This window comes from Leucobacter sp., from assembly GCF_053528595.1.
Map to the genome: position 1 here is coordinate 1 of NZ_JAIVPF010000081.1, position 56933 is coordinate 56933.

Below are 56933 nucleotides of genomic sequence, written 5' to 3' on the forward strand. Positions count from 1 at the left end.
GCCCCGGCCCCGGCGCCGGTGCCGCGCCCGACGGTCGGAAGCGCCTCCGGATACACCGACGTGCCGCACACCGGCATGCGCCGCGCCATCGCGCGCCGGCTCACCGAGAGCAAGAGCACGGTGCCGCACTTCTACCTCGTCGCCGACTGCCGCATGGACGCGCTGCTCGACCTGCGGAAGCAGATCAACGCCCTGGAGAACACGCGCGTCTCGGTCAACGACTTCGTGGTGAAGGCGGTCGCGGCCGCGCTGCAGGACGTGCCCGGGGCCAACGCGATCTGGATGGACGAGGCCACGCGCCGCTTCGACTCGGTCGACATCGCGGTCGCCGTCTCCGTGCCCGAGGGCCTGCTCACGCCGGTGGTGCGCGGGGTCGAGAAGCTCTCGCTCGGGGCGCTCAGCCGCGAGATCCGCGACTACGCCGAGCGGGCGCGTGCGGGCAGGCTCAAGCAGCACGAGCTCGAGGGCGGATCGTTCTCGGTCTCCAACCTCGGCATGTACGGCACGAGCGAGTTCTCGGCGATCCTCAACCCCCCGCAGGCCGGCATCCTCGCGGTCGGCGCGGCGGAGCAGCGCCCGGTCGTGCAGGAGGACGGCGCCCTGGGCGTCGCGACCCTGATGACGGCGACCCTCTCGGCCGATCACCGCGTGCTCGACGGCGCGCTCGCCGCCGAGTGGCTCGCGGCGTTCAAGAAGCGCATCGAGTCGCCGATGAGCCTGCTCGTCTGAGCCCCGGTTCCTCAACGATCCGTAAGATCTCCGATATGCCCACACTGCTGAAGATCGATTCGTCCGCCGACGGGATGAGATCCCGCACCCGCCGTCTCACCGAGGAGTTCGCGCGCGCCTGGAGCGCTCGCGGCGAGGACTACACGGTGGTCTCGCGCGACCTCCATCTCGACCCGCTGCCGCGTCTGCAGTCCAGCGACCAGCACTGGCCCGAGCGCCTGCGGCGCGGGTCGGGCGTCGACGCCGAGCTCGACCGGCTGCAGGAGGCCGTCATCGACGAGCTGCTCGCGGCCGATGCCGTGGTGGTCGGGGCGCCGATGTACAACTACGCCGTTCCCGCCGCGCTGAAGGCGTGGATCGACCTGGTGCACGTGCCGGGTCTCACCGTGCCGTTCGACCTGCCCACCCAGCCGCTCGCCGGCAGGCCGTTCGTCGTCGCCGGCGCGCGGGGCGGGACCGATGAGGACGGGGCGTTCCAGCACCTCCTCGCCCCGCTGGGGCTCGTGTTCGGCAGCGGGTTCGGCATGGAGGTCCAGGTGGTCACGACGAGCCGCACGCTCGCGGACCGAGTGCCCGAGCTCGACGCGGAGCTGGCCGCGGGCGAACTCATCCGTGCGATCGAGGCGTCGCGGGAACTGGGAGCGCGGGTGTAGCGGTCGCTCAGGCGAGCCGGAGGCCCGGAGGCGGGACGAGGTCCGGGCCCGGCGCCGCGTCGGAGCCGGGGCGGTCGCCCTCCGCGGCCGCCGCCGCGCCGGTCTCCTCGGCGCCGGTCTCCTCGGCGCCGGTCTCCTCGGTGAGGGCGAAGAGCAGCTCGGCGAGGCGGTCGCCGAGCTCGTCGAAGGCGCCGTTCGCCTCCGGGCCCGCGAGCGCCGCGGTGCGCAGCGCGCGCTCGTAGACGCCGCTGAGCACGGGCATCGCCCGCTCCACGGGGATCACGAAGCGGCGACCGGCGGCCGCGATCACCCGCTCGACGACGCCCGCGATGCTGGCGTAGAAGCGGTCCATGAACTCGTGGTGGCCCGGCGCGATCGAGGGGTCGCGCATGGCGAGCAGCAGGAACTCGGCCTCGAGCACGAACCAGGCCGTCGCGTCGCTCGCCGGGGCGAAGAACTCCACGATGTAGCGCGCCGCCTCCGCGGGCGAGATGCAGCCGCTGCGCTCGCGCAGGCCGGGCTCCAGTTCCCGGGCCTTCTCCGCGAGATCCTCCGCGCGGCGCTCGAACTCCCGCTCCAGCAGTGCCAGGAAGAGCTGCTCCTTGCTCGAGAAGTTCGAGTAGAAGGCGCCTCGGGTGAACCCGGCCCGCGCGCACACGGCCTCGACGGAGGCGCCCTGCAGCCCCTCCTCGGCGAAGACCTCGATGGCGGCGTCGAGCAGTCGGGTGCGGGTCTCCTGGCGTCTGGCACTGGGAGTCGACATGCCACCCATCTTCGCACGTTCAGCCCGCTCGAAGCCTGCGCGGATACATTGGTGTATCGAAACCGATGCATCCGTGTATCGAGTGCGACCCCCTCCGCGACCGAAAGGCCTGCATGTCCACGCTGCTCTATGCCCTCGGCCGGTGGGCGATCCGCGCGAAGACCCTCGTCCTCATCCTCTGGATCGCGGTGCTCGCGCTGCTCGGCGCCGGTGCGGGCCTCTTCGGGCAGGGCGCCAACGCCCCCATCACCATTCCCGGCACCGAGTCGCAGCAGGCGATCACGGAACTCGGGCGCACCTTCCCCGAGGTCAGCGGCACCAGCGCGACGATCATCGTCGTCGCGGCCGATGGCGAGCGCGTCGACGAGGCGCCCTACGAGCAGATCATCACCGATGCCGCCGCGGAGCTGGAGGACGTCCTCGACGTCACGGCGGTGCAGACCCCGTTCTCGGAGCAGGGCGGCGGCGGGCTCGCCGAGGACGGCAGCGCCGCCCTCATCACCGTGCAGATCGAGGGCGACATGAGCACGGTGCCGGACGAGACGGTCGAGGGGGTCGAGCAGGCCACCGAGCAGATCCGGGATCGCCTGCCGCAGGGCGCCGAGACGTCGTACGGCGGCGAGATGTTCTCGGCCTCGGTGCCGGGCATCAGCCCGACCGAGGCGGTCGGCGTGCTGGTCGCGTTCGTGGTGCTGATCCTCACCCTCGGATCGCTCGTCGCGGCCGGCATGCCCCTGCTCATCGCGATCCTCGGCGTCGGCGTCTCGATCGCGGGGCTCTTCCTGGTCACCGCCTTCGCCGACCTCACCTCGACCACGCCCATGCTCGCGCTCATGCTCGGCCTGGCCGTGGGCATCGACTACACCCTGTTCATCGTGAGCCGGCACCAGGAGCAGCTGCGCGCCGGCCTCGGCGTCGAGGAGTCGATCGCGCGCGCCACGGCCACCAGCGGCTCCGCGGTGGTGTTCGCCGGGCTCACGGTGATCATCGCGCTCGTGGGCCTCGCGGTCGCCGGGATCCCGTTCCTCACCGCGCTGGGCGTGGCCGCCGCGGCGGCGGTCGCGGTGGCGGTGCTCATCGCGGTCACGCTCACCCCCGCCGTCATGGCGATGGCGGGACCTCGGATCCTGCCGAAGAAGCAGCGGCGCGCCCTGGTGCACGAGGAACGAGTCGCAGGATCCGGTGGAGCGGATCCCGCGACTCGCGAGCTCGCGCAGGATGACAGAGGCGTGGAAGCCGCGCAGCATGCCGGGGAAACCGCCGCCCACGCCCCGTCCCGCGCCGACCGCTTCTTCGCCGGGTGGGTGCGTGCGGTGACGCGGCGCCCCGTCATCACGATCGCGGCGGTGCTCGTCGCCCTCGGCCTCGCCGCCGTGCCCGCGCTCGATCTGCGCCTCGCGCTCCCCAACGCGACCTCGCTGCCCGCCGACGATCCCGCCCGCGTCACCTACGAGCTCACGGGCGAGCACTTCGGCGAGGGCCACAACGGCCCGCTGCTGCTCACCGGCTCGATCATCACGAGCGACGATCCGCTGGGTCTCATGGTGGATCTGAAACGCGAGGTCGAGCAGGTGCCGGGCGTCGCCGAGGTGCCCCTCGCGACTCCGAACCGGGGCGCCGACACCGGCATCATCCAGGTGGTGCCCGAGGAGGGCCCCCACGCCGAGAGCACCACGGAGCTCGTGCACGCCCTGCGCGACCTGCACGACGAGTGGCAGCAGGAGTACGGCGTGAGCCTCGCGGTGACGGGCTTCACCGCGGTCGGCATCGACGTCTCCGAGATGCTCATGCAGGCGCTACTGCCCTTCGGCATCCTCGTGGTCGGGCTCTCGCTGATCCTGCTCGCCATGGTCTTCCGCTCGGTCTGGGTGCCCATCAAGGCCACGCTCGGCTACCTGCTCTCGGTGGGCGCCGCGTTCGGCGCGGTCGTGGCGGTGTTCCAGTGGGGCTGGTTCGCGGATCTGCTGCACGTGAGCGCCACCGGCCCCGTCCTGAGCTTCATGCCGATCATCCTCATGGGCGTGCTCTTCGGCCTGGCGATGGACTACGAGGTGTTCCTCGTCTCGCGCATCCGCGAGGAGTACGTGCACGGCGCGAAGGCGCGCGACGCGATCCGGCACGGCTTCGTCGGCAGCGCGAAGGTGGTGACGGCCGCCGCGCTCATCATGTTCGCGGTGTTCGCGGCGTTCGTGCCCGAGGGCGACCCGTCGATCAAGGTGATCGCGCTGGGTCTCGCGGTCGGTGTGTTCGTCGACGCCTTCGTCGTGCGCATGACGCTGGTGCCCGCCGTGCTCGCGCTGCTCGGCGATCGCGCCTGGTGGATGCCGCGGTGGCTCTCGAAGCTGCTGCCCGCCTTCGACGTGGAGGGCGAGGGCCTCGCCCGCGAGATCGCCCACGCCGAGTGGCCCGCCGACTTGCCGGAGGCGGCGATCGCCGCGGATCGCCTGCGGCTTCCCGGCCACCCGCGGACGGTTCGGCTGCGGGTCGCCCCGGGCGAGGTGCTGCTGCTCGACCCGCGCGATCCCGCCTCGCTGCCGCTCGCCGAGAGCCTCACGGGGCGCGGCCCGGTCGTCGCCGGCACCGTGAAGGTCGACGGGCTGCTGCTGCCGGAGCGGGCCGCCTCGCTGCGCGCGCGCTCGGCCTGGGCCGGCCCCGAATCGCTGCGGGAGGCGCTGCGGGACCGTCCCGCGGTGCTGCTGCTCGACCTGCGCAGTGCGGCCGGGCGGCCCATGGCCCTCGACCGCGTCGACGACCTGCGATCCGCCCTCGCCGCGGCGACCGTCGAGACGAGCCGGGGATCGGCGCCGGAGCTGACGATCGTGGTGCTCGGCGGACGCGAGCTCGCCGAGCACCTGCTGCCCGGCGGCACGCGATTCGTCGATCCCGGCGTCGATGCGGCCGGCGTCGATGCCGATCCCGCCGATCCCGCGCAGACCCTGGAAGGAGCCGCCCGATGAGCCTGCCGCTCGCACGACGCACGGGGAGCAAGCCCGTGCACTGGACCACGATCCTCGGTCTGATCCTCGTTCCGCTCACGGTGGCGGGGGTGCTGCTCTGGGGGCTCTGGAATCCGACGGAGCGGCTCGACAGCGTCACCGCGGCCGTCGTCAACCTCGACGAGCCGGTCGAGGTCGACGGCCAGACGGTGCCGCTCGGACGCGTGCTCGCGGGCGAGCTGATCGGGTCGGCGGAGAGCCCCGCGGACGAGGCCGCGGACGGCTCGGGATCCGACGCCCCCACCAACTTCACCTGGGTGCTCACAGACGAGGACGATGCGGAGGCGGGCCTCGACGACGGCCGCTACGCCACGGTCGTCACGATCCCCGAGAACTTCTCGGCCGCCGCCACCTCGCTCTCGGACGGGCCCGACGGCGCGGAGACGGCGTACATCGACGTCGCGGAGAGCGACCGCGGGCGGCTCATCGACACGGCGCTCTCCAGCATCGTCACCCAGACCGCCACCGGCGTGCTCAACCAGCAGCTCGGCGCGCAGTTCGTGGGCAGCGTGTTCGTGGGGATGAGCGAGCTCCACAGCGGACTCGGCGAGGCGGCGGACGGCGCCTCGCAGCTCGCCGACGGAGGTGCGCAGCTGGCCGACGGCGCGACCCAGCTGGCCGACGGCACGCAGCAGCTCTCGGACGGCACGCAGCAGCTCGCGACGGGAGCCGGCGAGCTGTCGACCGGTGCGGCGCAGCTCGCCGGCGGTGCCACGGAGCTCTCGACGGGCGTCTCGGCCTACGTCGGCGGAGCGCAGACGCTCTCCGATTCCTACACTCAGCTCGGCGCGGGTGCGACGGCGGCCGTGAGCCAGTTGCAGACGATGATCGGGGCGCTGGGGCAGCTGGCGGTGGACTCCGCCGGGCCGCAGGAGCAGCTCGCGGGTGGGATGGGGGCGGCCGGTGCCGCGGTGGCCCAGTTCGCGGGTGACGGCACCCCCGAGAACTCGGGCCGACTCGGCGCGCTCTACGGCGAGTGCCGCGCCTCGGGAGCGTCGCAGGAGTTCTGCGACACGATGCTCGCGGAGGTCGGCGGCTTCGCGCAGACGGTCGGCGGGGGTCTCCAGCAGGCCGGCGAGGGTGCGACCGGCCTGCAGGCCGCGCAGGAGACGTTCCAGGCGACGATCGCGGATCCGAACGCCCCGGCCGACCCGGGCGGCGACCCGATCGCGCAGCTCGACGAGCTGGTCGCGGGGCTCGGCGCCTTCGGTACCGGTCTGAGCGACTACGCGGCGCAGGGTGCGGCGCTCGCCGACGGGGCGGCCCAGTTCGCGGGCGGCACCGCCGGGCTCGCCGACGGCGTGTCCCAGTTCGCCACCGGCACCGCCGAGCTGGCGGCGGGCACCCCCGAGCTCGCGGACGGCGCCTCGCAGCTCGCCGACGGCGTCGGCCAGTCGGCGGAGGGCGCGGGCGATCTCGCCACGGGCCTCGGCGAGGCCGTGAGCGGGATCCCGAACTACAGCGAGGCCGAGCGCGAGAAGGTCGCCGAGACGGCCGTGACCCCGGTCGAGGCCCGCGGCGGCAGCGACGAGCTGTTCAACGCCTCCGGGGTGCCGCTGTTCGCGGGCATCGCGTTGTGGGCGGGCGCGCTCGCCTCGTTCCTGGTGCTCGCGCCGCTGTGGCGCCGCACCCGCGAGGCGGCGCGGGGCGTGGGGTGGATCGCGCTGCGCAGCGCGGCGCCGGCCGTCGGGATGGGCGCGGCGCAGGGCGCGATCGCGGGCATCGCCCTGCCGATCGCGCTCGGCTACGACCTGGGGCGGGGCGCCGCGTTCTTCGGCTTGGCGGTGCTGGCCGGGATCGCCTTCGCGCTCGTGGTGCAGGGGCTCTCGGCGCTGCTCGGCGGTCTCGGGCGCTTCATCGCCTTCGTGCTGCTGGTGATCGCGTTCGCGGTGGGGATCGTGTCGACGGTGCCGGATGCGCTCGCGGCCGCGGGTGACGCGAGTCCGCTCGGCTCGGCGCTCGCGGGGTTCCAGGCCATCGCGACGGGATCCTCCGGGGCCGGAGTCGCCGCGGTGCTGCTCGTGCTCTGGGGCCTCGGCGGGCTCGCGCTCACCGCGTTCGCGGTCGCGAGGGCGCGGAAGGCTTAGGGAAAACGGGTTTCGGGCTGAGAGCGAAACGCGCCGGCGTTTCGCCGCCCGGGACCCTGCGGCTGCTGCCGCAGGCGTTTTCCGCCTTCCGCGCCGGCGCCACCGCGTCGGGGAGGCTGAGGGAGAACGGGCTTCGGACTCGGAGCGAACTGCGTCGGCCTGCCGCCGCCAGGGACCCCCCGAACACGGCAGGTGCCCCGCCTGCAGCCGCAGGCGGGGCACCTCGATGGATCGGGACCGGTGCACCGCGCGGATCCGCGGCCCCGGCTCAGATCTGCGGGACGGCGATGTGATCCATGTCGGCGAAGGACTGGTTCTCACCCGCCATGACCCACAGGAACGAGTAGTTGGTCGTGCCGGCGCCGAAGTGCATCGACCATGCGGGGGAGATGACGGCGTCGCCGTTGCGCAGCACGACGTGGCGGGTGCGGCCGGGGCGCCCCAGGAAGTGGAACACCCGCTCGTCCTCGTCGAGGTCGAAGTAGACGTAGACCTCGGTGCGGCGGTCGTGGGTGTGGGGCGGCATGCTGTTCCACACGTTGCCCGGCTTGGGTGCGGTGATCCCGAGCACCAGCTGGCTGCTGCGCACCCCGTCCTCGTGGATGTGCTTGCGCACCACGCGCAGATTCGCGTGCTCCTCCTCGCCGGTCTCGGTGGTGAGGGCCTCGGCGGCGGGCACGAGGGTCGTAGGGTGATCCTCGTGCGAGATCGCGGAGGAGAGGAAGAACCGCGTGTCCGCGGTGTCGGCCTCGAAGGAGATCTCCCGCGCGCCGCGACCGATGTAGAGCGCGTCGAGGCGCGCGAGCGGGTAGCGGGTGCCGTCGACCACGACGGTGCCGCTGCCGCTCAGCCCCGTGACGGCGAGCTCGCGTCGCTGGCAGAAGTAGTCGGCCCGCAGATCGGGGTCGTTCTCCAGCGCGAGTGCTGTGCCCGGGGTCGGCTGCGCACCGCCGAGCACCATCCGATCCTCGTGGCTGTACACGACGTTGACGAGCCCCGGAGCGAAGAGATCGCCGATCACGAAGCGCTCGCGCAGCTCCTCATCGCTCATGTGTGCGAGCTCGTCCGGGTGGGTGGCGTGACGGATGTCCATGGATTCCTTCTGCTTCGATTCGGGGAGGGTCAGTGGTCGATGCTGCGGACGACGTTCTTCGGCGCGCCCTCGGCGAAGGCGACGATGTTGCGCCCGGCGATCGCGAACACCTCGTCGGCCTCGTCGGTGTGGAAGCCGATGTGCGGGGTCAGCACGAGGTTGGGGTGTTCGAGCGGCAGCGATCCCAGCTCTGGCGGCTCACTCTCGAAGACGTCGAGGCCGACGCCGAAGATGCGGTTCTCGCGGAGCAGACCGAACAGCGCCTCCCGGTCGACGATCTCGTCGCGCGCGGTGTTGACGAGGATCGCCGACGGCTTCAGCGAGCCGAGCAACTCGGCCGAGACGATGCCCTCGGTCTCCGGCGTGTGGGTGAGGTGCAGCGAGACCACGTCGCTGATCCGGAAGAGCTCGTCGAGCTCGATGCGGCGCCCGGGCAGTTCGCGCTCGACCTCGGGGCGCACGGTGCGGTTCCAGTACACGACGTCCATGCCGAGCGCGGCTCCGATGCGGATGGCCTCGCGCCCGATGGCGCCGGTCCCGACCACGCCCAGGGTGCGGTCCCGCAGCTTCACCCCCTGGTGCTTCGCCCACTCGCCGGCGCGCACGATGCCGTCGCCCTCGGTGATGCGGCGGGCCACTGCGAAGACGAGTGCGAAGGCGTGCTCGGCGACGCTGCGGCTGGCGAAGTCGGGAACATTGGTGACGGTGATCCCCAGCCGCTCGGCCTCGGCGACGTCCACGAAGCGGTGCGCGCCGGTTCCCACGAAGCTGACGAGCCGGAGGCCCGGCACGGACGCGAGGAAGCCCTCGGGAAGGGGACCCTGATCGCCGATGATGTAGAGGGCGTCGTAGCCCTGCGCGCGGGCGATCGTCGCTTCGGCGTCGGCGAAACGCTCCTCGAACCAGTCGAGCTGATGGCCGGCCGCGCGCAGCGGCTCGATGACGTCGCGCCGCACGATGTCGGCGTACTGCGGTTCCCCGTCGATGCACACGATCTTCACGATGGGATCCTTTCTGAGAGGTGGTGCGGGGGCCCGAGGCGCTGGGCCGGTCGTCTCCGGCCCCCGCGGTTCATGATGCCTGCGCGGTTACTGCGCCACCCAGCGGTTGAACTGGTCGGTCAGCTCGGCGTTGTGCTCCTTGTAGTAGGCGGCGTCGAGCGCGATCGCATTGGTGACGTTGTCGCCGACGGGGAGGAAGGGCTGGATGTCCTCGGGGAAGTCGCTCACCGCGACGCCGGTGCTGGCCGCCGGGATGGGAGTGGGCACGCGGGAGGCGAAGGCGATCTGGCCCGCGGTGTTCTCGACGACGCTCTTCAGCAGGTGCTGTGCCGCCTCGGCGTTCGGCGCATCGGCGGGAATCGCCCAGACGCTGTTCGCGTAGCCGGCCTGATCCCAGCCCACCGAGATCGGGAAGTCGTTCTGGCTCGCGGTGAAAGCACGGTTCGCCCACACGATGCCGAGGTCGCAGGAGCCGTTCTCGAAGCTCTCGATCGACTGCGCGCCGCTCGACCACCAGGTGACGCTGTCCTTGATGGTGTCGAGCTTCGCGAAGGCGCGCTCCGTGTCGAGCGGGTACAGCTCGTCGGGGGCGACGCCATCGGCCAGCAGCGCCGACTCCAGCGTCCAGCCGTACTGCGGGTTGTTGAACAGGCAGCGCTTGCCCTCGAACTTGGCGGTGTCGTAGAGATCCTCCCAGGTCTCCGGGTGTTCACCGTCCTCGGGCCACTTCTCCGAGTTCCAGGCGAGCACCATGCCGAAGGTGCCGACCTCGATGCCGGTGGACGAGTACGTGCCCTCGACGAGCTGGTCGACGGGCACGATGTCCGTGTCGATCTCGGCGAGATACCCCTGATCCGCGGCCTCCTGCGCGTCGCTCACCGAGGGCAGGAAGACGAGGCTCCAGTCGACGGCGCCGTTCTGCGCTGCGGCGAAGAACTTGGTGGAGGCCTCGTTGTAGTCGTCGGTGACGGTGACGCCGGTCTCCTCGGTGAAGTCGGCGAAGAGCGTGTCGTTCAGGCCCTCCCAGACGTCTCCGCCGCTGGTGTCGTAGAAGAGGATGTCGCCGGAGAGGGCTGCGTCGCCTTCAGCGGCGGGAGCATCGCCGCCGGAACCGCTGCAGCTGGTGAGTGCGAGGGCACCCGTGAGGGCGAGCGCGCCGAGAGAGAGGGCGCGGGTCGGGGTCGATTTCATATGCGTGTCCTTCCTTGGATGCATGGTGGGGGATACTGCGGGTGGGAGGTATCGAAGCAGGAGTCAGACGGTCGCCAGCAGCACGGCGCTGTTCGCCCGGATGCTCATGACGGTGGTGGAACCGGTCTCGGGGATGGGCAGGGCGCTGTCGAGGTCGACGACGTAGTGGCCCGCGTCGTCGGCGAGCCGCACGCGGATGGTCTGACCGAAGAAGCGGGCATCGGTGACGGTGACACGGGCGACCGCTTCGAACCCGGTCGGCACCGCCTCGATGCTCGGACTCAGGCGGATCTGCTCGGGTCGCGCGCTGATGGTGCACGCTGCGCCGGGCTGCAACGCGGATCCGGCGGCGGTGAGCGTGAACTCGCCGACGCGCACCGTGCTGCCGGACGGCTCGCAGGAGAGCACCTCGGCGCCGAAGCTGTTGGTCTCGCCGAGGAAGTTCGCCACGAAACCGCTGTTGGGCGAGCTGTAGACGTCCCGCGGCGCGCCGACCTGGCGGATGAAACCGGCCTCCATCACGCCCATTCGGTCCGAGAGGATGTAGGCCTCTTCCTGATCATGGGTCACGTAGATAGCCGTGGTCTCAGATTCCTGCTGGATCCGGCGGATCTCTGAACCGAGATCCTGCCGGAGGCGGCGGTCGAGTGCGCCGAGCGGTTCGTCGAGCAGGAGCACCCGGGGGCGCTGGGCGAGTGCGCGTCCGAGCGCGACGCGCTGCTGCTGCCCGCCGGAGAGCTGAGCCGGGTGGCGGTCGCGCAGCGGCCCCAGTTCGGTGAGCTCCAGGATCTCATCGATGCGTCGGGTCAGGGCGGCTCCCCGCACCTTGCGGATCTTCAGGCCGAAGGCGATGTTCTGCGCAACGGTGAGATGCGGGAAGAGCGCGTAGTTCTGGAAGACGAAGCCGATGTCGCGCTGCTGCGTCGGCAGCCGGGTGACATCGCTGCCGTCGATCGCCACCGTTCCGGAGGTGAAATCGATCAGCCCCGCGATGATGCGCAGCAGTGTCGTCTTTCCTGAGCCGGAGGGGCCGAGCAGCGTGAAGAACTCGCCCGCGTGCACGGTGAGGTCGGTCTCGTGCAGCACCCGGTTGCCGTGGAAATCGCAGCTGACCTGGTCGACGACGACCTCGCCGCGCTTGCCGCCCGCGGTGTCTGGAGTGGGGGACATGCCGGTCCTCATTTCTTGTCTGCCTGCGCCGCGGTGCGCCGCGACTGGGTGATGCGTTGGATGACGATGACGGCGATCACCGCGAGGGTGAGCAGCGCCGCGATGGCCGGGACAGTGGGCACGATGCCGCTCTCCAGGTACTGATAGATCGTGACCGGCAGCGTTTTCACCGGGCCGGTCTGCAGGAAGAGCGCGAGCACGACCTCGTCCCAGGACGTGACGAACGCGAGTCCGAATGCCGAGAGGATCGCCGGGATCATGCCGCGCACGGTGACCTTCCAGAAAGCCGAGATGCGCGAGGCGCCCATCGTCCAAGCGGCCGTCTCGAGGTCGAGACCCCGTGAGGCGAGCGAGGTGTTCAGAATCGCGAAGGAGAGGGGGAACGCGATGAGGGTGTGCGCGAAGACGAGGCCGGGGATGGTGCCGGCGAGCTTCAGGCGCAGCTCGACGGCGTAGATGCCGATCGCCAGCAGGATCGCCGGGGTGATGAGCGGCGCGAAGGCGAGCCCCGAGATCAGGAGCTTCGTGCGTTCGGACTTGGCGGTCTGCACCACGCGAGCGAGGTACAGCGCCAGGGCGGTGGAGGCCAGTCCGGTGAGGGTCGCGACGAGCAGGCTGCGCACGATCGGATCGAGCCATGTGGTGGTGGTGAGCACCTGTCCGTACCAGTCGAGGGTGAACCCGCGCGGTGGGAAGACGACGGTCTGCGTCTCGCCGACGGAGAGCGGGAAGACGATGAGGACCGGGAGCAGCAGCACCGCGAGCGAGACGAGGGTGATCGCACCGGTCACGACGGTGCCGACCGACCAGGTGAACCGCTGCTCGGCGCTCACGCCCTTGGCCTGCGCGCCCATCCCGGGGGCCTGGAAGCCGCCGCCGATGCGCAGCACCGCGATGTAGAGGACGAGCGTGGCGATGAGCAGCACGACGCCCAGGGCGGAGGCGATGCCCCATTGGAAGAGGTCGATCTGCTGCTGGATGTAGACGGCGATCGTCTGCTCCTGGGGGCCGCCGAGGATCGCCGGCACGATGAAGAAGCTCAGCGCGAGGATGAAGCACAGCAGCACGCCGCTGAGGATCGAGGTGCGCACGAGCGGCAGGAACACCCTCACGAAGATCTGCATGCCGGAGGCGCCGAGGGTACGGGCCGCGAGCACCACGTTGTGATCGATGCCGGTCATGCCGGAGTACAGGATCAGGATCATGTACGGGAGGAGGTACATCACGGTGCCCACCAGCGTGCCGCCCTGGGTGTAGAGCAGCGAGAAGCGCTCGCCGCCGAGGGCCTGGCTGGCCTGACTGATCAGACCGTTCGGGCTGAGGATCGAGGTGACCGCGAAGAGCCGCACGACGATCGAGACCTGGAACGGGATGAGGATCAGGAGCAGCACGGCGCCGGCGAGGCGCGCCGGCAGCCGGGAGATGAAGTAGGCGGTCGGGAAGCCGAGCAGCAGGGCGAGAGCCGTGGAGTTGACGGCCAGCACGACGGTGCGCCACTCGACCAGGTGCAGGTACTCGTCCTGCAGGATCGCGAGGTAGCTGTCGAGGGTGAACCGGGGGGCGCCCCAGTCCATCACCCCGTCGACGCTGATGCTGCGCAGCACGACGTCGAGCAGCGGCCAGAAGAAGAAGATCACGAAGAAGCCCGCCGCCGCAAGGGCGAGCGCGATCTTGGGAAGGCGGGTGAGGTCGAACGGCGACCGCTTCGGCGGTCGCACGGTCGGTATCCCGGTGGTGCTCAAGGTCATCGTCGATCCTCGGTGCGTCGGACCCGGCTCAGGCCGGGGTCTGCGTGATGATGTACAGCTTGCGGGCGGTCTCACGGACGTCCCAGACCACGTGCGAGCCGTCGGGGAGGGAGACGTAGGCTCCTGCTTCGATCACGACGACCTCGCCCGACTCGCGGGTGATGGTGCCCGCACCGCTGAGGAAGTACATGAACTCGGAGACGCCGAGCTTGCTCGAGTGGAAGCTGCCGGGGGTGATCTGCCAGACGCCGATCTCGGTCCGCGAGTCCTCGTGCAGGATCAGCTCCGACGCCTCCGGCGAGCCGGCGATGATCCGGGCCGGATTCGCGCCGGAGGCCAGCTCCGCCGTGGCGAGGTCGTTCCGGTCGGCCGGGTCGAAATGGGGTGCGGTCATGTGGCGTCCTTCGGGCGATGCGGCGATGCGATCAGCGCGGCGGTGTCGAACAGATTTGAAACACTGTCTCATAAGTGATGAAATGTTGTCAAACGAATCGGGCCGATGGGTGTTGGTTCATAAGATGGTGGGTGGGCACGATCCGCGACGGTGCGGCGGCGATTCGCCCCGGAAGAGCAGGAGAATCCATGGCTGAGCGCGTGATATCGACGGGCGGATTGACGTCGTCGGAGCGAGTGACCGGAACGCAGGGGCTCGAGAAGGCGATCGATATTCTCGAGTACATCGCGTCGGCGCCGCGTCCCGGCGTGACGCTCGCCGAGTGCACGGGCATCCTGGGCTTCAGCAAGGCGACGACGCAGCGCATGCTGCTCACGCTCACGCGCCGCAACCTGCTGCACTTCGACGAGGAGCTGGGCGTCTACTCGCTCGGCATGCTGACCGCTCAACTCGGGGCGGAGTACCTCAGCAGGCTCGACACGCGCAAAGCGGCCCTCCCCGTCCTGCGCGATCTCGTCGCCGAGTCGGGTGAGACCGCGCACCTGGGTGTGCTCTCCGGGGAGGACGTCGTCTACATCGAGCTCGTCGACAGCCCGCAGCCCATTCGCATCTTCAGCAAGGTGGGCGACTCGGTGCCCGCGTACGCGACCGCGATCGGCAAGGCCATCCTCGCCCACCTCCCCGGCGACGTGCGCCAGTCGCACCTCCCCGAGGCGCTCGTGGAGCGCACTCCGCGCACGCTCACCACCTTCGAGTCCCTCTATCGCGATCTCGCCCTGACGCGCGAGCGCGGCTATGCGATCGACGATGGCGAGAACCGCGAGGGTATCCGCGGATTCGCCGCGCCCATCTTCGATTTCTCGGGCAAGGTCTGCGCGGGTCTCAGTCTCGCGGGCCCGCACGCGCGCATCGACCCGACCGTGGACGACGCGCGTTTCGGAGCGCTCGTCACCCGCGCGGCGCGCCGGGTTTCGCAGGTGCTCGGTGCGCCCGATCCGACCGGGGGGTGACGGTCTCCGCTCGGGGAAGAGGCTTGGTGATCTGCAGCAGTTATGAAATGATGTTTCAAAATTGTTGCTGTGGAGGGTCAAGTGGATCAACGAGTACGACGTGTGGTGATCACCGATTGTGATCACGGCAGCACGGAGATCGAGGCGGCCGTCGCCGAGCGGTACGGCCTGGACCTGGTGGTAGCCGACTGCACCACCGAGGAAGAGGTGATCGCGGCTGCCGCCGACGCGGCGGCGATCCTTACCCAGTACGCGCCGGTCACCGCCCGGGTGCTGTCGGCGCTGCCGGGCCTCGAGGCGGTCGGCCGCTATGGCGTGGGCGTCGACACCGTCGACGTCGACGCCGCCACGGCGCGGGGGATCGCGGTGTGCAACGTGCCCGACTACGGCACCGAGGACGTCAGCGACCACGCCATCGCGCACGCCGTCGGACTCATGCGCGGGCTCCCCGGGCTCGACCGCGGGCTGCGCCGCGGCGACGCCCGGCTCGATCCCGTTCGCCCGCTGCACCGATTCTCCGCTTCGACCTTCGGCGTGTACGGCCTCGGCCTCATCGGCGAAGCGACGGCCCGAAAGGCTCGCGGCCTCGGGTTCCGGGTCATCGGCACCGATCCGAGGTTCGCTCCCGGCAGCGTCACTCCGGATGGCACCGAGGTCGTCTCGCCCGAGTCGCTGCTCGCGCAGTCCGACCTGCTCTCGCTCCACCTGCCGCTGATCCCGCAGACCCGGCACCTCATCGACGACGCGGCGTTCGCCCGCATGAAGCGCGGCGCGAAGGTCGTGAACACCTGCCGCGGCGGCGTCGTGGACACCGCGGCCCTCGTGCGCGCCTTGGAGAGCGGCCAGATCGCCGCCGCGGGGCTCGACGTCTTCGAACAGGAGCCGCTTCCGGCCGACAGCCCGCTCATGGGCTTCGATCAGGTGCAGCTGAGCCCGCACGCCGCCTGGTACAGCGAGGAGTCGTTCGCCGAGCTGAAGCGACGCGCCATGGAGAACATCCTCGAGGTCTGCGCCGGCCGACGGTCGGCCAACACCGTCAACGCGGTCGCACTCGCGACGCGCGGGGCGGCAGCCAGCGGGAACGGAGGAGGGGCATGATGTTCGATCGCGCCCTCGAGGGCCGACGGGCCGTCGTCACGGGGGCCTCGCGCGGGATCGGCGAGGCGATCGCCCTCGCGCTGCTGCGCAGCGGCGCCGACGTCACGGCGCTGCAGCGCGGTCGTCCCTCCGAAAGGCTGCGCCGCGCCGCCGCAGAGCAGGGGCGCGCTCTCGCGCACGTCCCCCTCGACCTCGCCGACGAGGCCTCGATCCGCGCGGCCGTCGACGAGACCGGCCCCGTCGACGTGCTCGTCAGCAACGCGGGCACCCAGATCCGCCACGACGCGCTCGACTTCCCGCTCGTCGAGTTCAACCGCGTGATGCAGGTCAACACGAGCGCCGTCTTCCAGCTCTGCCAGGGCTTCGGCGCCGGCATGGTCGAGCGGGGGCACGGCAAGATCGTGGCACTCGCCTCGCTGCTGTCATTCCAGGGGGGCCTGCGCGTCCCGGCCTACGCGGCATCGAAGGGCGCTGTCGCGCAACTCGTCAAGGCGCTCGGCAACGAGTGGGCGGGGAGAGGGGTCAACGTCAACGCCGTGGCTCCCGGATACGTCGAGACCGACATGAACGAGGCGCTGCTCGCCGACGCGGAGCGTTTCCGCCAGATCAGCGAGCGCATCCCGGCCGGTCGCTGGGCGAGGCCGGAGGACATCGCCAGCGCGGTGGTCTTTCTCTGCACGCCCTACGCCGACTACATCCACGGCACAGTGCTGCCGGTCGACGGCGGATGGCTCGGCCGATGACCGCCAGGCAGACCCTGCCCGTGACCCTGAGGGAGTCACCGGTCGTCGCCGTGCTGCGCGCCGCCGCCGCCGAGGACTACGCGCCGGTCGTCGAAGCGCTGCTCGACGGGGGCGTGCGCCACATCGAGGTCACGCTCAGCACTCCCGGGACCCTCGACGCGATCACCGGCCTGCTCGACCGTTTCGGCGATGAGGCCCGGGTGGGCGTCGGAACGGTGACCGTGCCCGATCAGGCGCGTCGCGCGGCAGAGGCGGGGGCGCACTTCCTCGTCACCCCCACGACCGACGCCGCCGTGATCGACACGGCCGTCTCCCTCGGCACTCCGATCTTTCCCGGAGGCTTCACTCCCACCGAGCTGCACACCGGGTGGTCGCGCGGCGCGGCCGCCGTGAAGGTCTTTCCCGCCTCGCGGCTCGGGCACGGATACCTGGCCGACCTGCGCGGGCCGTTCCCGGGCATCGAGGTGATCCCCTCGGGGGGAGTCGCCGTCGACGACGCGATCGCGTGGTTGCGCGCCGGCGCCTGCGCGGTGAGTCTCGGGGGTCCGTTGCTGCGCGACGCACTTCGGGGCGGCGATCCCTCCGAGCTGATGCGACGGTCACGCGACCTCATGGCACGCATCGACGACGCCGGAGTGGGGCGGGGGCGATGAACGGACCGCGACCCTACGTGCTCACCGTCGGCGAGTCCATGGGCCTGCTGCGGCAGGGACAGCCGGGGCGGCTCGCCGCACAGCGAACGCTCGACTTCGGCTTCGGAGGGGCCGAGTCGAACGTCGCGATCGGGCTGAGCCGACTCGGCACCGACGCGGTCTGGTGCGGGCGGCTCGGCGACGACGGGGTGGGCGAGCTCATCGAGCGCGAGCTGCGTGCCGAAGGGGTGCGCCCCTGGATCGTCCGCGACGCCGAGGCGCCGACCGGGCTGATGCTCAAGGAGCGTCCCACAGCCGGAACCTCTCGAGTGGTGTACTACCGGCGCCAGAGCGCGGGCTCTCGGCTCGCGGCCGCGGATGTGCCCGATGCGCTGATCGAGCGCGCTGCCCTCGTGCACGTCACAGGCATCACGCCGGCGCTCTCGGCGTCTGCCGACGGCGCAGTCGAGTCGGTGCTGGAACGGGCTCGCGAGGCGGGAGTGACGACGTCGATCGATCTCAACTACCGGGCCGCGCTCTGGGGCCGTGCGGAGGCCGCCGCACGACTGCGGGAACTCGTCGCCCTGGCCGACCTGGTCTTCGCGGGCGACGACGAAGCGGCGATCCTGGTCGGGCATCGCGGGACGGCTGAGTTGGCCACGGGATTGCGCGCGCTCGGGCCGCACGAGGCGATCATCAAGCTCGGGGAGCGCGGATGCTTCGCGTCTGCGGGCGACGAGAGCCTCGCACTGCCCGCGATTCCCGTGGATGTGGTCGATACCGTCGGGGCCGGTGACGCCTTCGTCGCAGGGTATCTCGCGGAGTACCTCTCCGGGGCCTCGCTGGCGCGCCGCCTGGAGACAGCGGTGTCCGCCGGGGCATTCGCCTGCCTGACTGGCGGGGACTGGGAGGGACTGCCGACGCGGAGGGACTTCGCGCTGCTGACCGACACGGACCCGGTGCAGCGATAGGTCCCCTCCTGCGCCTCTCAGTCGAGCGTCGCCGCGCGTCACAGAGCCGCGCCCCGCTCGCACCGCCGATGCGCGGAGCGTAGGCTCGAGGCATGACGATGCGTGCGATTGTTGCGGAGCGGACCGGCGGCCCCGAGGTGCTGAGGATCGCGGAGGTCCCGGATCCGGATCCGGGGCCGGGCGGACTCCTCGTGCAGACCGCCGCCGTGGGCGTCAACTTCATCGAGACCTATCAGCGCTCCGGCCTGTACTCCGTGCCGTTCCCCTTCGCCCCGGGGGCTGAGGGGGCCGGGCGCGTGCTCGCGGTCGGAGACGGCGTCGAGGGCTTCGCGGAGGGAGACCTGGTCACCACCGCCGAGGCGGGCGCCACCTATGCCGAGCGATTCGCGGTGGACGCGGAGCGCGCGGTGCGGGTGCCCGGCGCCATCGCTGCCGACACCGCCGCCGCGCTCCCGCTGCAGGGGCTGACGGCGCACTACCTCGCCACCTCCGCCGCGCGGCCCGAGGCGGGCGACACGGTGCTCGTGCACGCGGGCGCCGGGGGCGTCGGCCTGCTGCTCACCCAGCTGCTCGTCGCCCGCGGCGTGCGGGTGCTCACGACCGCGTCGACGCCCGAGAAGCAGGAGCTGAGCCGGGGCGCCGGAGCATCCGAGGTGCTGGACTACCGCGGGTTCGCGGATCGGGCGCGGGAGCTCACGGGCGGCGAGGGCGTCGCCGTGGTCTACGACGGGGTGGGCCGGAGCACCTTCGACGACTCCCTGAGCGCGCTGCGGGTGCGCGGCGAGCTGGTGCTCTTCGGGGGAGCGAGCGGCCCCGTGCCGCCGTTCGACCTGCAGCGCCTCAACGCGGGCGGCTCCCTCTCGGTCACCCGTCCCTCGCTGGGGCATTTCCTGCGCACCCCGGAGGAGCGCGCCTGGCGCTACGGGGAGCTCTTCGCCGCGATCGAGGCGGGGGAGCTCGACATCAGGATCGGCGCCCGTTTCCCGCTCGCCGAGGCAGCGGCTGCGCACCGGGCGCTCGAGGGCCGCGAGACGACCGGCAAGGTGATCCTCGAGCCGTGAGCGGATCCCGCGCGAGCCGAGCCGGCGCGGGGGACGGCGGCGCTGCGCTCGCGGCGTACCCCTGGATCTCCGATCCCGCGACGCGCGGCGCCTGGCTTCTCGAGCGCCTCGACGCCGAGGAGTTCGTCGGGCTGGGCGACTGGCTGCCGGGCGGCTTCGACGCGTACGTGCGGGTGCTGCACCCCTTCTCGCGCGACAGGCCCGAGGCCGGAGGCTGGGCCGAGTGGGAGGCGATGCACGAGGCTGGTCGCTGGGAGGAGGCGCCGGAGCTCGTCGACGAGAGCCGGATCCCCTGGCGCGACGCGGCCGCGGCGTTCGGGCGCTCTCTCGGTGCGACGACCCGCTCCGAGCAGGTGCTCGGAGTGCCGTGGGGCGAGCAGGAGGCGACGGCGCCCGACGGCTGGCGCTACTCCACGCCCGAGGAGGGCAGCCTCGACGGCCGGACCCTGGCGGCACTCATGCCGACGCTGCTCGCGCACACGGCGACGCCGGATCGCGGCGTCGCCGCCGTCTGGGAGGGGTTCGGGGGTCTCGTCAGCGCGCAGGGCGTGGGTTTCTTCGTGTTCGCGCCACCGCGCTTCGGCGGGCTGCCGGCGCCCCTGCAGCGGGTGTGGGCGATGATGGAGGGCGCGCGGCTGAGATTCGCGCTGGCGCGGCAGCGGTTCGGGACCCGCGCCGCCCTGCACGGGATGCTGCTGCCGCGCCTGCCCCAGCCCCGCGGCAGCGGCCTGCTCTCGCGCGAGGCCGCTGCCGGTCCCCGGCTCGTACTGCCGAGCGGGATCCGCGAGTACGTCTGCTTCGAGGTCGACCCGCGCGACTTCGCGAGCGGGGCCTGGATCGATCGGGCGCCCTGGGCCGAGCCGCCCGATCCCGGGTCCCCCGATTCCGAGTCGCCCGATCCGGAGCCGGGAGCGTCCCCGGACCGTGACGCGCAGTCGCCCCAGCTCCTGTGGCCGGAGGGCCGCGAGTGGGTGGTCGCGACCGAGATCGACTTCGACTCGACCATCGTCGGATGCTCCCGCGCCTGCGCGGATGCGCTGCTCGCGGCGAGCGCCGCGCGATCCCGGACCGGCGCCGGAGCCCCGTCGGAGATCGCGGCTCCCGCGCGGCCCGACTTCGAGGCGTTCGAGATCTCCCGCGACACCGAGGAGCTGTGGCACGACGTCGGGGAGGATCCCGGGGTCGTCGACTGACCCGCTGCGCCGCCCCCTACGGCACCCGGCGCAGCCAGGCGTCGGTGGTGAACTTCTGCTCGACGAGGCGCTCGGCCGCGTCCCACTCGCCCTCGGTGATCTCGCCCTCGGTGCCGCCGTGCCGGCGCTTGAAGACCTCGATCATCTTCGCGATGATCTCCTCGCGCTCCAGGCCGGTCTGGCTGCGCAGCGGATCCACGCGCTTCTGCGCGCTGGCGGTGCCCTTGTCGGAGAGCTTCTCCCGCCCGATCCGCAGCACCTGCGTCATGGCCTCGGGATCCATGTCGTAGGCCATCGTGACGTGGTGCAGCACGGCGCCCGATCCGAGGCGCTTCTGCGCGGCGCCGCCGATCTTGCCGTGCGGGCTCGTGATGTCGTTGAGCGGCTTGTAGTGGGCGTCGATGCCGAGCGCCTGCAGCGCCTCCAGCACCCACTCGTCGAGGTAGGCGTAGGAGTCGGCGAAGCTCATGCCGCGCACCAGCTCGCCCGGCACATAGAGCGCGTAGGTGATGCAGGAGTCCGGCTCCATGTACATGGCCCCCCCGCCCGAGATGCGCCGCACGAGCTGGGCGCCGCGCTCCGCGGCCTGCTCCTCGTCGACCTCGTTCTTCACGGACTGGAAGCTGCCGATGATCACGGCCGGGCCGTTCCACTCCCAGATGCGCAGCGTGGGCCCGCGCAGGCCCTCGCCGACCGCCGCGGTGAGCACCTCGTCGAGGGCCGCGTTGAGCACGGGGGAGACGGGCGGCTCGTGCAGGATCTGCCAGTCGTAGTCGCGCCAGTGCGCGGCGCCGGTGACGGCGCGCCGGATCGCGACGCCCACGGCGTCGGGAGTGAAGCCGAGCAGGTGCACCTCGCTCGGCAGCGCCCCGCGGATCGCGTCGCCGACCTCCTCGATCGTGCTGTTGGGATTCAGGCCCTCGACGGCGGAGTCGATGCAGGCGAGCGCGTCGTCGGGTTCGAGGAAGAAATCGCCCGAGAGTCGGAAGTCGCGGATGAGCCCGTCGACGACGTCGAAGTCGACGACGACCAGTTTGCCGCCCGGAACCTTGTACTCACCGTGCATGCTCATGAACTCAGACTACGCCTCGGCGGGGTCTACGGCGACCCTCGCCAGTTTGGCGCGCAGCCCTTCGATCAGTGCCTCCACGCCGAGTTCGAAGGCGTGCTGCGCGCGCAGTGTGTCTGCCTCGCCGATGAGCGACCGCAGCACCGGGTAGTCCTCGCCGTCGACGGGCTGCACCATCTGCACCGGGGCGATGAGGTCGAGCACGGATCCCATCACGAAGCTCTCGACGACGGTGAAGACCGCGATGATCTCGTCGGCGGGCCACCCCGCCTCCTGCAGTGCCGTTGCGACGACCTCGTACTGCCGCACGAGCTCGGGTGCCTGCACGGGGTGCGTGGTGAGCAGCGGGATCGTCTCGGGATGCTTCACGAAGGCGCCTGCGTAAGAGCGCGCCCATTCGGCGAGAGCCATGTCCCAGGGGAGCCGTTCGAATGCGCTGCAATCGATCTCGGCCACCACGCGGGATCGGACCCGCTCGATGATGTACTGCTTGTTCGGCACGTGGCTGTAGATCGTGGGCGTGCTGATGCGCAGCCGCTTGGCCAGTTTCGCGAGCGTGAAGGCGCCGGAGGGTTCCTCGCGGATCAGTGCGAGGGCGGCCTCGACGATCCGCTCCTCGGTGACGTGCTTGCGCACCGCGCGGGGGGACGGCATCCACTACCTGCTCTCTACTGGTTCCGGTGGCTCCACGCTAGCATCCCGGCACCCGGCGCAGGCATCATTTACCTAATGATGTTTGGAATTCCTAATCTTGTTAGGTAGCATGTTCCCGACGGTCCCGATCGAGGAGAGGATGGACCCGCGATGGAGCACCCGCGTCGTCTGCTCACAGGAGGGATCCTGTGGAACGGTCGCGGCTTCGAGCCCGGCTCGCTGGTGGTCGGAGGAGGCCGCATCCGCGAGGTGCTGCCGGCGGGACAACCGCTGCCGGAACTCCCCGAGGACTGCACGATCGAATTGGCGGGCGCGGCGGTGCTCCCCGGTTTCGTGGACGCGCACGCTCATCCGCTCATCGCCGGACGCGAGTTCGGGGGAGCGCCTGTACGCCGTGCGCGAAGCCGCGACGAGGCGGTGCGGATCGTGCGGGAGTACGCGCAGGCCCACCCGGATCTGGCCTGGATCGTGGGCGAGGGTTTCGACCTCAGCATCGATCCCAGCGGCATCTACTTCGCCGAGGATCTCGACCGCGCCGTGCCCGATCGGCCCGTGGCGCTGCGCTCGAGCGATATCCACACGATGTGGGCGAACACCCGCGCGCTCGAGGCCGCGGGGATCACGCGGGAGACTCCTGATCCGATCGATGGCGTCATCGAGCGAGCCCCGGACGGCACGCCCTCGGGCACGCTCCGGGAATGGGGCGCATTCATGCCGCTGCTCCGCGCCGTGCCTCGGCCGCCCGTGGCAGAGGTCTCCGCGGGACTGCTGCGCGGCCTGCGGGCCCTCAGCGCGGAGGGGGTCACCACCGTCCAGGACGCCTGGGTCGAACTCGAAGATCTGGACGCCTACGTCGATGCCGCTCGGTCCGGACTGCCGGTACGGCTCAACATCGCTTTTCGCGCCGTTCCCGGGGACTGGACGGAGCAGCTCGCTGAGTTCAGCCGTGCCCGCAGGCGGGTCGAGGCACTCGGCATACCCGAGTTCACCGCCCGCACGGTGAAGTTCTTCGCCGATGGCATCATCGAAGGCGGAACCGCCCACGTGAAGGAGCCCTATCGCGGCGGCAGCTGTTGCGGCGTCCCCGCCTGGGAGCGCGCAGAGCTCGCGGCGGCGACGGCGGCGTTCGACGCGGCCGGGTTCCAGCTGCACATCCATGCGATCGGCGATGCCGGCATGAGCAGCGCGATCGATGCGATCGTCCGAGCCGCCGAGCGCAACGGGGTGCGGGACCGCCGACCGGTCATCGCGCACGCGCAGCTCGTCGCCGCTCCCGACCTGGCACGCCTCGTCGAGGCTGACGTGACCGTCGCGATCCAGCCGTACTGGGCGAAGCTCGACGGCGTCGTGCGGCACCTCACGAACGGCCGCCTCCGCGGCGAGCGCGAACACCGCCAGTACCCGTTCCGCACGATGCGCGAAGCCGGTGTACGGCTCGCATCGTCCAGCGACTTCCCGATCACCACGCCGAGCCCGCTGCGGGCGCTCGGCGTCGCGATCAGCCGTGACGAGCACGGCGATCTCGCCCGCTCCTGGATCCCGGAGGAGCGGCTCGATCTCGCCGAGGCCGTCGAGGCCGCGACCATCGCAGCTGCCTACACCCAGTTCGCAGACGACGGCCTCGGATGCCTGGCCCCCGGTGCTCCCGCCGATTTCGCCGTGGTCTCCGGGCTGTCGGCGCACCCCGGCCCCGTGGAGCTGCTCAACGCCCGCGTCGAATCCACCTGGCGCGATGGCGCGCCGGTCTACGTCCGTCCCGCGGATACCCCGATCACCCCTGTACCCCGGCCGCTCGAAGGAGAGTCCTCATGACTGCTGCACCCGGCAACCCCGCCGTCGCCTCACCCCCGCCGCCCGCCGCCCGATCGACAGATGCCGGCGTGATGAAGCGCGAGTTCACGCTCTGGTCGGCCTTCTCGCTCGCGTTCGTCTTCGTCTCGCCGATCGTCGCGATGTACGGGATCTTCGGCCTCGGGCTGGCGACCGTGGGTCCTGCGTTCTGGTGGGGTTGGGTCGTCACGCTCCTCGGCCAGCTCACGGTCGCGATCGCGCTCGGTGTGCTCGCCTCGCGCTGGCCGCTCGCCGGTGGGGTGTACCAGTGGTCGCGACGGCTCATCGGACCGAAGTACGGCTGGTTCGCGGGTTGGGCGTACACCTGGGCGCTGCTCATCGCGCTGAGCTCGGTCTCCTACGCGGGTGCGGTGTTCGTCGCACTGCTCTTCGGCCTGGACGCGACCTCCCCGAGCGTCCTCGTCGTGCTCGCCGTGGCACTGCTCGCGATCACCACCCTCGTGAACATCGCGGGCCGTCGTGTCGTCAAATTCGTCGCGACCGCATGCATCATCGCCGAGATCGTCGGCTCGGTGGGGGTCGCCGTGTACCTGCTGGTCTTCGGTCGGGAGCAGGATCCCTCGTTCCTCGTCGAGGGGCTGCAGACGGCCCCGGGAACGCCGTTCATGATGACCCCCTTCGTTCTCGTGGTCGCGATCGCGGGCTGGTCGTTCCTCGGCTTCGAGAGCGCCAGCAGCATCGCCGAGGAGGTGAAGAACCCGAAGCACGCGGTGCCGCGGGCGATCGTCTACTCGCTGCTGGGCGTCGGCGCGGTGATCCTCTTCACGAGTTTCGCCATCATCCTCGCGATCCCGGATCTTCCGGAGATCCTCGCAGCCTCGGAGGGCGACCCGGTGATCGCGGTGCTCGCGCACCACTTCCCTCCCATCGTGGTGGAAGCGATCCTCGCGATGTTCGTCGTGGCGTTCCTCGCGAGTCTCGTCGGCATCCAGGCCGCGGTCTCGCGCCTCGTCTGGGCGAACGCGCGCGAGGACGAGCTGCCGGCCGCAGCCTGGCTCAAGCGCCTGCGCGGCGAGGGCGGTCTGCCGGCGAACGCCATCCTCGTCACGGGGCTGGTGTCCATCGCCGCTCTGCTCCTGCTCCAGAACGAGTACGTGAACACGCTGCTCGTCGCCTTCACGACCGTCGGCTTCTACGCGGCGTTCACCTTCCCGGTGCTCGGTCTTGCCATCGCACGGATCCGAGGGACTTGGCGCCCGGACGAGCGGCTCTTCATGGGCCGGATCGGCACGGCCATGTCCTGGGCGGCGCTGGTCTGGCTTGCCCTGGAGATCACCAACGTGCTGTGGCCCCGCGAGTCCGCCGAGTTGTGGCTGATCAACGCGGCGCCGCTGATCGCGTCGGTCGCCGTCGCCGTCGCCGGCATCGTGGTCTACCGTCTGTCACCGGTGGGCCGAGGCCTCGTCGTCCCGTCGGCCGCACCCGACGGGCGCACCGCCCACACCCCGACCACCGAGAAGTGAGGATTCCCGCATGACCGGACTGTACCGCTGGCCCGAGTACGACGCAGTCGAACTGCACCGTGCGCGATTCGAACGCGTGAGCGAGGCGATGCGCGAGCACCGGGTGGATGCGCTTCTGCTCGTCGGCCCAGACCATATCCGCTACGCGACGGACTTCCGTGCGCACCTGACGAACGAGTCGGAGTGGTTCACCGCCCTCGTTCGAGGGAACGGTGAAGCGGAGCTGTTCCTGCCCTACATCGACGAGTCCCTCGTGGCGCCGGACCCGTCGTCGCCGTGGATCACGCGTGTGCATCCGGTCGCCTCCTGGTCGGCGGCCACGGCGAACCCCCGTACGTGGGCGCGTCAGGTGGCGGACGCGCTCCGCAGGCCGATCGGCGCCGGCACGATGCGCATCGGTATCGACGGAGTCGACCAGACCCTGCTCGTGGGCCTGGGCGACGCGCTTCCCGGTGTGGAGTTCGTGCCCATGGCCACCGCGCTGCACCGCATCCGGCGCGAGAAGCACCCGACCGAAGTGCTGCTGCTCGAGGCGGTATCCCGCGTGAATGCGGGAGCCATGGAAGCGGCGCTCGCCGCGGCGCGCGTCGGGGGGACGGACCATGACGTGCTCGCGGCGGCCATGGCCTTCCAGCAGGGGGCCGGCGTCGAATTCGTCACCCATTCCGTCTGCAATCTCCGCAACGGCAGCGGCGACTGGTTCGCGGCCGGGCGCCGCTTCGCGGAGGGGGACCCGTTCTTCTTCGATATCGGGTGCTACGGACCGGGCGGCTACGCCTCCGACGCCGGCCGCACCGGCTTCGTGGGCGAACCGCGAGCGGAGCACCGCGCGGCATACGAGCACCTGCTCGAGGCGCATCGCATCGTGCAGAGTCTCGCTGTTCCGGGAGCGCGGGCCTCGACACTGCTGGCGGCGTGCAACGACTACCTCGGCGCACACGGGCTGGGACGGACTCCCTATGCGATCGGCCACGGCGTGGGCCTGCGCATCTGCGAACTGCCGACGCTGTTCTCCGCTGGGCTCATGGACGAGGACGTGACTCTCGTCGAGGGCGAAGTGATCGCGCTCGAGCCCGAGACGACCGTGGTGGTCGATGGCGTCGCGACGGTCCTCAAGGTCGAGGACAACTTCGTCGTCGAGGCGAACGGGCTGCGACAGCTCACCGTGGTTCCCGGCCCGGAGGAGTTCGTGGTCGCCTAGTCGCTCCGCACCCCGGCCCGCTCATCGGTGCGGGCCGGGGTGCGCGCGGCGAGTCGCGTCCGGGCGGCTCAGCTCGCCACGCGCTCGAGCATCCAGGTCGTGAGATCCGCGTAGACGTCCTCGCGGTTGGTCTCGTTGAGCGTCTCGTGGCGCGCGCCGGGGTACAGCTTCACGGTGACATCGCGCACCCCGCGCTTGCGATAGGCGTCGGCCAGCAGCCGCAGCCCGTCGCCGCGGCTCAGCGGGTCCTCGGCGCCCGAGACGATGAGGATCGGCAGCTCGGCCGGGATCCCGTGCCCCGGCTTGCCGAAGAGCCGCAGCCCGTCCGCGACGCCGAAGAGCTTGAGGATGTCGGCCGCGAAGCACAGGGGGTCGGCGATGAACGCCTCGGCGACCGCCGCGTCTCGGCTCAGCCACTCGAAGCCGTTCGCGCCGTCCGCCTTCCACTTCGCGTTGAGCTCCCCGCTCTCCATGTGCTTGAAGGTGCGGAACGCCGTGCCGGAGAGCACGAGCGCGTCCCAGGCCCGCGGGTGCTCGTTCAGGATCCGCTGCGCCATGAGCGAGCCCCACGAGTGGGCGAACATGACGACGGGCAGATCGGGGTGCCGCTCGCGTGCGATCCCGGTGAGCTGCAGGACCGCCGCCTCGGTGGCCTGCAGCCCGCCCGGGCCGAGGCGCCCCAGCTTCGAGAGGTCGCCGTCGTACTGCTTGCGCCCCGTCTCGCCGTGCCCCCGGTGGTCGTCGGCGTACACGGTGAACCCCGCCGCGACGAGACGGCGCGCGAACGCCTCGTAGCGCTTGGCGTGGTCGCCGATCCCGTGCGAGATCTGCACGATGCCCACCGGATCCTCGGCCGTCCACTCGTAGACGAAGATCTCGACCCCGTGGGCGTCGGTGAAGCTGAACTCGGTGCGCGCGGTGGCCTCGGTGTCGCTCATGTCCCTATTCTGGTGTGCCCGCCTGGACGCCGCCAGGGCGCGATGGTGGAGCCCGGGCGGCGCGCTCCCGCACGGCCGTCCGGCGCGGCCGCACCTCCGAATGATCATCCCGCGCGCAGCGGGCCTGCGAGCGGAGCCGCAGGATCCAGGCGGGGTGGATCCTGCGACTCCTTCGTCGCGCAGGACGACGGGTGAGGCGACCGGCGCAGGATGACGGGTGAGGGCGCCTGTGCAGGATGGCCGGGAGGGGCGTTCGCGCGGGAGGACCGGGGCCCGGGATCAGGCCCGGCGGTGCGCCACCTCGCCGTCGACGAGCGTGAGCGCCGCGGCGGTGCCGAGCAGTTCCTCCGGGGCGTCGGCGAGAGGATTGGCGGTCCAGACGACCGCGTTCGCCCGGTACCCCGTCGCGATGCGGCCGAGCTCGTGCTCGCGCTTCGTCGCGTACGCGGTGCCCAGGGTGAGGGCCTCCAGCGCCTGCGCCGGGGTGAACACGCGCTCCGGCTGGTAGGGCTCGCGGCTCTGCTCGAGCGCCGACTTCGCGGTGAGCGCGATGAACAGGTTGTCGGGCGCCTCGTGGGGCGCCGTGGGGGCGTCGGTGCCGAGCGCGAGCGTCACGCCCGCCTCGCGGAACTTGTGCCACGGGAAGCCCGTGCGTGCGCGCTCGTCGCCCAGCACGGCCTGCCAGTTGTCGAGCACCGCGGGGTCGCAGTGCACCGGCTGCATCGAGGCGGTGACGCCGAGCGCGGCCATGCGCGCGATCGTGTCGTCGGCCACCGACTCGAGGTGCTCGACCCGGGCGCGGCGGTCGGCGCAGGGACCGTTCACGCGGATGCACTCCTGCACCATGTCGAGGGCGATCGTGCTGGCCTCGTCGCCGATCGCGTGCAGCGCCAGCTGCAGACCGGCCGCATCGGCGGCCACCGCGACGGGCAGCGCGAACTCGCGCTCCCAGATCGGGCCGGGCAGCGCGCCGTTCGCGTAGGGCGCCCGCATCGCGGCCGTGCAGGCGTCGATCACGCCGTCGAGGATGAACTTCACGCCGACGATCCGCAGCCACTCGTCACCGTACCGCGCCGCGATCTCCTCGCGGATGCGGGCGACCTCCGCGACCTCGGCGAGGTCGGTCTCGAGGTCGCCCGAGGCGGTGAGGATCCAGTGGGCGTTCACCGGGAAGGGCAGGCGCCCCTCGCGGTCGAGGATGCGCCGGTAGGTCGCGAGGTCGGGATGCCCGAAGGACATCTCCGAGGCTCCGGTGACGCCGGTCTCGAGGTACGCGTCGAAGGCGGCGGCGAGCCACCGGTCGCGATCCTCGTCGGTGGACACCGTGTCGAGATAGGCCCAGCCGTACTGCATGGCCGCGGTCTCGAGCAGGAAGCCGGTGGCGTCGCCGTTCTCGTCGCGCTCGATCCGGCCGCCGACGGGGTCCGGGGAGTCGCGGGTGATGCCCATGGCCTCGAGCGCGGCGGAGTTCACCCACATGGTGTGGAGGTCGTTCGCGTCGAGGAAGACGGGCACGTCGGAGACCGCCGCGTCGAGCATCGCCGCAGTGGGGCTCTGGCCCTCCTCGAAGATGTCGAAGCGCCAGCTCACGCCGGTGATCCGCGGTGCATCCGGGTTCGCCGCCCGGGCCGCGGCGATCCGCTCCTGCACCTCGGCGACCGTGGCCGCGTCGCGCAGCTGCACCTTCGACAGCGCCTCGCCGAGCATCAGCATGTGGGCGTGGCCCTCCCAGACGGCGGGGGTGACGAGCGCACCGCCGAGGTCGACCTCCTCGGCGGCGCCGGATGCCGCGTCGGCCGTGCCGGCCGCGAGCCGCACCGCGTCGAGGTCCCCCGCCGCGAGCACCCGTCCGTCGCGCACGGCGAAACTCTCCCGCGGCGCCACGGAGGCGTCGCCGGTGAAGACGACGGCGTTGCGGTAGATCGTCGTGGTGGAGGGCATGGGGACTCGCTTTCGCCGGAGGGTGTGGGGATGATGTCGATGGTAGCGGGACGCTCGGCGCGGCCGGAGCGGGGCGCCCCGGCCGCGGTCAGACGCCGACGGGCTCGGACGTCTCGGCGGTGCGGGATCGGGCCAGCGCCCGCTCGGCGCCCACGGAGACGCGCGCGATCAGCACGGTCGGGACGATGACGAGGAAGCTCACGAGCCCCATGAGCAGGGCGAACACCGGCACGCCGAACCACTCGATGAACGCGCCGCCGATGAGCGGGGCGAAGCTCGAGCCGACGAGGTAGGCGCCGAGCAGCGGGCCCGACCAGCGACCGCGGGCGTCGAGGCCGGCGGCGGTCGCGATGAACAGGGTGAAGGCGAACGCGTAGACGGTGTTGACGCCGATGATGAGCGCCGCGAGCAGCGCGGGATCGTCGGCGAAGCCGACCCAGATCTTGAGGGCTCCGCCGAGCACGAGGGCCGCGGCGAGCGGCACCGCGCGGCCGATGCGGTTGCCGAGGATCGTGACCACGAGCATGCCGATGATGCCGCCGGCGGCCGCGAGGCTGAGGGTGAAGCCGAGTGGCTGCTCGCCGAGGCCCACGGCATCGCCCAGCACGGGCGCCATCGTCCAGATGGCGTCCTCGCTCGTGCCCCAGAGCGGGAACACGAGCAGCACGGCGATGCCGGCGATGGTGATGCGCCTCGGCTCGGCGATCTGCAGGCTGCTGGTCACGTCGACCGGCTCGGCGTGCTCGGGGGAGTCGGGCAGCCACGCGGCGAGCGCCAGGCCCACGAGCGAGATGAGGGCGAGCGTGCCGAACACGCTGCCCTGCGTGATGCCGATGATCGGGATCACGGCCAGCACCACCGTGATGAGCACGCGGTTGACGAGCCCGCTGGTGGCCGAGACGCGGTTGGGGTTGCGCAGCGCCGCGATCGCGGCGCCCGAGGTGGAGATGGCGGCCCCGACGCCGGCTCCGCCGACGATGAGACCGGAGACGGCGACGGCCGGCGCGGGGGCGAGGGCGGCGGCGCCGAACGCGACCGCGGCGAGGGCCAGCCCGGCCATCGCGAGGGGGCGGCGGGCGCGCCCCGAGGCGAGCCGCGCCGTTGCGAGGCCCACCACCGCGGAGGCGAGCAGCGCCCAGGTGAGCACGTTGCCGCTGGCGACGATGTCGAAGCCGAGCGCGCCGAGCGCGGTCATGATGAACGGCGCGAGATTGGCCATCATCAGGCTCGCGAGGGCGATGAGGAATGTCGCGCTCCCGTTGCGCAGGGTCAGCGGGAAGCGGGGATCGGTACTGGTCGGGGGGATGCTCACGGGTTCTCTTCTCCGGCGGCTCTGGCGGTAAAACCGAAATCATTTCGGTTATCGTGTTCATGCTGCCTCCTGTGGGAGGATCTGTCAAGCAGGAACCCGAAGGGAGGCTCCGTGGCGCGACCCAGGACCGCACGTCTCAGCCGAGAGATCATCGGCCGCGCCGCCATCGACTTCGTCGAGGCGGGCAACGAGCTGCAGCTGGTGCCCCTCGCCCGGCGCCTCGGCGTGAGCGTCTCCTCGCTCTACCACCACGTGGCCGGACGCGACGGCGTGATCCAGGCCATGCGCCAGGTGCTCGTGGCCCAGTACATCAGGCCGATGCCGGCCTCGGGGGACTGGCGGCAGCGCATCCGCCAGGAGGTGGAGCTGACCTGGCGGATGTACGCCGACCACCCGCGCGTGCTGCAGCTCATGCTCACCGTGGTCATCGACGAACCCGACGTGCTGCGCATCTACAGCGTGCTCGCCGAGGCGCTCGACGAGGCGGGGCTGCCGGAGGACGAGATCCTCACCACGATCGAGGTCATCGACGCCTTCACCTTCGGCATGACCCTCGACGCGCTCTCGCCCGACACGATCCTCGATCCGGCGCGCGCCACGGGCACGCTCGCGCGGCTGCTTCCCGGCCACCTGTCCGGAGCGGAGCGCAATCGGCGCGTGTTCGCGAGCGGGCTCGACCTCATCATCGCGGGCATCGAGGCGCGGGTGCGGGAACGCGGCGCCGCCTGAACGCGCGCGCCGCGCCGCGCTGACGTACACTGTGCCTGTGTCACCCTCGGACCGCCGGCGGCCGGCCCGGCGGCGGGGCGGGCTCTCCCGGATCAGCCTCGCCCTCTGCGCGGGCGCGCTCGGCGGCGCGGTGCTGCTCGCCGTGGGGCTTCCCGGCGAGGACGGAGCACCCGGGTCCGAGCGGATCCACGCGTCGATCGAGGAGGGGACGAGCATGCGGATCAGCGCCATCGAGGTCGCCGGCCCGGCGGCCGGCCGGGAACCCGGGTCGCCCGACCGGCTGGGATCGGCGGCGGTGCCGGTGCGCCTGTACCTGCCGGCCGAGACGCCCTGGGCGACGCTCGTGTGGGCCCACGGCGGATCCTTCGTGCGCGGCACGCTCGACTGGCCGGAGGCCGACTGGGTGTCGCGGCGCTTCGCCGAAGCCGGTATCAGGGTCTACTCCGTCGACTACGCGCTCGCGAGCGAGGCCGTGAAGGCCCCGGCCCCGGGCAACGACGTAGCCGCGGTGCTGCGCTGGGCCGCCGAGCAGGACGGGCCGCTGGTGGCGGGCGGGGCGAGCGCGGGAGCCCACCTCGCCGCGCTGGCCGCGCTGGCGCAGGCCGACCTCGCGGCCTCGGGAGCCGCGCGCGCGGCCGACGCGCTGATCCTCGAGTACCCCACCCTGCACCGCGTGCAGCGCGCCGACCCCGCGCTCGCCGCGGCCACCGCCGCCCTGCCCGAGCAGCGGCGGTTCGATGCGGCTCGCATCGCCGAGATGTACGCGTTCTACCTGGGCGAGCCGGGAGCCGCCGCGGCCGGGGCGGTCGTGGCGGGGGAACTGCCGGCCGAGCGGCTCGCGCTGCTGCCGCCGACGGTGATCGTCAACGCCGACGCCGACGATCTGCGCGCCTCCGGGGAGGAGTTCGCCGAACAGCTGCGGGTGGCGGGGGTGCCGGTGGTCGAGGCCGTGCAGCCCGGAACCGTGCACGGCTACCTCAACCGGCCCGACGAGTCGGACCGCGCCCGCGCCGACGCGCAGGAGACGATCGACCGCTTCGTGCGGGAGCTGCGGGGGATCCTCGCGCCCTAGCGCGGCGGACGCTCAGATCATGTACTCGAGCTCGCGGTAGGCGCCGCGGTAGAAGAGCAGCGGGGCGCGGTCGGGGTCGGTCGAGATGCCGAGCACGCGCACGAGGAAGATGAGGTGGTCCCCCGCCTCGATCTCGCGCTCGATCTCGCCCGCGACCCAGCCGGTGACCCCGTCGAGCGTGGGCGCGCCATTGGCCTCGGACGGGTGCCAGGAGACGCCCTGCCACTTGTCGGTGCCCGAGCGCGCGAACTGCGCGCTCAGGTGCTGCTGCTCGGCGCTCAGGAAGTTGACGACGACCTGCCCGTGCTCGCGCACGGCGGCGAGGCTCTGCGACGTGCGGGCGATCGAGAATGAGACGAGGGGCGGGTCGATCGAGACGCTGTAGAACGACTGGCAGGTGAAGCCGACGGGGGCCGTCGCGCCCTGCGTCGTGATGACCGTGATCCCCGAGGCGAAGGCGCCCATGGCGTTGCGGTACTCGCGCTCGTCGAAGGGCGTGGTCGCCGGCGTGCCCTGCAGCGCGGGGGGCTCAGCGGTTGCCGGGGGCTCGGCGGCGGCGCGGCCCGGGCCGCTCGGCGCGGGCGGGGTGCCCGGGGCCTCGTGGCGCTGCTCGGGGCGGGTGATGGCGGAGGCGTCGAGGTTCATGCGCCGGCCTCCGCCCGTGCGGCGACCCCGGGCAGCAGCGGCCCCTGGCTCGCCACCCACTCGTCGAGCAGTTCGTCGCGCCGGTCGAAGCGCGGAGTGGGGAAGGCGAGCCCGCGGGTGGGCACGCTCGCTCCCAGCTCGACGAGCAGCGGCCGCAGCGTGAACTCGACGGCCAGCGCGTGCTCGTCCGAAGCGATCGTGAAGACCGGGATCGCCGCGACCCCCTCGAGCCCCTGCGCCGGATAGCGGTCGAGGAAGGCCTTGAGCAGGCCCGTGTAGCTGGCCTTGTAGGTGGGCGTGGCGATGACCGCGTAGGTCGATGTGCGCAGTTGCTCGTTCAGCGGGTCGAGCGCGGCCGACGGCCAGCGGAAGAGCTCGTCGGCGTGGTCGATGAGGTCGACGGTCGGCAGGATCTCGGCACCCGTGAGCGCGGCGAGGCGCTGCGCGAGCTCCTCGCCGATCTGACGCGTGCGCGAGTGCGGCTTGGGGTTTCCGACGATGACGGAGATGGTGGACATGGCGCTCCCTTCGATGACGGCCGCGGCGAGGCGCTGCGGTCGATGGTCGTCCGCCGGAGCGGCGCGCAGCGCCGCGGGCGGACGGCGGGTGCTCCACGGTGTGATGTCGCGGAGTCGCCGCGGGATCTCATCCTGCGGGGTTGCAAGTCAGTGTAGGCGGTGCTGCTCCGCAGCCGCGGGGGAGGGCCGCAACAGAGCGTAACGGTCATTTTCCGTCACGTTGTTGCGACCGCCTGGAGCGCTAGTCATAAGCTCGCAGCATGTCTCCCATAACGAAACGGAAAAGCTCTGGGCTCCCCTTCACCATCGGTGTCGCGCTCGACGGCGCCGGCTGGCATCCCGCCGCATGGCGGGAGCCGACCGCTCGCGCGACCGAGATCTTCTCGGCCGCCTACTGGCACGACCTCGTCGACCGGGCCGACGCCGCCGGGATCGACTACGCCACCATCGAGGACGCGCTCCGCCTGCAGAGCGCGCACCCGTTCGGGCAGCGGGCCGTGGGCGCGCTGCCGCCGCGGCCGCAGCCCGCCATCGTCGAGGGGCGCCTCGACGCGCTGCTCATCGCGAGCTGGATCGCGCCGCGCACGCGGGGCATCGGGCTCATCCCCACGGTCACCACCACCCACACGGAGCCCTTCCACGTGGCGACCGCGCTGCAGACCCTCGACCACGTCTCCGAGGGCCGCGCCGGGTGGCAGCTGCGCTTCTCGGGCGAGCCCGCGGCCGCGGCCGCGTTCGGCCGCAAGCCGGCGCCGGCGATCGACCTCGAGCGCGTGGCGGCGGGCGAGCCCGACGCGGGGCTCGACGAGCTGATCGGCGAGGCCGCCGACGCGGCCGAGGTGGCACGCCGCCTCTGGGACAGCTGGGAGGACGACGCCGTGATCCGCGACGTGGCCACCGGGCGATTCCTCGACCGAGACCGCGTGCACCACATCGACTTCGCCGGAGAGCGCTTCTCCGTCGTCGGCCCCTCGATCGTGCCGCGCTCGCCGCAGGGGCAGCTGCCGGTGACGCTGCTGGCGCACGCGACCCCCGTCTACGAGCTCGCGGCCCGCGCGGCGGACATCGTCTTCGTGACGCCGGAGCACCCGTCGGCCCGCACCGGCGCCTCACGGGGCGCCCCCGCCGCCGAGATCGTCGCGGCCGTCCGCGCCGCCGAGGCCGCCGTGGACCGTCCGGCACTGGGGCTCCAGCCGCTGCGCATCGTCGCGGACCTGGTGGTGGGGCTCGATACGGCCGAGGAGCGGGCGGAGGATCGGCTGCGCCGTCTCGACGCGCTCGCGGAGACGGGCTTCGAGAGCGACGCCGCCCTCGCCGCGGGTTCGGCCGACGAGGTCGCCGCGCTGATCGAGGCGTGGAGCGAGGCGGGGATCGACGGCGTGCGGCTGCGCCCGCTGGCGCTGCCGAGCGACCTGGCGGCCATCGCCGACGCCCTGCTGCCGCGGCTGCGCGAGCGCGGCCTCGCGGCGGAACCCGGTGATCCGGGAACGCTGCGCGAGCGCTTCGGCCTCGCGCAGGCGGCCAACCGCTACGCGGCGGCCGGCACCGAGGAGGTGGCCGCATGAGCGGGCGCACCGGCACGCGGCAGGTGCACCTCGTGGCGCACTTCCCCGGCGTCAACAGCACGACGGTCTGGAGCGATCCGGAATCGGGCAGTCAGATCGACTTCGCGTCGTTCCGGCACTTCGCGCAGACGGCCGAGCGCGGCCTCTTCGACTACATCTTCCTCGCCGAGGGCCTGCGCGTGCGCGAGCACGGCGGCAGGATCCACGACCTCGACGTGGCCGGCCGGCCGGCCACGCTCGCGATCCTCGCCGCACTGGCATCGGTGACCCGCAGCATCGGCGTGGTCGGCACCCTGTCGAGCACCTTCAACGAGCCCTACGAGCTCGCGCGCCAGCTCGCCACGATCGACCACCTCTCGGGCGGGCGCGTCGGCTGGAACGTCGTCACCTCGCCCGACGCCTTCCACGGCGGCAACTTCCGCCGCGGCGGCTACCTGCCCTACGACGAGCGCTACGCCCGCGCCGAGGAGTTCGTGGCGCTGGCGAAGGCGCTGTGGGACTCGTGGGAGCCCGACGCGGTCGTCGCCGATCGGAGCGACGGCCGGTTCGTCGACCCCGGCCGCGTGCGCAGCGTGCTGCACCGCGGCGAGCAGTTCCAGATCGCGGCCACGAGCACGGTGCCGCGCAGCCCGCAGGGCTACCCGGTGATCGTGCAGGCGGGCGATTCGCCGGCCGGCCGCGACTTCGCCGCCGCGAACGCCGAGATCATCTTCTCGCGCCACACGGACTTCGAGGAGGGGCGCGCCTTCTACCGCGACGTCAAGGGCCGGCTGCCGGCGGCGGGGCGCAGCGAGGACTCGCTGCTGATCCTGCCCGGCGCCACCTTCGCGCTCGGGGACACCGACGCCGAGGCGCGCGAGCGCTCGCGCGAGATCGCGCTCGCGCAGACGAGTCCGCAGACGGCCGTCGCCTGGATCGAGGCCATCTGGGGCCGCGAGCTGCCGGGACTCGATCCCGACGGAGCGCTGCCCGTCGAGGAGCCGGGCGAGGGCGAGCAGCGGCTCGGCCAGGTGTCGACCCGCGTCGAGGATCGTGTCGCCCGCGCCGCTCAGCTGCGCGCCCGCGCCGACGCCGAGCGGCTCACCCTGCGCGAGCTGGTGGCCGCCGAGACCGCGCAGCACAGTTTCGTGGGATCGCCCGAGACGATCGCGGCCGAGATCGACCGCTTCGTGCAGGGCCGCGCCTCGGACGGCTTCGTGCTCGTGCCGCACCTCACGCCGGGCGGCCTCGATGAGTTCGTGGATCGCGTCGTGCCGCTGCTGCAGGAGCGCGGCGTCTTCCGCACCGAGTACGAGACCGACCCCGTGACCGGGGCGAACGTCACGCTGCGCCGCACCCTGGGCCTGCCGCAGCCGTCCCGCCCCGCGAACCGCGCCGGCGAGAGCGCTGAGGAGGCGGCCGCATGAGCGTCGCCACCACCGGAGCGCGGCCGCTCGAGCGGCCGCCCGCCGCAGCCGGGCGCCCGGGAGACGTCTTCGCGGCGGTGGACTACACCGACCCGATCGGCGCCCCGCTGCTCGCGGACCTCGAGCGCGAGTACGACACGCGCTACGGCGCGGAGGTCTTCGGCGAGCCGGCCATCGTCGAGATCAACCGCTACCCCGCCGAGGCATTCGCCCCGCCGCACGGGCTGTTCCTGCTGCTGCTGCGCGACGGCGAGCCGATCTCGGGAGGCGCGTACATGCGCTACGACGAGACCACCGCCGAGGTGAAGCGCGTCTGGACCCGCCCGGACCTGCGCGGCCGCGGGCTCGCGAAGCTCGTGCTCGCCGAGCTCGAACGCCGCGCGGCCCATGCGGGCTACCGACGCATCTACCTGACGACCGGGCCGCGACAGCCCGAGGCCGTCGGCCTGTACCGCTCGCAGGGCTACACGCCGCTCTTCGATCCCGCGCTGCCCGCCGCCGAGATCGGCGTCCACCCCTTCGAGAAACCCCTCCCGCCGGCCGAGAGCGCCGGCGTCGACACCGAACAGGAAGCACGACCATGACCCTCACGCTCGACCCTGCGAAGACCGAGGCGGTGAAGGGCGGTTCGCCCCCGCCCGTCGCGCTCGACGTCGTCCCGCTGCGTCACTGGTGGCGGTGGAGCCTCAGCGCCGTCGCCGTCTTCCTGCTCGCCCAGCTGGTGTGGACCTTCTTCTCCAACGAGCAGTGGCGCTGGCACGTCTTCGCCGAGTACTTCTTCAACGACGCCGTGCTCCGCGGCCTCTGGCTGACGCTCTGGCTCACGGCGATCTCGGCGGTGATCGGCTTCGTGCTGGGCGCGCTGCTCGCGCTCGCCCGGCTCTCCGGCTCGCCGCTGCTGAACTCGTTCGCCTGGGGATTCATCTGGTTCTTCCGCTCCGTGCCGCTGATCGTGCAGCTCGTCATCTGGTACAACCTCGGATACCTCTTCCCCACGCTCGGGATCGGCTGGCCCTTCACCTACGACTTCTGGCTGGTCGAGTTCGACACCGTGCGTCTGCTCTCGTCCTCGGTCGCGGCGATCCTCGGCCTCTCGCTGCACCAGGCGGCCTACTCGGCCGAGATCATCCGCGGCGGGCTGCTGTCGGTCGACCAGGGGCAGATCGAGGCCGCGAAGGCGCTCGGGATCCCTCGCTCCCGCCGCTTCTTCCGCATCGTGCTGCCCCAGGCGGCGCGCGCGATCCTGCCCAACGCCTTCAACGAGGTGATCGGCCTGCTGAAGGGCACCTCGGTGGTCTTCATCGTCGCCCTGCCCGAGCTCTTCTACACCGTGCAGGTCATCTACAACCGCAACCAGCAGGTGATCCCGCTGCTGCTCGTCGCCGCCGTCTGGTACACGATCTTCACGACCGTGCTGAGCGTCGCGCAGTACTACATCGAGCGCCGCTTCGCCCGCGGCACCGCCCGGGAGCTGCCCCCGACGCCGCTCCAGAAGGCGCGTCGCGCGATCCGCGGGCTCGCCGGACGGGTGCGCAGCGGAGCCGCTCAGCCGCTTCCCCCGGCGTCCGTCGCCGCGATCAACTCGAGCCAGCACTAAGGAGACCGACGTGCCCACCCCCACCATCGACGAGACGACGACCCGGGATCCCGGGATCGATCGAGCCCCCGCCCCCGCCTCCGGCGCCGACCCGGGCCCCGCTGCGGCCTCTGCGCCCGGCCCGGCCCCGGGGCCCGCCGCGTCGCCCGAGCCCACCGGTCTCGTGGAGATCTCCGGCGTGCACAAGTCCTACGGCGTCCGCGAGGTGCTGCACGGCATCACCCTCACGATCGAGCCCGGCCAGGTCGTCGCCCTGCTCGGCCCCTCCGGGTCGGGCAAGTCGACCCTGCTGCGCGCCATCAACCACCTGGAGACCATCGACGCCGGCTCGATCACGATCGACGGCGACTTCATCGGCTACGAGCGCCGGGGCGACCGGCTCCACGAGCTGCCCGAGAAGCGGGTGCTGCAGCGGCGCACCCGCGTCGGCATGGTGTTCCAGAACTTCAACCTGTTCCCTCACCTCACCGCGCTCGAGAACATCATCGAGGCTCCCATCGGCTTGAAGCGCGCGAACCGCGCCGCGGCGATCGAGCGGGCGCGCGAACTGCTCGCCCGCGTCGGTCTCGCCGACCACGCCGAGCACTATCCGCGGCAGCTCTCGGGCGGGCAGCAGCAGCGCGTCGCGATCGCCCGCGCGCTCGCACTCGACCCGGACGTGCTGCTGTTCGACGAACCGACGAGCGCGCTCGACCCCGAGCTCGTCGGCGAGGTGCTCAGCGTGATCCGGGACCTCGCCCACAGCGGCACAACGCTCATCATCGTGACGCACGAGATCGGCTTCGCAGCCGAGGTGGCCGACCACGTCGTCTTCCTCGACGCCGGTCGCGTCGTCGAAGAGGGCGCTCCCGAGAAGGTGCTGCGCTCCCCGGAGCAGGCCCGCACCCAGGAGTTCCTCGACTGGGTCATCGGAGCCGCGTCGCCGGTCGAGCGAGCCGAAACCGGAGACCGCGAGGGTGTCGATACCTCGCAAGCCCCGTCGCTCGACCGGCGGGACACCATCCCACCGACATGAACAACACACGAGTAGAGAGAAGCACCCACCCATGAACACGCCACCGAATCAGACCCGCACTCCGCGAGCCCGCAGCGCCGCGACCATTGCGATCGCGTCGCTCGCCGCGCTCGCGCTCGCGGGGTTGACCGCCTGCAGCGCCGTGGTCACCGAGGACGAGAAGGCGAATGCCAACGCGGTTCCCCAGGCAGGCGCGGGAGAGTCCCCCTTCGACCTGACCAGCGCGAACGTCGATGAGCGCCTCCACATCGATCCTGTGCCCGAGGCCGTCGCGGCGCTCGAAGCGAGCGGCTTCGAGCCCATCCAGGACGGCAAGCTCACCGTCGCCGTCTCGGCGTACGAGGCGCCTCTCGGCTTCCTCGCGGAGGACGATAACGCGACACTGCTCGGAATCGAACCCGATATCGCCAGCCTCGTCGCCGAGGGCCTCGGTCTCGAGTTCGCGCCCGAGAACGTCGCGTGGGCCGACTGGCCGCTCGGTGTGGAGTCGGGCAAGTACGACGTCGTCGTCTCGAACGTCACCGTGACCGAGGAGCGCAAGGACCTCTTCGACTTCGCCACCCATCGCAACGACGTGCTGGCGTTCTCGGTCGCCGCCGACAGCGACATCGAGTCGATCAGCGAGGCGGAGGACGTCTCGGGCCTCAAGGTGGTCGTCGGCAGCGGCACGAACCAGGAGAAGATCCTGCTCGACTGGTTCGCCGAGAACGAGAAGAACGGGCTGCCGCCCGGTGAGCCCGTGTACTACGACGACAATGCCGCAGGCCAGCTCGCGCTCGCCTCCGGCCGGGTCGACGCCATCTTCGGGCCCAACCCGACAGCGTCGTACGTGGCGGCCGTGGGCGGCGAGTCGAAGGTCGTCGGCACGCTCAACGGCGGCTTCCCGGCCAACGCCCAGATCGGCGTCACCACGGCGAAGGGGAACGGTCTCATCGACCCCGTTGCGATCGTGCTCAACTCGATCATCGAGGACGGCACGTACGCCGAGGCGCTCGCCCGCTGGGATCTCGAGGACGAGGCGGTCGAGGAGTCGCTCGTCAACCCGCCCGGGCTGCCCCGCCCGTAGCCGGCCGCGCTGAGCCGCTCGCGCGGTTCCGGGCTCCCGCTCGCGCGGAACCCCGAAAACCGCGCGGACGGACGGGCGGCGTCGAGCACGCCGCCGGTCCGGCCCCGCCTCGTCATCCTGCGCGGAGCGAGGGCAGCGAGCGCAGCCGCAGGATCCACCGTCATCCGACCCGGAAAGCCCCACCATGCCGAGCGCCCCTCCCTCCCGTCCCGTCCGCATCGTCTGCGTCGGCGCCGGGCCGGCCGCCGTGATGCTCCTCGAGCGCATCGTGGCGAACCGCGAACGGCTGACGCCCGGCATCCGTCTCGACGTGCGTCTCGTCGATCCGCACCGCCCCGGCGGCGGGCGCATCTGGCGCCGGGATCAGTCGCCCCTGCTCAAGCTCAACTCCATGCTCGAGGACGTCGCGTTCTTCACCGACCCGTCGTGCCGGATCGACGGGCCCGTCGTGCCCGGCCCCTCGCTCGCCGAGTGGGTGCGCGAGGTGCGGCGCGGCGAGATCGCGCGACCGGAGTGGAGCGATGCCGCGCTCGATCGGGAGATCGACGAGATCACCGAGCGCGACTTCCCGACGCGACGGCTGAACAACGCCTACCTGAGCTGGGCGCTGGAGGAGACGCGGCGACGGGGCGGCGACGCGGTGCGCGTCGAGTGGCACGAGGACGTCGCGGTGTCGGTGGAGGACGCGGATCCCGATCCCGCGGCCCCTCCCCGTCATCATGCGGCCGCGCGCGGACCGCATGAGAGCAATCGCATCGCGGCCGCGCGCGATCCGCGCCGCCGCGACAGCGCCGGGATCGCAGGATCCGGCCCCTCGCCGGCCCCGCACCGCGTGATCCTCGGATCCGGCGCCGTGCTCGAGGCCGACATCGTGGTGTACGCCCTCGGGCACAACGGCACGCATCCCTCGGCCGAGTCGCTCCGGCTCGCCGAGTTCGCCGGTCGGCACGGCCTCGACTACGTCGCCCCCGCGTTCACGGCCGACATCGACCTCGAATGGGTGCCGGCCGGCGCCGACGTGCTCGTGCGCGGCATGGGCCTCGCCGCCGTCGACCTGGTCGTGCTGCTCACCGAGGGGCGCGGCGGCCGCTTCGTGCGCGTCGGCGAGGGCGGCGGTGACGGAGGAGAGGGCGACGGCGACGGAGGAGCGAGCGCGGGCGGAGGCGCGCTGCGCTACCTCCCGAGCGGCCGGGAGCCCGTGCTGCACCTCGGCTCCCGGCGCGGGGTGCCCTACCGCTCGAAGATCACGAGCCGCATGGCGGGGGATCCCGTCGCCCTCGAGTATCTCGGACGGGAGTTCCACGCCGGGCTCGAGGACCGGCGCGGTCTCCTCGACTTCGAGCGCGACGTCTGGCCGCTGATCGCCGCCGAGCTCGTCACGGGCTACTATCGCGAGCTCTGCACGGGGCACCCGGAGCGCATCACGGGCGACTGGGCCGACTTCGCCGAGCGGCTGCGGGGTGCGCTGCGCGGCGGACGGGGGATCGCCTCGCACGAGCTCGCCGAGCTCGTGCGCGAACGGGTGCCCGATCCCGACGACCGCTTCGACCTCGACGGCTTCGACCGCCCGCTCGCCTTCCCGGAGCCGGGAGCGGTCCCGGAGACGGGCGCGTCCGCGGAGCCCGCCGCCGAATCCCGCGCGGTGCACGAGCGCGTGCGCCGGCACATCGCGCGCGACCTGCGCCATCGCACCTCGCAGCGGCACAGCGCCACGCTCGGCCTCTTCATGACCGCGCTGCACGTCTACTTCTCGCTGGCCGAGGTGCCGCCCGAGCGGTGGAACGCCCGCGCCCGCACGCACGAGCTGCCGCGGCGCTGGCACACCTACTTCAGCTACCTCGCGAGCGGCCCGCCCGGGCACCGGCTCGAGGAGATGCTCGCGCTGGCCGAGGCGGGGACGGTGCGCTTCCTCGGCGGCGACCTGGAGCTCGTGGCAGACGAGGCCGCGGGCGCCTTCCGGGCATCGGGATCGGTCCGCACCGCCGACGGCACGGCACGGGCGGATGCGGTCGCACGCACGCTGATCGACGCGTGGTTGCCGGAGGCCTCCGCCGCGCAGAGCGACAACCCGCTGCTGCGGCGGCTCGTCGCGACCGGCCGGGTGCGCGAGTTGACGGTCGCGGACGGTGACGGGGACGGGGACGGGGATGGGGATGGGGATTGGGCGGGCGCGGCGCTGACCACCGGGCAGATCGAGGCGGCGCCCGACGGCGGCCTGCCCGGGCGGCCGGGCGAGTTCGCGCTGGGCCCCTTCGTGGCCGGGCCGGGCGGCGGGGCGTTCACGCGCCCCGGCATCGACTCGCTGCCGTTCCGCATCCACGACCGCTGCGCCCGCGCGATCCTCGAGTTCGCCGCGGGCACAGGTATCGGCACAGGTATCGGCACAGACGAGGAGAGTCGTCGGGCCGCTGTGAGGAAGGGCGATCCCGAACCCCTGCTGCAGACCGCCCTCGGCTGACCGCCGCCCCCGCACCGGCCCGGCCCCTCCGCCCGCAGACGGGAGCCGCAACACGCGGCAGCCCCCGGCCGCATCCCCCGGCGACGAAGCGGCAGGACGCGACTCCGCTTGCGCGGCCCGCTCTCGACCCCGGCCCGCTCTCGACCCCGGCCCGCTCTCGACCCCGGGCCGCGGTCGTGCCACGATGGAGGCACCGGGGCGGCGCAGCCCGCGCTGCGCCTCGGAGATGCGGAGGACGCCATGCGTTACATGCTGCTGCTCCACGGCGGGGCCGCCGAGTTCCACCAGCGCGCTGCGGAGACGCTCGAGGCCGCGCTCGGGTTCCTCGTGCGGTTCGAGGACGAGCTGGCCGGCCGCTCCGAGCTCGAGTGGACCGAGGTGCTCGACACCGAGACGCAGGCCGAGGTGGTGGGCACCGACCGCGAGGTGCGCAGGGGAACCGCGAGCGCGGACGCGCCGCTGATGCGCGTGTGGGTGGTGCGCGTGCCGGATCAGGCGCGGGCCTGGGAACTCGCGGGCGCCCTCGCCGAGGGCATCGGCATGCCGATCGAGGTGCGCGAGTGCCTGCCGGGGGCGCAGCGCCCCTGAGCGATCGCCGCCAGGTCCTGACCCCTGGGCCTCCGGGCCTCTCCACGAGATCCCGATTCCGGTCGTCTCCCCGCCCGGCGAGCGACCGGAATCGGGATCTCGGTGCGGACGCGGCACGGGGCTGCGTCCCGCGCCCCCGTGCCGTGATGCAGAATAGCCCCATGGCACTCGATCACCCGGGCACGCTCCGCGGCCGTCTCGTCACCCTCGAACCGCTCTCGCTGGAGCACCACGACGAACTCGTCGCCGCCGCGCGCGACGGCGAGCTGTGGCGGCTGTGGTACACGAGCGTGCCGACGCCGGAGGGCATGGACACCGAGATCCGGCGCAGACTGGGGCTGCAGGAGCAGGGCAGCATGCTGCCCTTCACCGCGCGCCGCAACGACACGGGCCGCGTCATCGGCATGACGACGTTCATGAACATCGACGCGGCGACCCCGCGCGTCGAGATCGGTTCCACGTGGAACGCCGCGAGCGCGCAGGGCACCGGCACGAACCCGGAGTCGAAGCTGCTGCTGCTCGGCCACGCCTTCGACGTGTGGGACTGCTCGGCCGTCGAGTTCCGCACCGACTTCCACAACCACCAGTCGCGCGCCGCGATCGCGCGCCTCGGGGCGAAGCAGGACGGCATTCTGCGCGCGCACCTGCGGCCCGCCGCGGGCTACGTGCGCGACACGGTCGTGTTCTCGATCACGCAGCCGGAGTGGCCGGGCGTGCGCTTCGGCCTCGAGCACCGCATCTCGCGGCACCTCGTCGAGCCGGGCGCGCCCCGGCTGGGGTGAGTCCGCGCCGAGCCGCCCGCCGAAACAGAGCTTGTTGTTCCAAGCCGAGTGAATTATCGGCGCTGGAAGCGTCGGTCTCGCACAATGTGCTCGGTTTCGGCGCTGGCCCGGCCGCCCGGGGCGTGCCTCCCCCGGGTGCGCGCCGCGCGCCCGGGTCGGGGTTCCGAATGGCTGCTTCGTGGGCGGTGAAGCAGCCACTCGGAACCCCGACCCGGTGGGCGAACCCCCGGTCCTGCAGAGTTCAGCGGGAGGGCTCGTCGACCTCCCGGGCGGCCTCCGCGTCGACCGGCACGAGACGCTGCAGCTGGGTCACGTGCCGCGGCTCCAGCTCCTCGAGCGAGGAGACGCCGAGCAGCGTCATCGTGCGCTCGATCTCGCTGCGCAGGATCGCGATCGTGCGGTCGACCCCGGCGCGACCGCCGGCCATGAGCCCGTAGAGGTAGGCGCGGCCGATCAGCGCGAACTTCGCGCCGAGCGCCACCGAGGCGACGATGTCGGCGCCGTTCATGATGCCCGTGTCGATCATCACGGTGGCGTCGCGCCCGACTTCGCGCACCACCTGCGGGAGCAGGTGGAAGGGCACCGGGGCGCGGTCGAGCTGGCGACCGCCGTGGTTCGAGAGCACGATGCCGTCGACGCCGCGGTCGATCAGCTTGACGGCGTCGGGCACGTTCTGCACGCCCTTGACCACGAGCCTGCCGGGCCACAGCTCCCGGATCACCTCGAGGTCGTCGTAGGAGATGGTGGGGTCCATCGCGGCGTTGAGCAGGTCGCCCACGGTGCCGCCCGTCGACGAGAGCGAGGCGAACTCGAGCTTGGGCGTGGTGAGGAAGTCGATCCACCACCAGGGGCGCGGGATCGCGTTGACCACCGTGCTCAGCGAGAGCTGCGGCGGGATGGAGAAGCCGTTGCGCTTGTCGCGCAGGCGGGCGCCCGCGATGGGGGTGTCCACCGTGAACATGAGGGTGTCGAATCCTGAGGCCGCGGCCCGCTCGACGAGGCCGTAGGAGATCTCGCGCTCGCGCATCACGTAGAGCTGGAACCAGTTGCGGCCCTCGGGGTTGGCGGCCCGCACCTCCTCGATCGAGGTGGTGCCGAGCGTCGACAGCGTGAACGGGATCCCCGCCGCGCCCGCCGCCCCGGCGCCCGCGATCTCGCCCTCGGTCTGCATCAGCCGGGTGAAGCCCGTCGGCGCGATGCCGAACGGCATCGAGGATCGCCCGCCGAGGATCTCGGTCGAGGTGTCGACGTGCTCGGCCGGCCTCAGGATGTCGGGGTGGAACTCGATGTCCTCGAACGCGCGCCGTGCGCGGTCGAGCGACAGCTCGCCCTCCGCGGCGCCGTCCGTGTAGTCGAAGGCGGCCTTCGGCGTGCGGCGCTTCGCGATGCGCAGCAGATCGTAGGTGGTGAGCGCGGCGTCGAGGCGGCGGCGCCTGCCGTTGAGATCGGGCTTCTTGAACTGCATGAGTTCGAGGAGCTCGGCGGGGTTGGGGAGCTGGCGCTTGACCATGTGTTCGAACCTAACGGGAGTCGAGGGGGAACGCGAGGGGGAGGTGCGCGCTCAGCGGAGGAAGGCGGCCGCGACGCCGGAGTCGACGGGGATGTGGAGTCCCGTGGTGCGGCTGAGCTCGGGGCCGGTGAGCACGTACACCGCGTCGGCGACGTTCTCGGGCACGACCTCGCGCTTGAGGATGGTGCGGTTCGCGTAGAACTGGCCCAGATCCTCCTCCTTGACCCCGTAGGTCGCGGCGCGGTTCGCCCCCCAGCCCGAGGCGAAGATGCCCGATCCGCGCACCACGCCGTCCGGGTTGATGCCGTTGACGCGGATCCCGTGCTCGCCGAGCTCCACGGCCAGCAGGCGCACCTGGTGCGCCTGGTCGGCCTTGGTCGCCGAGTAGGCGATGTTGTTGGGGCCCGCGAAGACGCTGTTCTTCGAGGAGATGTAGACGATGTCGCCGCCGAGACCCTGCGCGATCATGGCGCGCGCCGCGGCCTGCGAGACGAGGAACGAGCCCTTCGCCATGACGTCGTGCTGCAGGTTCCAGTCGGCCTCGGTGGTCTCGAGCAGTGGCTTCGAGAGCGAGAGGCCGGCGTTGTTGACCACGAGGTCGACGCCGCCGAAGGCGAGCACGGCCTCGTCGATCGCGGCCTGCACGGCCGTCGCGTCGGCCACGTTCGCGGCGACGCCCACGGCCACGTCCGCGTCGCCCAGTTCGGCGGCCGCGGCGCGGGCCTTCTCGAGGTCGAGGTCGGCGACGACTACGCACGCGCCCTCGGCCGCGAGGCGGGTGGCGATGGCCTTGCCGATGCCCGACGCCGCGCCGGTGACCAGTGCGATGCGGCCCTGGTGCGGCTTCGGCTTCGGCAGCCGCTGCAGCTTCGCCTCCTCGAGCGCCCAGTACTCGATGCGGAACTTCTCGGCGTCGCTGATGGGGGCGTAGCTCGACAGCGCCTCGGCGCCGCGCATCACGTTGACGGCGTTGAGGTAGAACTCGCCGGCCACGCGCGCGGTCTGCTTGTTCCTGCCGTACGAGAACATGCCCACCCCCGGTACGAGCACGATGAGCGGATCGGCGCCGCGCATGGCGGGGCTCGCCTCGTCGGCGTGCGCCTCGTAGTACGCCCGGTAATCGGCGCGGTAGGCCTCGTGCAGCTCGGCGAGGCGGGCCAGCTGCTCCTCGAGGGAGGCGGTGGCGGGCAGGTCGAGCACGAGGGGCTTCACCTTGGTGCGCAGGAAGTGGTCGGGGCAGCTGGTGCCGAGCGCGGCGAGCGGGGCGAGCTTCTCGCGGGACAGGAAGTCGAGCACCTCGGGGGCGTCGGAGTAGTGGCCCACCATCACGCCGTCGTGCGAGGCGATGCCGCGGATCGCGGGGGCGAGCTGAGCGGCCCGTCGGCGGCGCTCCTCGGCGGGCAGCGGTTCGAAACCGGGGACGACCGGGCCGAAGGGCTCGGCGTCGCCGTGCTCGGCGATGTAGGCGGCCGCGGTGTCGATGATCCAGAGCGAGTTGCGCTCGCACTCCTCGCTCGTGTCGCCCCAGGCGGTGATGCCGTGGCCGCCGAGGATGCAGCCCACCGCCTGCGGGTTGGCCTCCTTGATGGCGGCGATGTCGAGGCCGAGCTGGAAGCCCGGGCGCCGCCACGGCACCCACACCACGCGCTGCCCGTCTGCGCCGTCGCCGAAGATCTTCGCGGTGAGCTCCTCGCCGTCGGCGGCGGTGGCGATCGCGATGCCGGAGTCCGGGTGCAGGTGGTCCACGTGCGCGGCATCCACGAGGCCGTGCATCGCGGTGTCGATCGAGGGCGCCGCACCGCCCTTGCCGTGCAGGCAGTAGTCGAGCGCGGCGACCATCTCGTCCTCGCGGTCGACGCCGGGGTAGACGCCCCGCAGCGCGCGCAGGCGATCGATGCGCAGGGCCGAGAGGCCCGCGGGGGTGAGCGTGCCGAGGTCTCCTCCGGATCCCTTCACCCACATGAGCTCGACGTCGTCGCCGGTCACCGGATCCTGCGCGAGCCCCTTGGCCGAGGTGTTGCCGCCGGCGAAGTTCGTGTTCTTCTTGTCGGCGCCCAGGCGGTTCGAGCGGGCGATGAGGGCGTCGACGGTGGGGTGAGCGGAGTGGCTCATGGTGCCTCCAGTGGCAGATGTTATTTTATGTGAACTTAACATGAAATAACATCGATGACAAGGAGGGCACCGCCTCCGGCGGGGCGGGGCCCGCGGGCGCGAGGGGTTGCTTTCAGAGCAGGTCGAGGTACTCGCGATAGGGATCCAGCCGGGGATCCTCGGGCGCGAGTTCCGTGACCAGAGTCGAGATGTCGCCGGTCTCGAGCGCCATGCCGGTGGAGCGCCTGCCGAGCTTCGACGAATCGAGGCAGAGCACGGTGCGCTCGGCGGCGGCGGCGAGGTGCCGCTTCACCTCGGCCTCGGCGAGCGACGCCTCCGAGGTGCCCTCCGCCGGGCTGAGCGCATCGGCCGAGGTGAAGAAGGCGAGCGTGTGGATGAGCCGCGCCCCCGCGTTCGCGATGGGTCCGACCAGACTGCCCGTCGCCGGTTCGTGGGTCCCGCCGGTGAGCTGGGCCTGGGGGCCGCCCAGGCGGGTCAGCGTCTCGAAGGTCTGGATCGAGTTCGTGCAGACGATGAGCTCGTGGCGCTCCGAGAGCATCTCGGCCAGGGCGTTCACCGTCGTCGACGCATCGAAGGAGACGGCGCCGCGCGTCGGGACCAGCGCGAGGGCCTTCTTCGCGACGGCCCGCTTGGCGGCGGCTCGGGTGGCGAGACGCTCGTCGTAGCTGCGCGGCGCGGGCGCCCCGACCGCTCCGCCCCGAACCCGCTTGACCACCCCCTCGAGCTCGAGCGCTTCGAGGTCGCGTCGGATCGTCATCGAGGAGACCTCGAATCGGCTCCGCGCCTCCTCGATCGAGATCTCGCCCGTGCGCTGGATGAGCTCGGCCAGGTCCTTGCGCCGACGCTCTCCGTCGATACTGCCGTACACCGCCATGCCATCGAGCCTAGGACCTCGTCCGCGGTTCGGGCACCCGGTGCCGGAGCCGAATCGGCGTTCGAGGCGCTCGGCGACCCCGCAGCGCTACGCTAGGTCTCACCATGACCTCTCTCGCCGCTGAACAACGTCGCGCGTGGCTGCTGCAGAAGCTGCGCGAGACGCAACGGGTCTCCCTGGCGGAGGCCGCGGACGAACTCGGTGTGAGCGAGATGACGGTGCGCCGGGATCTCGATCAGCTCGAGGGCGGCGGCGGGATCCGCCGTGTGCGCGGCGGGGCCCTGTACACGGGGCCGGTGAGCTTCAAGGGCCGCGAGGGATCGTATGCGGACGAGAAGATCCGGATCGCGGAGAAGCTCCTGCCGCTGGTGCCCGATCGCGGAATGATCGGCTTCGACTCGTCGACCACGATGCACCAGCTCGCCCAGCGCATCGTCGGCGGGGGCGATCTCTGCGTCGTGACCAATGGCATGCTCACCTTCCAGGCGCTGCAGGAGCGCCCCGGGCTCACGGCGATCCTCACGGGGGGCGCGGCGGATCGACGCAGCGATTCGCTCGTCGGCCCCGTCGCCACGGGCTTCCTCTCGACCGTGCGGTTGTCGGCGTTCTTCGCGTCGGCGGCGTCGCTCGACGAGCAGGGGTGCCATGAGAACACGCTCGAGGAGGCCGAGATCAAACGGGCTTTCGCCCGGGCGTCGGGGCGCGTGGTCATCGGCGTGCATGCCGAGAAGCTCGGGAGCACCGCGACCGCGGCGTCGGTCAGCTTCGAGCAGATCGACGTGCTGGCGACCGAGCTCGCCCCGGAGACGCGCGATCTCGCTCCCTATCGGGGACTCGTGACCGAACTGCGCTGACGGCCGGCGGCGGTCGCGGCGCGGTCGTCCCGGAGCGGGCCGGCGTGCGACCGGGCCGCCCGCGACCGGGTCCCGGGCGGCCCCTGCAACGGGGTGCCGCTGCCCGCGCCCGCGTCGTGCTGCGCCTCGACCTGTCGCGCCGACGGAGGCGCGCTCAGCGTGAACGACGCGTTTCGATTTCGTTACACTTTCGAGACCTAACATTATTTGACATTTTTTAACAAAAAAGAACATGATGAGTGCGATGCATAGACATCACGACGAAGTGAGGAGACTCCGGCGATGACATTCCCGAGCACGCCGACCGACGAGCGCGAGCGCACCGGCCTTGCGCTGCAGGTCGACTCGCTGGTCAAGGAGTACCCCGGCGTCCGCGCCCTCGACGGGGTCAGCCTCGACCTGCGAGCCGGCGAGGTGCACGCCATCATCGGCGAGAACGGCGCAGGCAAGTCGACCCTGATCAAGACGCTCGCCGGGGCGATCGCCCCCACCAGCGGCACCATCACGGTGAACGGCGAGCACTACGAGCGGCTCACGCCGCAGCTCGCACGAGAGCTCGGGATCGCGGTGATCTACCAGGAGTTCACGCTCTTCCCCAACCTGAGCGCCGCCGAGAACGTCTTCCTGGGCGAGTTCATACTCAAGGGCCCCGTGCTCGACCGGAAGACGATGGCGGAGAGGTCGAAGGCGCTGTTCTCCCGGCTGGGCGTCTCCATCTCGCCGAACGCGCTCGTCGAGACGCTGACGACCGGGTACCAGCAGATCGTCGAGATCGCCAAGGCGCTCTCGAAGGACGCGAAGCTGCTCATCATGGACGAGCCCTCGGCACCGCTCACCGCCTCCGAGGTCGATGCGATGTTCGCGATCGTCGAGACCCTCAAGCGGGAGGGCATGACGATCGTCTACATCTCGCACCGCATGGAGGAGATCTTCCGCCTCTCCGACCGCGTCACGGTGCTCCGCGACGGCAGCTACGTCACGACGGTCCCCACCGCCGAGACGACGAAGAGCGAGCTCATCTCCCTCATGGTGGGCCGTGAGCTCAGCGAGGGCTACCCCGGCCGCGAACACCCGATCGGCGAGCCGTCCCTCACCGTCGAGGGACTCGGCGGCAACGGCGTGCACGACATCGGCTTCGTCGCCCACCGGGGCGAGATCCTCGGGTTCGCCGGGCTCATCGGCGCCGGCCGCACCGAACTCATGGAGCTGCTCTTCGGCGCGAAGCGCCCCGAGACGGGCACGGTCGAGCTGCACGGCGCATCCGTGCTCTCGACCAGTCCGATCCAGGCGATCCGCAACGGGATCGCCCTGGTGCCGGAGGACCGCAAGCGTCACGGCCTCGTGCTGGAGTTCTCGATCGAGCAGAACATCTCGCTGCCGACGCTCAAGAAGCTCTCCCGCGGGCCCGTCGTGTCGGGGACGGCGGAGGCGGAGCTCTCGGAACGCTACATGCGCGAACTGCGGGTCAAGGCCCCGAGCGGCAAGGAGATCGTCGGCAACCTCAGCGGCGGCAACCAGCAGAAGGTCGTGCTCGCCAAGTGGCTCGCGACCGGGCCCGAGGTGCTCATCTTCGACGAGCCCACCCGCGGCATCGACATCGGCGCCCGCCACGAGATCTACCTGATCATGAACCGCCTCGCGGCGGAGGGCAAGACGATCCTCATGATCTCCTCCGACATGGAGGAGCTGATCGGCATGTCCGACCGGGTCGTCGTGCTGCAGGAGGGGCGGCAGCGCGGCCTGCTCGCCAAGGAAGACATCACGCAAGAAGCCATTCTCACGCTGGCTTCGGAAGGAGACCTCGTATGACCTCGAAGCTCATGCCGCGGGTTCAGGGCCTCGGGATCGTACTCGTCCTGGTGCTGCTGATCATCGGCTTCAGCCTGCTCTCGCCCAACTTCCTGGACGCGAACAACCTGTTCAACATCCTGCGCCAGGTCACGACCCTCGGGATCGTCGCGGTCGGGTTCGCGTTCGTGCTGCTCACCGGCGGCATCGACCTCTCGGTCGGCTACCAGATCTCGCTCTACGTGGTGGTCTGCGGCATCATGATGTCCCAGTTCGACGTGCCGTGGCCGCTCGCGATCCTGCTGGTCCTCGTGCTCGGCGTGGTCATCGGCCTGATCAACGGACTCATCATCACCCTCACCGGCGTCGCGCCGCTGATCGTGACGCTCTCCATGATGACGATCCTCAACGGCGTCAGCTACCTGCTCTCCAAGGGCCTCCCGATCTCCGGCTTCCCGAGCGAGTTCTCGGTGCTGGGCCAGGGCGCCCTCATCGGCATCCCGGTGTCGGTGATCGTGCTGGTGATCGTCTGGGCCATCGGCTACTTCATCGCGAACAAGACCTACATCGGCCGGTACTTCTACGCCATCGGCAACAACATCGAGGCCGCGCGGCTGTCGGGCGTGAACACCCGCCGCACCCTCCTCTTCGTGTACGCGATCTGCGGCCTGTTCACGGCGGTCGGAGCGATCCTGCTGCTCTCGCGCCTCAACTCGGCGCAGTCCGCGACCGGTGCCGGATTCGAGTTCAGCGTGCTGACGGCCTGCGTGCTCGGCGGCGTGAGCGTGATGGGCGGCCGCGGCACCATGTTCGGCGCCTTCATCGGCGTGCTCATCGTCGGCGTGCTCGACAACGGCCTCGTGCTGCTGAACGTCAGCGAGTACGTGCAGCTCGTGATCAAGGGCGCGATCCTGCTCATCGCCGTCATCTACGACGCCATGTCGAAGAACTCGAAGGGGCGCACGAGGCAGATCGGCGGCATGTCGCTCGGCGGCAAGAAGTACGGGCCGAAGACCACCACCGTCCCGCTCTCCTGACTCCCCCATCACCGCTGCACCATCGAAAGGAAATCTCAATGAAGAAGATCACCGCAGTCCTCGCCGCAGGAGCGCTCCTGCTCGGCATGTCCGCATGCTCGTCCGCGAGCGGGACCACCGCCGGCGCATCGGACGCCTCGGGCGACGAATTCTCGGTCGGCGTCACCTTCTCCGACCTCTCCAACCCCGTGTGGGCCGAGCTGGTGCAGGAGGCGCAGACCTACGGCGCGGAGAACGACCTGGCGGTCAACTACGTCGACGCCAAGAGCGACGCCTCGACGCAGGTCACGCAGATCGAGAACTTCATCCAGCAGGGGGTCGACGCGATCATCATCTGCGCGGTCGACGCGAAGTCGCTCGTCGATGTGACGAAGAAGGCGCAGGACGCCGGCATCAAGGTGGTCGGGTACACCCAGGTGCTCGACAACTACGACGCCCAGTACCTCGTCGACGCCTACAACACGGGCTACGCCAACGGCGAAGCCGCCGCGGAGTGGATCAACGAGAACTACGGCGACGAGAGCGTCGTCGAGTGGGGCCTCATGGATCTCCCCACCTTCCCCGAGATCATCGACCGGGCCAACGGCATCAAGGACGCGATCGAGGAGCTCGCCCCGAACGCGGAGCTCGTCGCCACGAACTCGGCGCTGACCGCCGAGGAGGGCGTCAAGAACGCCGAGAACTTCCTCCAGGCCAACCCGGACATGAAGGTCATCGCCACCATCGGCGGCGGCGGCGCGCAGGGCGGCAACGAGGGCGTGAAGGCCAGCGGCATCACCGACTACGAGTCGTTCGGCCTGTTCGGGATCGACGCGACCAGCATCGAGATCGAGAACATCCTCAAGGGCGACCCGCAGAAGGCCTCGGTCAGCCTGGGCGGCGGCAAGGCGCACGGCCGCACGCTCGTCGACATCACCTCCGATCTGCTGGCCGGCAAGGACGTCGAGAAGGACCAGTACATGCCGATCACCGTCATCGACGAGAGCAACGCGCAGGAGTACTTCGACGAGGTCTTCGGCGGCTGACCGCCGACCCGCCGCGGTGCGGGCCGACCCGGCCCGCACCGCGCATCACCACCCCGGCGCGGGGCCCGTCGCGGCAGCACGGACCCGCGCCCCGAACCATCAAGATTCGAGGCAGACACCGATGACACGCATTCTCGCCGCCGGAGACCTCTTCATCCGCTCCGCTCACCTGCGCAGCTCGCTCGAGCGCGCGCTCGGCGATCGCGCGGTCGAGATCCGCGAGCTCGAGTTCCCCTGGCCCGACGCCCCCTTCGGTCGCGTGGCCGAGGTGGACGAGGCCTCCGGCACCGAGGATCAGCTCATCGAGGCGCTGCAGGGCACGACCGCCATCGCGACGCAGCTGGCGCCGCTCACCGAGCGCGTGCTCGCGGAGAGCCCGGATCTCCGGCTGATCGCCGTCTCCCGCGGCGGCCCCACCAACGTCAACCTCGACGCCGCGCGCGAGCACGGCGTCCTGGTCGCGAACGTGCCCGGCCGCAACGGCGTCTCCACGGCCGAGATGACCATCGGCCTCTCGCTCGCGCTGCTGCGCCGCATCCCGCTGTCGCACAACACGCTGCTGGCCCACGAGTGGCGGGGCGGCTTCTACCGCTACGACGAGGTCGGGGGCGAGATCGCCGGTGCGACGATCGGGCTGCTGGGCGCCGGCGCCGTCGGCGCGCACGTGGCCCGCGTCTTCGCCGCGATGGGCGCCGACGTCATCGTCTTCGACCCGTATCTGCCCGAGGGGGTGCTCGACGGGATCGTGCGGCGGGCCGGCACCATCGAGGAGGTGTTCCGCGCGTCCGACCTGGTATCGGTGCACGCGCGCCTCACCCCCGAGACGGCGCACCTCGTGAACGCCGAACGGCTGGCCATGATGCGGCCGGGATCACGCCTCGTGAACGCCGCTCGCGGCGGGCTGGTCGACTACGATGCGGTGGCCGACGCGGTCGAGCGGGGCCATCTCGCGGGCGCCGCCTTCGACGTCTACCCGGAGGAGCCGGTCGATTTCGGGCACCGGATCTTCGCGCTCGCCGCGGCCGGACACGACATCGTGCTCACCCCGCACATCGCCGGTGCGAGCCGCGAGACGACGGATCGCGCGGCCGACGGGGTCGCGGAGGAGATCCGCCGATACCTCGCGGGCGAGCCGCTGCTCCATCCCCTCGTAGAATTCGCGCAGGGCGCGGCGCGTTGATCCGCGCCGCTTCCGATCCGTCAGGGGCCGTCGCCCCGCACCCCTCAGGCAGAGAGACATGAGCACACTCCTCCTCGGCATCGACGTCGGCACGAGCTCCGTGAAGGTGGTCGCCACCGACCGCAGCGGCACCCTGGTCGCCGACGCCTCGCAGCGCTACCCGACCGCCACCGAGGGGGTCGCGGCGGAGCAGGATGCGAACGCCTGGTGGGACGCCGTATGCGCCGTCACCCGCCGGGTGGTGAACGGACGGGAGGTGGCCGCGGTCGCGGTGACCTCCCAGGCCCCGACCCTGGTGCCCGTCGACGAGGCCGGCGACCCGACGACGTCCGCGCTCACCTGGCTCGACCGCCGGGCCGATGACGAGGCCAAGCGCATCGCCGAGATCGTGCCGCGATCGCGCAACGGAGCCGATTCGTTCTTCGGCACCGCGAAGCTGCCCTGGCTCGCGGAGCACCGGCCGGCGGCGCTGGCTCGGGCGCAGCACGTGCTCTCCGCCAACGGTTTCATCGTGCGCCGGCTCAGCGGCGCGAGCGTGCTGGACGACACCACGGCGGCCCTCATGCAGGGGTTCGACGATCAGGCCGACGCGTTCGACGCCGCCCTGGTCGCAGCCGAGCCCTCTCTGCGCTACCTGCCGCGCATCGTGCCGGCGACCGAGGTCGTGGGCGCGGTGAGCGCCGGGGCGGCGGAGGCGACCGGGATCACGGCCGGCGCGCTGGTCGTCGCGGGCGGCATCGACTCCATCGGCTCCGCGCTCGAGGCCGGCGTGCTCGAACCCGGGGATCCGCTCGTCGACATGACGGGCTTCTCGAGCGTCACGATCCTGCCGGTGCCGCGGGGCACCCGTGTGCCCGGGTTCCTGCACTCGCGGCACTGCATCCCCGGCGTCGATCTGCTCTTCACCGCCCAGGTCACCGCCGGCGCCACGATCGACTGGGTGAACGGCCTCGACGCGGCGCGCGATCTGCGCGACGACGAGACGCTGCTGGCGCGGGCGCGGCCCGGGCGGCTCACGATGGTGCCGAGCCTCGCCGGCGAGCGCACCCCGACCTGGAACCAGCACGCGCGCGGTGTGATCGACGGCATCGACCTGGCGACGGACGGGCACGATCTCATGCTCGCCGCGATGGAGGGCAATGCGCTGGCGCTCGCCCGCGACGTGTCGACGATCGCCGCCGCCGGGTTCCCCGTCGGCCGTGTCGTGTCGACCGGAGGCGGCTCGTCCTCGCGCGCCTGGCTGCAGATCAAGGCCGACGTGCTCGGCGTGCCCGTGGACCGCCCCGCGAGCGGGCACGGGGCGGCTCAGGGCGCGGCGGTGCTGGCCGGCATGGCGATCGGGGCGATCGACTCGCTCGACACCGTGCGCGGGCTCGGCCGGGAGATCCAGGCGAGCTATGCGCCCGATGCCGCCAGGACCGCGGCGTACGCCGAGCGGCTCGACCGGTTCGCGGAGCTGAGCGCCCTCAACGAGACCCGCCGGGACTGACGAAGCCGTCGTCGTCCCGCCGCAGCGCGCGTCGTGCGACTTCCGCTACCCGCGGGGCGCGTAGGCGACGATCCGAGCCGAGCGGGCGACGACCGCGCGGAGCGACGCGAGGCCCGCGTCGACCTGCCCGAGCGCCCGGGCCTGCACCAGCAGGTTGCCCATCGCGGTCGCCTCGACGGGGCCGGCGAGCACGGGCAGCCCCGAGCGGTCGGCGAGAGCCCGGCAGAGCAGGGTGTTCTGCGAGCCGCCGCCGACGATGTGGATGACGGACACCTCGCGGTCGGCGAGACGCGCCGCCTCGCGCACCGCATCGGCGAAGGCGGACGCGAGGCTCTCGACGATCGAGCGCACGATCTCCGCCGGCGTCTGCGGGGCCCGCTCGTCGCGCTCCGCGAACCAGGACCGGATGCGGCCGGGGACGTCGCCGGGGGGGAGGAAGGCGGGGTCGTTGACGTCGAAGACCGGTGCGTCGGATCGCACCCGCGCGGCCTCGTCGAGCAGCTCCATCAGGTGGCTGGACCGCTGGGCGTCCGTGGCGCCCGGATACCAGTGGCGCAGCGACTCCGAGAGCAGCCAGAGGCCCATGACGTTGTGCAGGAACCGGGTCGTGCCCCCGATCCCGCCCTCGTTCGTGAAGTTGGCCCGGTACGCGTCGGCGCTC

49 protein-coding genes (1 of these 49 running past the window's edge) are annotated in these 56933 nt (G+C 71.6%); 31 read left to right on the forward strand and 18 right to left on the reverse strand.

The annotated features are described in order from the left end of the window. Window positions 1-729, forward strand: a 729-nt coding sequence (locus ACWKZU_RS16095) for a 2-oxo acid dehydrogenase subunit E2 (RefSeq protein ID WP_449283347.1), incomplete at its 5' end; no start/stop codon positions are given. Window positions 730-764: 35 nt separating this feature from the next. Further along, window positions 765-1382 carry an FMN-dependent NADH-azoreductase gene (locus ACWKZU_RS16100; protein ID WP_449283348.1) on the forward strand — a complete coding sequence of 206 codons (618 nt, stop codon included), beginning with the start codon at window positions 765-767 and terminating at the stop codon, window positions 1380-1382. A gap of 7 nt (window positions 1383-1389) precedes the next feature. On the opposite strand, the gene ACWKZU_RS16105 is transcribed toward ACWKZU_RS16100, so the two are convergent. Further along, entirely contained in the window at window positions 1390-2145 is a 756-nt protein-coding gene (locus ACWKZU_RS16105) for a TetR/AcrR family transcriptional regulator (RefSeq protein WP_449283349.1), read from the reverse strand. A gap of 113 nt (window positions 2146-2258) precedes the next feature. On the opposite strand from ACWKZU_RS16105, the gene ACWKZU_RS16110 reads away from it, so the two are divergent. Further along, entirely contained in the window at window positions 2259-5102 is a 2844-nt protein-coding gene (locus tag ACWKZU_RS16110; RefSeq protein WP_449283350.1) for an MMPL family transporter, read from the forward strand. After that, window positions 5099-7228 carry a YhgE/Pip family protein gene (locus ACWKZU_RS16115; RefSeq protein ID WP_449283351.1) on the forward strand — a complete coding sequence of 710 codons (2130 nt, stop codon included), beginning with the start codon at window positions 5099-5101 and terminating at the stop codon, window positions 7226-7228. The genes ACWKZU_RS16110 and ACWKZU_RS16115 overlap by 4 nt, the downstream gene beginning before the upstream one ends. Window positions 7229-7496: 268 nt before the next feature. On the opposite strand, the gene kduI is transcribed toward ACWKZU_RS16115, so the two are convergent. The 6 genes from kduI to ACWKZU_RS16145 form a co-directional block, all read right to left on the reverse strand. After that, window positions 7497-8321, reverse strand: coding sequence for a 5-dehydro-4-deoxy-D-glucuronate isomerase (gene kduI / locus ACWKZU_RS16120; protein ID WP_449283352.1), 825 nt, complete (start codon window positions 8319-8321; stop codon window positions 7497-7499). 29 nt (window positions 8322-8350) lie between these two features. After that, a complete protein-coding gene (locus ACWKZU_RS16125; RefSeq protein ID WP_449283353.1) occupies window positions 8351-9322 on the reverse strand; it encodes a 2-hydroxyacid dehydrogenase in 972 nt (323 codons plus the stop codon). 87 nt (window positions 9323-9409) lie between these two features. Next, complete coding sequence (locus tag ACWKZU_RS16130; RefSeq protein ID WP_449283354.1) at window positions 9410-10513, reverse strand: extracellular solute-binding protein; 1104 nt, start codon at window positions 10511-10513, stop codon at window positions 9410-9412. A 63-nt stretch (window positions 10514-10576) separates the two neighbouring features. Next, window positions 10577-11683, reverse strand: coding sequence for an ABC transporter ATP-binding protein (locus ACWKZU_RS16135; RefSeq protein WP_449283355.1), 1107 nt, complete (start codon window positions 11681-11683; stop codon window positions 10577-10579). Between the two features lie 8 nt (window positions 11684-11691). Beyond that, window positions 11692-13431: an ABC transporter permease gene (locus ACWKZU_RS16140; RefSeq protein ID WP_449283356.1), complete on the reverse strand. Its 1740-nt coding sequence runs from the start codon at window positions 13429-13431 to the stop codon at window positions 11692-11694. Window positions 13432-13459: 28 nt separating this feature from the next. Beyond that, a complete protein-coding gene (locus ACWKZU_RS16145; RefSeq protein ID WP_449283357.1) occupies window positions 13460-13825 on the reverse strand; it encodes a cupin domain-containing protein in 366 nt (121 codons plus the stop codon). Between the two features lie 188 nt (window positions 13826-14013). On the opposite strand from ACWKZU_RS16145, the gene ACWKZU_RS16150 reads away from it, so the two are divergent. The 7 genes from ACWKZU_RS16150 (at window position 14014) to ACWKZU_RS16180 (ending at window position 20533) form a co-directional block, all read left to right on the forward strand. Next, window positions 14014-14835: an IclR family transcriptional regulator gene (locus ACWKZU_RS16150; protein ID WP_449283358.1), complete on the forward strand. Its 822-nt coding sequence runs from the start codon at window positions 14014-14016 to the stop codon at window positions 14833-14835. Between the two features lie 81 nt (window positions 14836-14916). Continuing rightward, on the forward strand, window positions 14917-15933 hold the full coding sequence (locus ACWKZU_RS16155; protein WP_449283359.1) for a C-terminal binding protein: 1017 nt from the start codon (window positions 14917-14919) through the stop codon (window positions 15931-15933). Beyond that, a complete protein-coding gene (locus ACWKZU_RS16160; protein WP_449283360.1) occupies window positions 15930-16676 on the forward strand; it encodes an SDR family oxidoreductase in 747 nt (248 codons plus the stop codon). Before ACWKZU_RS16155 ends, ACWKZU_RS16160 begins: the two co-directional genes overlap by 4 nt. Next, complete coding sequence (locus tag ACWKZU_RS16165) at window positions 16673-17329, forward strand: bifunctional 4-hydroxy-2-oxoglutarate aldolase/2-dehydro-3-deoxy-phosphogluconate aldolase (protein ID WP_449283361.1); 657 nt, start codon at window positions 16673-16675, stop codon at window positions 17327-17329. Before ACWKZU_RS16160 ends, ACWKZU_RS16165 begins: the two co-directional genes overlap by 4 nt. After that, window positions 17326-18279, forward strand: a complete 954-nt coding sequence (locus ACWKZU_RS16170) for a sugar kinase (RefSeq protein ID WP_449283362.1) — start codon at window positions 17326-17328, stop codon at window positions 18277-18279. Before ACWKZU_RS16165 ends, ACWKZU_RS16170 begins: the two co-directional genes overlap by 4 nt. Before the next feature lie 98 nt (window positions 18280-18377). Continuing rightward, window positions 18378-19340 (forward strand): quinone oxidoreductase family protein, encoded by a 963-nt coding sequence (locus ACWKZU_RS16175; protein ID WP_449283420.1) that lies wholly within the window; start codon window positions 18378-18380, stop codon window positions 19338-19340. Next, complete coding sequence (locus ACWKZU_RS16180) at window positions 19337-20533, forward strand: hypothetical protein (RefSeq protein WP_449283363.1); 1197 nt, start codon at window positions 19337-19339, stop codon at window positions 20531-20533. Before ACWKZU_RS16175 ends, ACWKZU_RS16180 begins: the two co-directional genes overlap by 4 nt. Window positions 20534-20549: 16 nt before the next feature. On the opposite strand, the gene ACWKZU_RS16185 is transcribed toward ACWKZU_RS16180, so the two are convergent. Together ACWKZU_RS16185 and ACWKZU_RS16190 are read right to left on the reverse strand one after the other, a co-directional pair. After that, window positions 20550-21599: a lipoate--protein ligase family protein gene (locus ACWKZU_RS16185; protein ID WP_449283421.1), complete on the reverse strand. Its 1050-nt coding sequence runs from the start codon at window positions 21597-21599 to the stop codon at window positions 20550-20552. 15 nt (window positions 21600-21614) lie between these two features. After that, window positions 21615-22256, reverse strand: a complete 642-nt coding sequence (locus tag ACWKZU_RS16190; RefSeq protein WP_449283364.1) for a TetR/AcrR family transcriptional regulator — start codon at window positions 22254-22256, stop codon at window positions 21615-21617. 150 nt (window positions 22257-22406) lie between these two features. Here ACWKZU_RS16190 and ACWKZU_RS16195 point away from each other — a divergent pair, with 150 nt between their 5' ends. From ACWKZU_RS16195 to ACWKZU_RS16205, 3 genes are read left to right on the forward strand one after another with little or no spacing between them, the layout of a single operon-like run. Beyond that, window positions 22407-24068: an amidohydrolase gene (locus tag ACWKZU_RS16195; protein ID WP_449283365.1), complete on the forward strand. Its 1662-nt coding sequence runs from the start codon at window positions 22407-22409 to the stop codon at window positions 24066-24068. Then, window positions 24065-25570: an APC family permease gene (locus ACWKZU_RS16200; RefSeq protein ID WP_449283366.1), complete on the forward strand. Its 1506-nt coding sequence runs from the start codon at window positions 24065-24067 to the stop codon at window positions 25568-25570. The genes ACWKZU_RS16195 and ACWKZU_RS16200 overlap by 4 nt, the downstream gene beginning before the upstream one ends. Before the next feature lie 10 nt (window positions 25571-25580). Continuing rightward, window positions 25581-26771 carry a M24 family metallopeptidase gene (locus tag ACWKZU_RS16205; RefSeq protein WP_449283367.1) on the forward strand — a complete coding sequence of 397 codons (1191 nt, stop codon included), beginning with the start codon at window positions 25581-25583 and terminating at the stop codon, window positions 26769-26771. A gap of 68 nt (window positions 26772-26839) precedes the next feature. Here the strand turns inward: ACWKZU_RS16205 and ACWKZU_RS16210 are convergent, their stop codons facing one another. From ACWKZU_RS16210 to ACWKZU_RS16220, 3 genes are all read right to left on the reverse strand, one after another. Continuing rightward, the gene (locus ACWKZU_RS16210; RefSeq protein WP_449283368.1) at window positions 26840-27709 is read right to left on the reverse strand and encodes an alpha/beta fold hydrolase; all 870 of its coding nucleotides are present in this window, start codon (window positions 27707-27709) and stop codon (window positions 26840-26842) included. A 279-nt stretch (window positions 27710-27988) separates the two neighbouring features. After that, on the reverse strand, window positions 27989-29650 hold the full coding sequence (locus tag ACWKZU_RS16215) for an amidohydrolase (protein WP_449283369.1): 1662 nt from the start codon (window positions 29648-29650) through the stop codon (window positions 27989-27991). 88 nt (window positions 29651-29738) lie between these two features. After that, window positions 29739-30962 carry an MFS transporter gene (locus ACWKZU_RS16220; protein WP_449283370.1) on the reverse strand — a complete coding sequence of 408 codons (1224 nt, stop codon included), beginning with the start codon at window positions 30960-30962 and terminating at the stop codon, window positions 29739-29741. 111 nt (window positions 30963-31073) lie between these two features. Between ACWKZU_RS16220 and ACWKZU_RS16225 the strand changes: the two genes are divergently transcribed. Then, a complete protein-coding gene (locus ACWKZU_RS16225) occupies window positions 31074-31691 on the forward strand; it encodes a TetR/AcrR family transcriptional regulator (RefSeq protein ID WP_449283371.1) in 618 nt (205 codons plus the stop codon). Window positions 31692-31728: 37 nt separating this feature from the next. Beyond that, window positions 31729-32763, forward strand: coding sequence for an alpha/beta hydrolase (locus ACWKZU_RS16230; protein ID WP_449283372.1), 1035 nt, complete (start codon window positions 31729-31731; stop codon window positions 32761-32763). Between the two features lie 12 nt (window positions 32764-32775). On the opposite strand, the gene ACWKZU_RS16235 is transcribed toward ACWKZU_RS16230, so the two are convergent. Next, window positions 32776-33408 carry a flavin reductase family protein gene (locus ACWKZU_RS16235; RefSeq protein WP_449283373.1) on the reverse strand — a complete coding sequence of 211 codons (633 nt, stop codon included), beginning with the start codon at window positions 33406-33408 and terminating at the stop codon, window positions 32776-32778. Then, a complete protein-coding gene (locus ACWKZU_RS16240) occupies window positions 33405-33926 on the reverse strand; it encodes an NADPH-dependent FMN reductase (protein WP_449283374.1) in 522 nt (173 codons plus the stop codon). Before ACWKZU_RS16240 ends, ACWKZU_RS16235 begins: the two co-directional genes overlap by 4 nt. A 260-nt stretch (window positions 33927-34186) precedes the next feature. On the opposite strand from ACWKZU_RS16240, the gene ACWKZU_RS16245 reads away from it, so the two are divergent. The 9 genes from ACWKZU_RS16245 (at window position 34187) to ACWKZU_RS16285 (ending at window position 44403) form a co-directional block, all read left to right on the forward strand. Then, window positions 34187-35491, forward strand: a complete 1305-nt coding sequence (locus ACWKZU_RS16245) for an LLM class flavin-dependent oxidoreductase (RefSeq protein WP_449283375.1) — start codon at window positions 34187-34189, stop codon at window positions 35489-35491. Further along, entirely contained in the window at window positions 35488-36897 is a 1410-nt protein-coding gene (locus ACWKZU_RS16250) for an NtaA/DmoA family FMN-dependent monooxygenase (RefSeq protein WP_449283376.1), read from the forward strand. The genes ACWKZU_RS16245 and ACWKZU_RS16250 overlap by 4 nt, the downstream gene beginning before the upstream one ends. Next, window positions 36894-37481 carry a GNAT family N-acetyltransferase gene (locus ACWKZU_RS16255; RefSeq protein WP_449283377.1) on the forward strand — a complete coding sequence of 196 codons (588 nt, stop codon included), beginning with the start codon at window positions 36894-36896 and terminating at the stop codon, window positions 37479-37481. The genes ACWKZU_RS16250 and ACWKZU_RS16255 overlap by 4 nt, the downstream gene beginning before the upstream one ends. Then, window positions 37478-38494: an amino acid ABC transporter permease gene (locus ACWKZU_RS16260; protein ID WP_449283378.1), complete on the forward strand. Its 1017-nt coding sequence runs from the start codon at window positions 37478-37480 to the stop codon at window positions 38492-38494. Before ACWKZU_RS16255 ends, ACWKZU_RS16260 begins: the two co-directional genes overlap by 4 nt. Before the next feature lie 10 nt (window positions 38495-38504). Further along, complete coding sequence (locus tag ACWKZU_RS16265; RefSeq protein WP_449283379.1) at window positions 38505-39509, forward strand: amino acid ABC transporter ATP-binding protein; 1005 nt, start codon at window positions 38505-38507, stop codon at window positions 39507-39509. Window positions 39510-39540: 31 nt separating this feature from the next. After that, complete coding sequence (locus tag ACWKZU_RS16270) at window positions 39541-40575, forward strand: ABC transporter substrate-binding protein (protein WP_449283380.1); 1035 nt, start codon at window positions 39541-39543, stop codon at window positions 40573-40575. A 184-nt stretch (window positions 40576-40759) separates the two neighbouring features. After that, a complete protein-coding gene (locus ACWKZU_RS16275; RefSeq protein ID WP_449283381.1) occupies window positions 40760-43033 on the forward strand; it encodes an FAD/NAD(P)-binding protein in 2274 nt (757 codons plus the stop codon). 240 nt (window positions 43034-43273) lie between these two features. After that, a complete protein-coding gene (locus tag ACWKZU_RS16280) occupies window positions 43274-43621 on the forward strand; it encodes a hypothetical protein (protein WP_449283382.1) in 348 nt (115 codons plus the stop codon). 161 nt (window positions 43622-43782) lie between these two features. Continuing rightward, window positions 43783-44403: a GNAT family N-acetyltransferase gene (locus ACWKZU_RS16285; protein WP_449283383.1), complete on the forward strand. Its 621-nt coding sequence runs from the start codon at window positions 43783-43785 to the stop codon at window positions 44401-44403. A gap of 241 nt (window positions 44404-44644) precedes the next feature. On the opposite strand, the gene ACWKZU_RS16290 is transcribed toward ACWKZU_RS16285, so the two are convergent. The 3 genes from ACWKZU_RS16290 to ACWKZU_RS16300 form a co-directional block, all read right to left on the reverse strand. Further along, window positions 44645-45913, reverse strand: coding sequence for an alpha-hydroxy acid oxidase (locus ACWKZU_RS16290; RefSeq protein WP_449283384.1), 1269 nt, complete (start codon window positions 45911-45913; stop codon window positions 44645-44647). A gap of 51 nt (window positions 45914-45964) precedes the next feature. Continuing rightward, entirely contained in the window at window positions 45965-48025 is a 2061-nt protein-coding gene (locus ACWKZU_RS16295) for a bifunctional aldolase/short-chain dehydrogenase (protein ID WP_449283385.1), read from the reverse strand. 112 nt (window positions 48026-48137) lie between these two features. Continuing rightward, complete coding sequence (locus ACWKZU_RS16300; protein ID WP_449283386.1) at window positions 48138-48899, reverse strand: DeoR/GlpR family DNA-binding transcription regulator; 762 nt, start codon at window positions 48897-48899, stop codon at window positions 48138-48140. A 104-nt stretch (window positions 48900-49003) separates the two neighbouring features. On the opposite strand from ACWKZU_RS16300, the gene ACWKZU_RS16305 reads away from it, so the two are divergent. From ACWKZU_RS16305 to ACWKZU_RS16330, 6 genes are all read left to right on the forward strand, one after another. Further along, window positions 49004-49753, forward strand: a complete 750-nt coding sequence (locus ACWKZU_RS16305) for a DeoR/GlpR family DNA-binding transcription regulator (RefSeq protein WP_449283387.1) — start codon at window positions 49004-49006, stop codon at window positions 49751-49753. Between the two features lie 282 nt (window positions 49754-50035). Further along, window positions 50036-51562 (forward strand): sugar ABC transporter ATP-binding protein, encoded by a 1527-nt coding sequence (locus ACWKZU_RS16310; RefSeq protein ID WP_449283388.1) that lies wholly within the window; start codon window positions 50036-50038, stop codon window positions 51560-51562. After that, complete coding sequence (locus ACWKZU_RS16315; protein WP_449283389.1) at window positions 51559-52578, forward strand: ABC transporter permease; 1020 nt, start codon at window positions 51559-51561, stop codon at window positions 52576-52578. Before ACWKZU_RS16310 ends, ACWKZU_RS16315 begins: the two co-directional genes overlap by 4 nt. A gap of 38 nt (window positions 52579-52616) precedes the next feature. Next, window positions 52617-53603, forward strand: coding sequence for a sugar ABC transporter substrate-binding protein (locus tag ACWKZU_RS16320; protein ID WP_449283390.1), 987 nt, complete (start codon window positions 52617-52619; stop codon window positions 53601-53603). Between the two features lie 121 nt (window positions 53604-53724). Continuing rightward, the gene (locus ACWKZU_RS16325) at window positions 53725-54783 is read left to right on the forward strand and encodes an NAD(P)-dependent oxidoreductase (RefSeq protein WP_449283391.1); all 1059 of its coding nucleotides are present in this window, start codon (window positions 53725-53727) and stop codon (window positions 54781-54783) included. 58 nt (window positions 54784-54841) lie between these two features. Next, window positions 54842-56272, forward strand: coding sequence for a xylulokinase (locus ACWKZU_RS16330; RefSeq protein ID WP_449283392.1), 1431 nt, complete (start codon window positions 54842-54844; stop codon window positions 56270-56272). Between the two features lie 45 nt (window positions 56273-56317). On the opposite strand, the gene ACWKZU_RS16335 is transcribed toward ACWKZU_RS16330, so the two are convergent. Further along, a protein-coding gene (locus tag ACWKZU_RS16335; RefSeq protein WP_449283393.1) for a rhamnulokinase crosses the window boundary here: on the reverse strand, window positions 56318-56933 show its end. It continues 830 nt past the right edge of the window; 616 of the gene's 1446 nt are visible here — the last part of the coding sequence; its start codon lies off the right edge, out of view; its stop codon occupies window positions 56318-56320.

Bases quoted from the DNA above. Each gene is read 5' to 3' on its own strand.
- ACWKZU_RS16130 (WP_449283354.1), bottom strand. From the start codon at position 10,513: ATGAAATCGACCCCGACCCGCGCCCTCTCTCTCGGCGCGCTCGCCCTC.
- ACWKZU_RS16305 (WP_449283387.1), top strand. From the start codon at position 49,004: ATGACCTCTCTCGCCGCTGAACAACGTCGCGCGTGGCTGCTGCAGAAG.
- ACWKZU_RS16205 (WP_449283367.1), top strand. From the start codon at position 25,581: ATGACCGGACTGTACCGCTGGCCCGAGTACGACGCAGTCGAACTGCAC.
- ACWKZU_RS16215 (WP_449283369.1), bottom strand. From the start codon at position 29,650: ATGCCCTCCACCACGACGATCTACCGCAACGCCGTCGTCTTCACCGGC.
- ACWKZU_RS16185 (WP_449283421.1), bottom strand. From the start codon at position 21,599: ATGCACGGTGAGTACAAGGTTCCGGGCGGCAAACTGGTCGTCGTCGAC.
- ACWKZU_RS16135 (WP_449283355.1), bottom strand. From the start codon at position 11,683: ATGTCCCCCACTCCAGACACCGCGGGCGGCAAGCGCGGCGAGGTCGTC.
- ACWKZU_RS16260 (WP_449283378.1), top strand. From the start codon at position 37,478: ATGACCCTCACGCTCGACCCTGCGAAGACCGAGGCGGTGAAGGGCGGT.
- ACWKZU_RS16100 (WP_449283348.1), top strand. From the start codon at position 765: ATGCCCACACTGCTGAAGATCGATTCGTCCGCCGACGGGATGAGATCC.
- ACWKZU_RS16330 (WP_449283392.1), top strand. From the start codon at position 54,842: ATGAGCACACTCCTCCTCGGCATCGACGTCGGCACGAGCTCCGTGAAG.
- ACWKZU_RS16280 (WP_449283382.1), top strand. From the start codon at position 43,274: ATGCGTTACATGCTGCTGCTCCACGGCGGGGCCGCCGAGTTCCACCAG.
- ACWKZU_RS16175 (WP_449283420.1), top strand. From the start codon at position 18,378: ATGCGTGCGATTGTTGCGGAGCGGACCGGCGGCCCCGAGGTGCTGAGG.
- ACWKZU_RS16325 (WP_449283391.1), top strand. From the start codon at position 53,725: ATGACACGCATTCTCGCCGCCGGAGACCTCTTCATCCGCTCCGCTCAC.
- ACWKZU_RS16285 (WP_449283383.1), top strand. From the start codon at position 43,783: ATGGCACTCGATCACCCGGGCACGCTCCGCGGCCGTCTCGTCACCCTC.
- ACWKZU_RS16160 (WP_449283360.1), top strand. From the start codon at position 15,930: ATGATGTTCGATCGCGCCCTCGAGGGCCGACGGGCCGTCGTCACGGGG.
- ACWKZU_RS16255 (WP_449283377.1), top strand. From the start codon at position 36,894: ATGAGCGTCGCCACCACCGGAGCGCGGCCGCTCGAGCGGCCGCCCGCC.
- ACWKZU_RS16140 (WP_449283356.1), bottom strand. From the start codon at position 13,431: ATGACCTTGAGCACCACCGGGATACCGACCGTGCGACCGCCGAAGCGG.
- ACWKZU_RS16145 (WP_449283357.1), bottom strand. From the start codon at position 13,825: ATGACCGCACCCCATTTCGACCCGGCCGACCGGAACGACCTCGCCACG.
- ACWKZU_RS16235 (WP_449283373.1), bottom strand. From the start codon at position 33,408: ATGAACCTCGACGCCTCCGCCATCACCCGCCCCGAGCAGCGCCACGAG.
- ACWKZU_RS16250 (WP_449283376.1), top strand. From the start codon at position 35,488: ATGAGCGGGCGCACCGGCACGCGGCAGGTGCACCTCGTGGCGCACTTC.
- ACWKZU_RS16210 (WP_449283368.1), bottom strand. From the start codon at position 27,709: ATGAGCGACACCGAGGCCACCGCGCGCACCGAGTTCAGCTTCACCGAC.
- ACWKZU_RS16245 (WP_449283375.1), top strand. From the start codon at position 34,187: ATGTCTCCCATAACGAAACGGAAAAGCTCTGGGCTCCCCTTCACCATC.
- ACWKZU_RS16195 (WP_449283365.1), top strand. From the start codon at position 22,407: ATGGAGCACCCGCGTCGTCTGCTCACAGGAGGGATCCTGTGGAACGGT.
- ACWKZU_RS16165 (WP_449283361.1), top strand. From the start codon at position 16,673: ATGACCGCCAGGCAGACCCTGCCCGTGACCCTGAGGGAGTCACCGGTC.
- ACWKZU_RS16295 (WP_449283385.1), bottom strand. From the start codon at position 48,025: ATGAGCCACTCCGCTCACCCCACCGTCGACGCCCTCATCGCCCGCTCG.
- ACWKZU_RS16190 (WP_449283364.1), bottom strand. From the start codon at position 22,256: ATGCCGTCCCCCCGCGCGGTGCGCAAGCACGTCACCGAGGAGCGGATC.
- ACWKZU_RS16275 (WP_449283381.1), top strand. From the start codon at position 40,760: ATGCCGAGCGCCCCTCCCTCCCGTCCCGTCCGCATCGTCTGCGTCGGC.
- ACWKZU_RS16270 (WP_449283380.1), top strand. From the start codon at position 39,541: ATGAACACGCCACCGAATCAGACCCGCACTCCGCGAGCCCGCAGCGCC.
- ACWKZU_RS16150 (WP_449283358.1), top strand. From the start codon at position 14,014: ATGGCTGAGCGCGTGATATCGACGGGCGGATTGACGTCGTCGGAGCGA.
- ACWKZU_RS16240 (WP_449283374.1), bottom strand. From the start codon at position 33,926: ATGTCCACCATCTCCGTCATCGTCGGAAACCCCAAGCCGCACTCGCGC.
- kduI (WP_449283352.1), bottom strand. From the start codon at position 8,321: ATGGACATCCGTCACGCCACCCACCCGGACGAGCTCGCACACATGAGC.
- ACWKZU_RS16110 (WP_449283350.1), top strand. From the start codon at position 2,259: ATGTCCACGCTGCTCTATGCCCTCGGCCGGTGGGCGATCCGCGCGAAG.
- ACWKZU_RS16105 (WP_449283349.1), bottom strand. From the start codon at position 2,145: ATGTCGACTCCCAGTGCCAGACGCCAGGAGACCCGCACCCGACTGCTC.
- ACWKZU_RS16290 (WP_449283384.1), bottom strand. From the start codon at position 45,913: ATGGTCAAGCGCCAGCTCCCCAACCCCGCCGAGCTCCTCGAACTCATG.
- ACWKZU_RS16315 (WP_449283389.1), top strand. From the start codon at position 51,559: ATGACCTCGAAGCTCATGCCGCGGGTTCAGGGCCTCGGGATCGTACTC.
- ACWKZU_RS16300 (WP_449283386.1), bottom strand. From the start codon at position 48,899: ATGGCGGTGTACGGCAGTATCGACGGAGAGCGTCGGCGCAAGGACCTG.
- ACWKZU_RS16115 (WP_449283351.1), top strand. From the start codon at position 5,099: ATGAGCCTGCCGCTCGCACGACGCACGGGGAGCAAGCCCGTGCACTGG.
- ACWKZU_RS16310 (WP_449283388.1), top strand. From the start codon at position 50,036: ATGACATTCCCGAGCACGCCGACCGACGAGCGCGAGCGCACCGGCCTT.
- ACWKZU_RS16200 (WP_449283366.1), top strand. From the start codon at position 24,065: ATGACTGCTGCACCCGGCAACCCCGCCGTCGCCTCACCCCCGCCGCCC.
- ACWKZU_RS16320 (WP_449283390.1), top strand. From the start codon at position 52,617: ATGAAGAAGATCACCGCAGTCCTCGCCGCAGGAGCGCTCCTGCTCGGC.
- ACWKZU_RS16170 (WP_449283362.1), top strand. From the start codon at position 17,326: ATGAACGGACCGCGACCCTACGTGCTCACCGTCGGCGAGTCCATGGGC.